Below are 57,671 nucleotides of genomic sequence, written 5' to 3'. Positions count from 1 at the left end.
GTGGCCGCCGTGCAGGACGACCCGCAGCGCGGCATCGGCCTGCGCAACATGCGCGAGCGCCTGGCCGCCGTGGGCGCGTCGCTGCGCGTGCAGTCCCGCCCGGGCGCCACCCGCCTGGTGGCCGACGTGCCGCGCGCCACCGTCACCCGGCTGGCCCGGCTGGAGCGCGCGGCGCGTTCGCACCCCTTCTGACCCTTGCCGGACCCCATCATGCGCATCCTCCTCGTCGATGACCACGCCCTGGTGCGCGATGGCATGCGTTCGCTGCTCGCCAGCCACCCGCGCGCCGAAGTGGTGGGCGAAGCGGCCGACGCTGCCCAGGCCCGCAGCGAGGTGGCCCGCCTTCAGCCGGACCTGGTGCTGATGGACATCGGCCTGCGCCAGGGCAATGGCATCGAACTCACGGCCGAACTCACGCGCGCCCATCCCGGGCTGGCGGTGCTGATGCTCAGCATGTATGACAACCCGGAATACCTGCACCGGGCCCTGCAGGCCGGTGCGCGTGGCTATGTGCTCAAGGACGGCCCGTCCAGCGAGATCCTGGCCGCGATCGACGCGGTGGGCAGCGGCGACAGCTACATCGCCACGCGGCTGGCTCACCCCACGCCGCGCGGCGACGAGTCGAGGCCGCTGCTGTCCGAGCGCGAGAGCGAGATCCTCGCCGCCCTGGCGCGCGGCCTGTCGAGCAAGCAGATCGCCGCCGAGTACGACCTGAGCGTACGCACGGTGGAGACGCACCGCCAGAACATCCGCCGCAAGCTCAAGATCGCTGGCCAGGCCGAGCTGATCCGCTATGCGGTCGAGCATTGCGGTGCGAACGCCCTGTCTGCCCCGGCCGGCACGGCGGCGCGGATGCCAGCCGCGACACCGCCCGACGGGCCTGCGTAGTGCTGCGTAGTCGTAACACCCGATGGGCGCGGCAGGCCTTTTCCAGTGTCATCGGGGGTGTAGAAGTCACACTACCGCGCCCCTGCGCCACGACCTGCCGGTGTGACCTTTTCCTGCGCTGAATCCTTCCGTTTCCTTCCGTTCCTTCCTGCCTTACCGGAGAACTTCCCTTGACTGCCCTGCTGCAACTATCGCGGCGGATCGACGCGCTCACCGAGCTCGTCGGCCGCTGGACATCCTGGCTGGTCCTGGCCGCCGTGCTGATCTCGGCCGGCAACGCCATCGTCCGCAAAGCCTTCAACAACAGCTCGAACGCCTACCTCGAAATCCAGTGGTACCTGTTTGCCGGCATCTTCCTGCTCGGCGCGGGCTACACCCTGCTGCGCCAGGAGCACGTCAAGATCGACGTGATCCTGGGCCGTTTCTCCCGGCGCACCCAGATCAAGGTCGAGATTTTCGGCATCCTGGCCTTCCTGTTGCCCCTGGTGGCCGTGGTGATCAACCTGTCGATGCCGGTGGTGCTGCGCGCCTACACCAGCGGTGAGATGTCCTCCAATGCCGGCGGCCTCATCCGCTGGCCCGTGTACGCGCTGCTGCCCCTGGGCTTCACGCTGCTGGGCATCCAGGGTCTGTCCGAATTGATCAAGCGCGTCGGTTTCCTTCAGGGCCGTGCCGACGATCCCGCCAAGAAGCTGTCTGCCAAGTCCGCTGAAGAAGAACTGGCCGAGGCGATCCGCGCCCAGGCCGAAGGAGCCGCCAAGTGATGGAGTTCTTCTCGGCCAACATGGCCCCCATCATGTTCGCGGGGCTGATCGTCTTCCTGCTGATGGGCTACTCGGTGGCCTTCTCACTGGGCGCCTGCGGCCTGTTCTTCGGCTTCATCGGCATCGAGATGGGGCTGCTGCCCACCTCGCTGATGCAGGCCCTGCCGCTGCGCATGATGGGGATCATGCAGAACGACACCCTGCTGGCAATCCCCTTCTTCACCTTCATGGGCCTGATCCTGGAGCGTTCCGGGATGGCGGAGGACCTGCTCGACACGATCGGCCAGCTCTTCGGCCCGATCCGCGGCGGCCTGGCCTATGCGGTGATCTTCGTGGGCGCCATGCTCGCGGCCACCACGGGCGTGGTGGCGGCATCGGTGATCTCGATGGGCCTGATCTCGCTGCCGATCATGCTGCGATACGGCTATGACCGGCGCGTGGCATCGGGCGTGATCGCGGCTTCGGGCACGCTGGCGCAGATCATCCCGCCGTCGCTGGTGCTGATCATCATGGCCGACCAGCTCGGCAAGAGCGTGGGCGACCTCTACAAGGGCGCCTTCATCCCCGGCTTCGTACTCACCGGCCTGTACGTCGCTTACGTCCTGCTCGTCAGCCTGTGGAAACCGAGCTGGGTGCCAGCCCTGCCCAAGGAAGCGCGCACCATCCGCGAGGACAACGGCGACTCCGGCCTGCCCTCGCTGGGCCTGCTGACCATCGCCTCGGTGGCCTGCGCGGTGCTCTTCGCCAAGACCCGCCCGGCCAGCACGCCGACCGATGAGCTGATCGTGGTGTCGATGTGCGTGGGTGTGGGCGTTGCCTTCCTGCTCGCAGTGATCAACAAGGTCAGCGGCCTGAAGCTGTTGTCGAAGATGGCCGAGCGCGTCACCTTCGTGCTGATCCCGCCGCTGGGCCTGATCTTCCTGGTGCTGGGCACGATCTTCCTGGGCATCGCGACGCCGACCGAAGGCGGTGCAATGGGGGCCGTCGGTGCGCTGGCGATGGCCATCAGCCGCCGCCGCCTGAGCATGAGCCTGATGCGCCAGGCCATGGACTCGACGATGAAGCTGTCCTGCTTTGTCGTGTTCATCCTGATCGGCTCGACCGTGTTCAGCCTGAGCTTCCAGGGCGTGGACGGGCCCAAGTGGGTGGAGCACCTGCTCACGAGCCTGCCGGGCGGCCAGGTCGGCTTCCTGATCGTGGTGAACATCCTGATCTTCGTGCTGGCGTTCTTCCTGGACTTCTTCGAACTGAGCTTCATCGTCGTGCCGCTGCTCGGCCCGGTGGCGGAGAAGCTGGGCATCGATCTGGTCTGGTTCGGCGTGCTGCTGGCGGTGAACATGCAGACCTCGTTCATGCACCCGCCGTTCGGCTTCGCGCTGTTCTACCTGCGCAGCGTCGCTCCGACCGAGGACTACAAGGACCGCCTGACCCAGAAGCTGATCCCCAAGGTCACCACCGGCCAGATCTACTGGGGTGCGATGCCCTTCGTGGTGATCCAGATCATCATGGTCGCGCTGATCATCACCTTCCCGAGCCTGGTCTCGACCGGTGCAGCCCAGGCGGGCGCCGAAAACACCGACAACGTACAAATCATGATGCCCTCGGAAGCGCCAAAGGCTGCAGACGATGCCAGCAAGATGTACGGTGAGGCGGCACCTGCTGCTGCCGAGCCGGCCAGCGCCGGGGCGTCCGCTCCGGCCAAGGACGACCCGGCCGCGATGTTCAAGTAGGTCCGCACCGGGGGGGGTGCGTCGCTGCCAGCGGCGCCCCCCCCCCCGGGCACACCGGATCGGACCCACCAATGAGAAAGGGCTCCTTGCGGAGCCCTTTCTGCTTGGCGGATGTCAGACCGGCCTGATCAGGCCGGCCGTGTCATCACTTCGAGGCGGCCTTGGCGGCGGCAGCGGAAGCAGCCTTTTCAGCCTTCGGGGCAGCCTTTTCAGCCTTCTTCTCGGCCTTGGCTTCGACCTTCTTCTCGGCCTTGGCGGGAGCGGAAGCGGCGTCAGCGGCGAAAGCGCCAGCAGCGAACAGGGAAGCGATCAGGGCGGCCAGGATCTTGGACATGTAGTAACTCCGTCTATCGATTGAGGATGAGTGCAATCCACTCGTCAACCTCAACGAGGGCCGTTGACGCTCGGTTGACAGCCCGGGCAAAAAATCTTTCCGCACTGCAGCAACGGCCACCAGCCACCCGTGCGGGCGGGACGGGAGGGTCAGCGCCCGTCCAGCGGCTCGGCGACGTAGCGCTGCACGGTCGGAAACTCGCTGCCCCGGTGGAAGGCGGCGCGGCGGGCGCGCAGATCCGCATCCGCAGCGGTGAAGCGCTCCAGGCGCCTCTGGTGCTCGACCCAGGACTCGTCGAGGAAGTACTCGATGTAGCGCCCGGGCACCGCCGTGTCACGGAACAGGCCCCAGGACAGCGCGCCCTGGCGCAGCCGGGCGCGGCGGGTTTCCTGCATGACCTCGTGGAAGGCGTCGGCCTGTGTCGGCTCGATCAGGTATTCGATCGTCACCATCACCGGCCCCTCGTGGGGATCGAGCGCAATCGCCGGTTCCGGATTCGGCACCGCCGGCACCGGGCGCACGTCCTCGTCCTGGTGGGCATCCAGGCGCAGACGGCGGGTGAGCAGCGCCAGGAGCGGGCCGGCCAGTGCGGCGGCGAGCAGCGCAGTGGGCACGTCCGTCCAGCTCGCCACCTGCCCCCACAGCGCCGAGCCGGCGGCCGCACCGCCCATCAGCGCCATCTGGTAGATCGACATGCCACGCGCGCGCACCCAGTTGGGCAGGGTCAACTGGGCGGACACCGTCAGCGTGTTGGCGGTGCTGATCCAGGCAATGCCGGCCACCACCACCGCAGCGGCGGCCAGCCAGATCGACGGGGCCCAGGCCACCACCGCAGCCATCGCCGAGATCACGACGGTGCCGACCGCCACGATGCGGTCGCGCGAGACGCGGTCACGCAGGCTGGGCACCGTGAGCGCCGCGATGATCGCGCCCACGCCCATCGACGACACCAGCAGCGTGAACGAGCCCGCCCCACCCCCGAGCCGGCGCGCCACCAGCGGCATCAGCGCCGTGATGGCCGAGCTCTGCAGGAAGAACAGGAAGACGCGCAGCAGCACGATCTTCATGCGCGGGCTCTGCCGCACGTGCTGCAGGCCCACGCGCATCGCGCCGACGAAGCGTTCGCCCGGCAGCGCCGAGGTCCGCGGCTGACTCTTCCAGCGCAGGATTTGCGCGAAGGCCACCAGCGACAGCAGTGCGTTGACCACGAACACCGCCGCGCTGCCCGCCGCCGCCAGCAAGGCGCCGGCCACCACGGGGCCGAACACGCGCGAGAGGTTCATCGCCAGCGCCTGCAGCGCCAGCGCGCCGGACAGCCGCTCGCGCGAGACGATGTCGGGCACGATGGCGGCAAACACCGGCCAGCGCATCGCCAGCCCGATGCCGTTGACGAAGGTCAGCGCCAGCAGCAGCGGCGCGCTCAGCCCGCCGCCGAGCGACAGCAATGCCAGCAGCACCGCCACGCTGGCCACCCAGAGCTGGGTGCTGGCGAACCAGCGCCGCCGGTCGACGATGTCCGCCAGCGCCCCGCTGGGCAGGCCGAGCAGGAACACCGGCAGCGTGGACGCGGCCGACACCAGCGCCACCATCACCACGCTGTCGGTGAGCTGCGTCATCAGCCAGGCGGCCGCGACGTCGTTCATCCACATCGTCATGTTGGCCGCCAGCCAGGCCAGCCAGAGCATGCGGAACACCGGCTCGACCAGTGGCTTGAGCGTGGGCGGCAGGCGGTCGACCAGCTCGCGCGGGCGCGGCGGATCGTAGGGCGAGGGATCGGAGTTCATCGGATTCCTGAGGGGCGGTCGGCGATCATGCCCGTCGGCAGTAGGCCCTGCCTAGAACGAAAAACCCCACCGCGAGGGGTGGGGTTGGCGTCTCAGGGCGATCCACGGCGCGGCTGGCAGGCCGCGCCGCTTCAGCCGGCACGCAAGAGTCCGCAGGGACTCTTGCTGGTCCGACTTCAGCCTTCGTCCTGGAAGGCTTCTTCGCGCTTGTTGCGGATCGCCGGCAGCATCACCACCACGATCATCAGCAGGGCAGCAATCAGCAGTCCAGCCGACAGCGGGCGGGTCATGAAGGTGGTCCAGTCACCTCGCGACAGCAGCAGCGCGCGGCGCAGGTTCTCCTCCATCATCGGCCCCAGGATGAAGCCCAGCAGCAGTGGCGCCGGCTCGCAACCCAGCTTGAAGAAGGCGTAGCCAACCACCGAGAACAGCGCACCTGCGTACAAATCGAAAGTGTTGTTGTTCAGCGTGTACAGGCCGATGGCGCAGAACACCACGATGGACGGAAAGAGGAAGCGGTAGGGCACCGTCAGCAGCTTGATCCAGATGCCGATCAGCGGCAGGTTCAGGATCACCAGCATCGCGTTGCCGACCCACATCGAGGCGATCAGGCCCCAGAACAGCTCGGGGTTGCTGGTCATCACCTGCGGACCGGGCTGGATGCCCTTGATGGTCATCGCACCCACCATCAGCGCCATCACCGCGTTGGGCGGGATGCCCAGCGTCAGCATCGGGATGAAGCTGGTCTGCGCACCGGCGTTGTTGGCCGCCTCGGGACCGGCCACGCCGCGGATGTTGCCCTGGCCGAAGGGCACCTGGCCGGGACGGCCACGGGTCTTCTTCTCCAGCGTGTAGGCCGCGAACGAAGCCAGCAGCGCACCACCACCCGGCAGCACGCCCAGGATCGAACCGAGCGCCGTGCCGCGCAGCACCGCCGGAGCAGCGTCCTTGGCGTCCTGCAGCGTTGGCCACAGGCCCTTGACGTCCTTGGTGAAGACCTCGCGGTGCTCGGCTGGGCGGCTCAGATTGGCGATGATCTCGCCGAAGCCGAACACGCCCATCGCGATGGTCACGAAGCCGATGCCGTCGGTCAGCTCGGGGATGTCGAAGCTGTAGCGCGGCACGCCGGAGATCACGTCGGTGTTGATCTGGCCGAGCAGCAGGCCCAGCAGGATCATCGAGATCGCCTTGACCAGCGAGCCAGAGGCCAGCACCACCGCGCCGATCAGGCCCAGCACCATCAGGCTGAAGTACTCGGCCGGGCCGAACTTGAAGGCCAGCTCGGTCAGCGGCGGCGCGAAGGCGGCGATGATGATCGTGCCCACGCAGCCGGCGAAGAACGAGCCCAGACCCGCCGCCGCCAGCGCGGCACCGGCGCGGCCCTTGCGGGCCATCTGGTAGCCGTCCAGCGCGGTCACCACCGAGGAGGCCTCGCCCGGCACGTTGATCAGGATCGCGGTGGTCGAGCCGCCGTACTGCGCGCCGTAGTAGATGCCGGCCAGCATGATCAGCGCGGGCGTGGCGTCCAGCGCGTAGATCGACGGCAGCAGCATAGCGATGGTCGCGACCGGGCCGAGGCCCGGCAGCACGCCGATCAGGGTACCCAGCACCGCGCCACCGAAGGCGTACAGCAGGTTGGTGAGGGTGAACGCGACGCCGAAGCCCAGCGCCAGGTTATTGAGCAGTTCCATCTGGGTGGTCCCCTCAGCTCGCAGCGGTCATGAAGGTGGGCCACACCGGCAACGTCAGGCTCAGGCCCTTGACGAACACGACGTAGGACAGGGCGGTGAGGATGGCGGCATTGAGCAGCGCATCCTTCCAGTGGAACTCGTCACCGGCGGTGGACACCACGAACACCAGCAGCGGCAGGCTGACCACCAAGCCCAGCTTGGGCAGGGCCAGGCCAAAGCCGATCAGGGACAGCACGATGATGAACAGCGGCTTCCAGGCCCACTTGCCGATCGGCTCACCGTCCTCGGTCTCCACGGTGAGCGCACCGAACAACACCACCGCGCCCAGGATGGCCAGCAGGATGCCCAGTCCGAACGGGAAGTAGCCCGGCCCGGGCCGCGCGGAATTGCCGAAGCTGTAGCTCAGCGCCCCCCAGGCGAACGCGACGCCCGTGACGATGAACATCAGCCCCGACCAGAAATCTTTCTGGCTCTTGATCTTCACTGGTTCTCCTCGTGTTTCCATCCGTGCCGTCCCGCGTGGCGTGCCGTGGCGCGCTTGTAAGCTGCGGGTAGGGTCGCGGCGATTCTAGGCAGCGCCCCCTCGGCGCCGACTGTGGATTCCACTTAGGAGGACCGCATGCGCACGATCGCTGCGGGGGGCGGGGCGGCCTGGGCAGGCGCTTGCGGATGCTTCAGAAGCTGAACGATCCGATCGAGGTCCGGCCGGCGTCAAACCGAGAAGTCCGGCGTGGCCCGCAGCACCTCGTCGAGCGTCGTCAGCCCCTGCGCCACCTTGTGCAGGCCGGCCAGGCGCAGCGGTGTGAGCCCCTGGCGCAGCGATTCGCGCCGCAGCCGGGCCAGGTCCGGGCGCTCGCTGATCGCGTGGCGCACGCCTTCATCGAAGGTCAGCAGCTCGAACAGGCCGCTGCGTCCCCGGTAGCCGGTCATGCGGCAGGCCTGGCAGCCCACCGCACGCGTCGGGCGGAAGTGGCGCTCGCCATCGCGCTCCCCCTCCCGCTCCCCCTCCCGCTGCGCCCCCTGCACCAGCCGCGCCGCGGGCAGCCCGGGCATCGCCGCAGCCAGCGCCTCGGGCGACAACGCCTCGTCGGGCTGGCGGCAGGCGGGGCAGAGCGTGCGCACCAGCCGCTGCGCCAGCACGCCGATCAGCGTGGCGCTGATCAGGTAAGCCGGCACGCCCAGATCCAGCAGGCGGGTCACCGCGCTGGCCGAGTCGTTGGTGTGCAGCGTGGAGAACACCAGGTGGCCGGTCAGCGCCGCCTGCACCGCCATCTCGGCGGTCTCCAGGTCGCGGATCTCGCCGACCATGATGATGTCCGGGTCCTGGCGCATCAGCGCGCGCACGCTGGCGGCAAAGTCCAGGTCCAGCGCGGGCTGCACCTGGGTCTGGTTGAAGGCCGGCTCGATCATCTCGATCGGGTCCTCCACCGTGCAGACGTTCACCTCGTCGGTCGCCAGGCGCTTGAGCGTGGCGTACAGCGTGGTCGTCTTGCCGCTGCCCGTGGGCCCGGTGACCAGCACGATGCCGTGTGGCGCGCCCATCAGCGTGCGCCAGCGCGCCACGTCGGCCGCATCGAAGCCGAGTTCCGTGACCGGCTTGACGGCGGTCTCCGGGTCGAAGATGCGCATCACCAGCTTCTCGCCAAAGGCGGTGGGCAGCGTGGACAGCCGCATCTCGATCTCGTCGCCGCGCGGGCTGCGCGTCTTGATGCGCCCGTCCTGCGCGCGGCGGCGCTCCACCACGTCCATGCGGCCCAGCAGCTTGATGCGCGCCGTCACCGCCGCCATCACCGTGGTGGGCAGCTGGTAGACGGTGTGCAGCACCCCGTCGATGCGGAAGCGGATCACGCACTGGTCCCGCCGCGGCTCCAGGTGGATGTCGCTGGCGCGCTGCTCGAAGGCGTAGGTCCACAGCCAGTCCACCAGCTGCACCACGCCCTGGTCGTTGGCGTCGAGCTGCTTGTGCTTGCCCATCTCGACCAGCTGCTCGAAGTTCACCGTCGTGCTGGTCTCGCCGCTCTTCTGCGCCGCCCGCACCGAGCGCGCCACCGAATAGAACTCGGTGGTGAACCGGGCGATGTCCAGCGGGTTCGCCAGCACCAGCCGCACCGTCTTGCGCGTGTGCGCGGCGATCTCGCTCACCCAGTCGAGCACATAGGGCTCGGCGGTGGCGATGGTGATCTCCGCCGGCCCCACCTGCACCGGCAGCACGCGGCGCTTCTCGGCATAGGCGGCCGACATCACCTCGGTGACGCGCGACACGTCCACCTTCAGCGGGTCGATGCGCAGGTACGGCAGGCTGACACGCTGCGCCAGCCAGCGCGTCAGCGCCTCCACATCCAGCAGCTCGCCACTGCGGGTGTGGCGCAACTCCGCCCCGCCCAGGCGCACCAGCGGGTGCTGGCTGGAGCTGCCCGCCGCCAGCCGCTGCGTCAGCTGCGCCGCCTCGCCGGCATGGATGCAGCCATCCTCCACCAGCCAGCCCACCAGCACGCGCCAGTTCAGCGCTCCGTTCTGGTGGTGCAGCGAGGGGGCCGGCCGATGGGGCTGCATCATGGCCGCGCCCCCTCGTCGGTCTTGGCCTGCGCCGCCCGGCGGGCCGGCGTGGCGCGAACCGGCACCGGCTCCGCGCGCAGCGGCACCGGCTTGAACAGATGCAGCCAGCGCTGCGCACGCAGCCCCGTGCGCGCATGCACCTGCTCGGCCCGGCGCGCCAGCGTGTCCGCATCCGGCAGGCGGCCGCCCTTGATCGCCAGCACGATCGTGTTGCCCTCGTCGGTGGGGTCAAGCATCCAGACCTCGCCACACGGCGCAGCGTCCGCCTCCCCGGCGTCGCCGACAAAGGCCTGCGCGATGCGCCGCGCACTGCGCGCAAAGCTGGCGTTGCGCCCGAACAGGTTCACGCTCAGCACCCCGCCCTCGTCCAGCGCCTCGAAGCAGTGGCGGTAGAAGTCCGCATCGTCCAGCACCGGCGCCGCCGCCTCGTGGTCGTAGAGGTCCACGCAGAGCACATCCACGCTGGCCCGCTGGGCCGGCTCGGCCACCCAGGCACCCGCGTCGGCTGCCAGCACCTGCAGCCGCTCGTCATCGGCCGGCAGGCGGAACCACTGCCGGCAGGCCGCGATCACCTGCGGATTCAGCTCCACCACCGTGGTCGGCACGCGCAGCTCCCCGTGGCAAAAACGCGCCAGCGCCGCCGCCCCCAGCCCCAGCTGCGCCACACGCAGCCCGCTCCAGTCGGTGGGCGCCGCGGCCGGCTCCACCAGCAGCAGCCAGGCCATCATGCGCTGGATGTACTCCAGCTCCAGCTTGCGCGGCCGGTGGATGCGCATGGCGCCCTGCACCCAGGGCGTATGGCCCAGGTGCAGGCAGCGCACCCCATCGAATTCAGAGATCGACGCCTCCGGCAGCTCGCCACCCGCCTGGGCGCGGCGCCTGCTGCCGCCTGAGCGCTTCCCCCGCGCCGGTGCCCCACCCGGCAGGTTGTTCAGAACGTTGTCGTTGTGCGAAGTCATGCGAGATGGTAGAGCAGGCGGGGGTGGGGCCTGGCGGGCGCACCGCCGAATGTCCCGGCTCACCCCATGCCGCACACGGTGCCGCGCCCATTGCAGTGCATTTGCACTACATTCCCGACATGAAAACCGCTGCCATCCCGTCCATCCGCGTCGAGCCCGCCCTGCGTGAGCAACTGGAGCAGGTGCTGGCCGAGGGCGAATCCCTCAGCGCCTTTGTCGAGGCGTCCGTGCGTGCGCAGGTGCAGCGCCGCCAGCAGCAGGCCGAGTTCGTGGCGCGGGGCATGGCCTCGCTGGATGCCGTCCGTCAGGGAGCGCCGACGCTGACCCTGGATGAATCCATGCAGGCCCTGAAGCGGCGGATTGCGGCGGCCCGGGTGCGCGCTGCGGGACAAGCGCCGGCATGAACTGGACGGTGCGTCTCAGCCAGGAGGCGCAGGAAGACCTGGAACGCCTGATCGACTTCATCTTGGAGCGCGAACTGGCCCGCGAGGGCGGTGGGGATCCGGCCCTGGCCGAGCGGGCGCAGGCGGCCATCGAAGACGGCCTGCGGCTGCTGGAACGCTTCCCCCTCACCTGCCGCAAGGCCGACGACCCGCGGCGGCGCATTCCGGTCGAACGCCAGCCCTTCGTGCGCGAGCTGGTCATCCCCTTCGGTGCGACCGGCTACGTGGCGCTGTTCGAAATCGTCGATACCAGGACGATCGTCATCGCGGCGCTGCGGCACCAGCGGGAGGATGACTTTCATTGATCGAGCCCACCGGATGATCCAACGCAGGCTCACCCGATCTGACGAAACTCCGCCGATCCGCGAAAATCCCCTGCACACAAAGAGGTGACGGGATGGCAACGATGCATGCGGAGGAGTCCGGTGAAGCGCGCAGCGCGCGGGTGTTCATCAGCTACGCCCAGGAGTCGGAGGATCACAGCGCCTGGGTGCTTGCACTGGCGGATCGACTCCGCGCCCACGGCATCGACGCCTGGATCGACCAGTTTGAACAGGGCTTTGTCAGCGCCGGCTGGCGCACCTGGATGACCGAGCAGATCCGGCAGGCGCATCACGTCCTGGTGGTCTGCACGGAGGAATACGAAAAGCGCTTCGAGGGCAACGCTCCGGCCTACGTTGGTCGAGGGGTGCGCTGGGAATCGCAGCACATCACCCAGGCGCTGTACGACGCCAAGTTCGTCAACGACCGGCGGTTCATTCCCGTGCTACGCCTTGGAGCGGACGCGCCGTTCGTGCCGTTCCCGTTGAAGGACTACACCTCCTATCGCCTTGACGACGACTCGGGGTACGACGCGCTCTACCGCCTGCTCACCGACCAGCCGGCGACGCCTGCGAGGCCATTGGGGGTGCAACGCAAGTTGCCGCCCCTGCCGCGGCCTGGGTCGGCACAGCCCGCACCCAAACCGGCTGACATTCGCAACCCCTACCCCGGCCTGGCCGCCTTCCGCCCGGAAGACAGCGAGTTCTTCTTCGGCAGGGAAGACGACACCGCCCGGGTGGTCGAGAAGCTGCGCGCCGAGCGCTTTGTGAGCCTGTGTGGCGGCTCGGGCACCGGCAAGTCGTCACTGGCGGCAGCGGGGGTGGACCCGGCACTGCGCACCAGCAACCCGGGGCTGACCTACCTGCGCTTCAAGCCGCAGGGGCAGCCGCTGCGGCAACTGGCTGAGGCGCTGGACCGGGCTTTGCCGGAAGAGCGCGGCAGCCTGTTCGGGCCTCGCGTCTCCCGCCTGGAGCAATGGCTGCTGACCGACCCGGCCAAGGCGCTGGAAGGTTTGGGCAAACCGGTGCTGTTGCTGGCCGACCAGTTCGAGGAGCTGTTCACCCAGACCGATACCGCGCAGGCCGATGCCTTCCGGCCTGTCTTCGAGGCCCTGGGGCAAGTGCCCGATGTCTTGCGGCTGCTGACGCTGCGCAGCGAATTCATGGGCCGGTTGGCCGATTGGCTGCCTGAGGGTGATTTCGCTCGCTCCCTGGTCCACCTGCAGCCCATCACCCAGCCCGAGCGCCTGCGCCGGCTGATCCGAGATCCGGCCGAGCGTTGCGGAGTGGCGGTGGAGCGCGACGTCGAGGAATCGCTGGTCACCGCCGCGAGTACGGCCCGGGGTGCGCTGCCACTGGTCGCGCTGACGCTGCACCGCCTGTTCGATCAGCGTGACCCAGGGCTGGGCCTGACGCTGAAGGCCTATCGCAGCTTCGGTGAACTGGCCGGTGTCGTGCAATCGGCCGCGGCCCGGATCGACGAAGCTCTGAACGCCGACCCCGCGCTGGCCGCCGCCTGCGACCGCCTGTTCGGCGCGCTGGCCACGGTGATCGACGAGGTGCCGGCCCGCCGCACGGCGCCGGTGGCCCCTTTGCGCGCCGACCCGGCCATCGGCCCGCTGGTGGAAGCACTGCGCGCCCAGGGCTTTCTGGCCGACCCCGACGACGCCCATGTGGAACTGGCGCACGAGTCGCTGCTGTGGCACTGGCCGCGTCTGGCCGACTGGTGTCGGCGCTACGGCGACCAGCTCGCGCTGCGCCGCCAGGCCGAGCAGGCTGCCCGTGACTGGGAGCGCAGCGGTCGGTTGCCTGCACTGCGCTGGACCTGGGAACGCGAGAAGCCGGCCGTCGAGGCTCTGCTCGCGCTGGCGCACCGCTCGCCACAAACCGACCCGGCTTTCACCGACCCCGGCATCCACGCCTGGCGGGCGTTGGAAGCTGACCTGCCCGAGCCGCTGCGCAGCTTCCTGGCCCCCGAACCCCTGCGATTGCTGGAGGAGTTGAAGACCGACGCCTGCCCACACCAACGCCGCGAAGAGATCGGCCTGCGCCTGAATCAGATGGGCGACCCGCGGCGGGGCGTCGGCCTGACCTCCAAGGGTCTGCCGGACATCGAGTGGATCGACGTGCCTGCCGGGAGGGTGACGCTGAATACCCGGCCGCCGATGGCCTTCGATGTGGAACCGTTCCGAATGGCGCGCTACCCGGTGACCTGGGCACAGTACGACGCCTTTCTGAAGGCAGAGGATGGGTTCTGCAACCCGGCGTGGTGGAGTGACCTAGCTCTCCCTGAAGACCTTGAAGACGCCCAACAGGCGGGCGAACGGCGGTGGGGCTTTGACAGCCACCCAGCCATCAACGTGAGTTGGTTCGATGCCATGGCATATGGGCGCTGGCTCGGCTCAAGGCTGGGCTTGCCGGTTCGTCTGCCCACGGAATGGGAGTGGCAGTGGGCGGCATCAAGCCCGGAGGGCTGGACCTATCCCTGGGGTAACGACTGGCAGGAGTTACGTGCCAACATCAATAAGTCCGGCATCGGCCGCACGACGGCGGTCGGCATGTATCCCTTGGGGCGCGCGGGGCTCGATGGTCGCGGAGGAGACGATCTCAGTGGCAACGTCTGGGAGTGGTGTCTGAACGAATACGATGAGCCTCAGAACACCGGCCCGGCGGGCGAAGCTCGCCGGGTGTTGCGCGGCGGCTCGTGGAACGACCCCACCGAGTACTGCCGTGCGTCCTTCCGCCACTGGGACACCCCGGACGGCCGCTTCAACGACTTCGGCTTCCGGTTGGTGGTGAGTTGCCCCATTCCGGGCGCGGAACCCTGAACCCGGCGCGACAGCGCCGGGCAAGGCGCTACAGGCCCCTGTCGACAGAGCGCATTCGGTTGATCCAGCCCTGCGCGCTGTCGATCGACGCCTCCTGCAGCGCCTTGCCAACCGCGCTGCCTCGGCGTCTCCCTCACAGCAACTCAGGCCGCTCCCTGCCCAGCCACTCCCGCAACTGCCGTTGCAGATCACCTGCAGCAGCCACGCAGTCGACCACCGCCGACTCCGGCACCAGGTCGCCGGAATAGTCCGACAGGTTGCGCTGTTTGCGCAGCGCATCGAGCAGGCGGACCGTCGCGGGCGGCAGGTTGATCGTCAGCGTCAGGCACTGGATCGCCGTCTGGTGGTGGCCGGGCACGCTGGTGCGGGGGCGGTAGCCGTGGGCGTGCAGCGCCAGCATGGCGAGTTGCATGATCGACTTGTAGGCCGCGTCGAAGCGGTTCTCCGCGCTCAGCCCCTGCAGTTGCGCATCGGCCAGGTTGCGTGCCAAGGCGGCCAGCAGGCGGACCACCTGGGCACGATCGGGTGCAACGAGTTCAAGCGTGCGGCCGAGCAAGTTCTGCAAGGTTATCTTCGCCTCCGATCAAGAAGAGCTTGGGCTTGGCCAGCACATCGCGCAGATACGGTTCCTCGCTTGCCTTGGCGGCAAACTCGGCCCGGCTGTAGACGCGCGGATTGACTTCGCGGCCCAGCTCCTCCTGCAGCGGATAGAACAGTTCCACCGCCTGCGCGAAGCTCAGGCCCTCGCCGATCAGCATCACGTCGATGTCGCTGCCCCGCGTGGCACTGCCCTGTGCCATCGAACCGAACACAAAAGCGACCTTGAGCCCGGCCGCCACCGGCTCCAGCGCCTGCACGAGCCGCTCGGCCCAGCCGGACGTCTTGCGCAGGAGGCCTGCCACCTCGTGGAACACCGGGCAGCCGGTATCGGCGCTGTAGAGCTGCTGGTTGCCGCGCCGCTCGCGCCGCAGCAGGCCAGCCTCGGCCAGCTTGTTCAACTCCCGCGTGATCGTGCCCGCCGGCAGCCCGGTGCGCCGCGCCACCTCCCGGCCATGCAGCGCCTCGTCCGGCTGCAGCAGCAACAGCCCCAGCACCCGGCGCCGGTACTCCGGCAACAGGACCGCGGCGAGGGCAGAAGGGGAAGGGTGCTGCTTCATTGGCAGCGATTGTCGCTAAATTTGCAGCGGATGGGGAGGCGCTTCGCCGCGGGATTCGACCGACAAGCGCTGGCGCCTGCTGCACGCGCCGCCCCGGTGAGTGCACGGCCACGGCCGTTGTTCTCCCACGTTGATCCCTGATCGCCATAGGTGGCTTGGGTCGGTGCTTTTTTTAATTCTGCGGAATTCTCTCGGATTGCCGCGCCTCGATCACGCCCTGCCCGACTCCGCCAGCGCCACCCACCACATCGCCAGCGGCACCGCCCACAGCCCCGCGCCGAAGGGCAGCACCTCCTGCCCGGCATAGAGCACATAGCCGAGGCGAAAGCGCTCCGGCTCGGTCTCCTGCAGGTGGCGCAGGCCCTTGAAGTCGTTGGCGCCGAGGGTGGCGCTGGCCTTGACCTCGATGCCGGTGAGCTCGCCCTGGCGCGACTCCAGCACGAAGTCCACCTCCTGGCCGGCCTGGGTGCGGTAGTGCCAGAGCGTCAGGCCGCGGTCGCTGAAGGCGAGGTGGCGCAGCAACTCGCCCAGCACCCAGCTTTCGACCAGCGCGCCGGGCAGGCCGGGTGCGGCGGCCAGACTGGTGTCGTCCTGCCCCGCCAAGTGCGCCAGCAGGCCGCTGTCGGGGATGTAGAGCTTGGGGGCCTTCACCAGGCGCTTGGAGGCATTGCGCTCCCAGGGCTGCAGCCGGTGCACGAGGAAGAGCGTTTCCAGCAGCGTGAAGTAGCGCTTGAGTGTGCTCTGCTGCAGGCCGCCGGCACGCGACAGCTCGGCAAAGTTGAGCAGCCCGCCGCTGCGCGTGGCCAGCAGCTTCAGCAGGTTGGGCAGCTCGTGCAGTTGCTCGATGCGCGCCAGCTCCTGCACGTCACGCTGCATCACCGCCTGCAGGTAGGCGTCGAACCAGGCGCGCCGCCGCGCCGCGGTGGCACGCTGGGCGGCTTCGGGGAAGCCGCCGCGCACGAGCATGTCGACCAGTTCCTCGCGTGTGGCGCTCAGTTGCCCCAACGGCTGCGGGCCGCCGTCGGCGAGCCAGTCCACGCGGTTGAGGTCGGGCTGCGCCTGCCGCTCAGCAGCCGACAGCGGCCACAGCGGCAGGATCTGCATGCGCCCAGCCAGCGACTCGGCCAGCCTGGGCAGCAGCAGCACGTTGGCCGAGCCGGTGAGCAGGAAGCGCCCGGGCTCGCGCCGCTGGTCCACCGCCACCTTGATCGGCACAAAGAGGTCGGGCGCGCGCTGCACTTCATCGATCACCACCGGCCCGGCCAGCCCCTGCACGAAGCCCGCCGCATCGCTACGCGCTGCCGCCAGCACCGCAGCGTCATCGAGCGTGAGGTAGCGCATCCCGCGCCGGGCCGCGTGGTCCTGCACCAGCGTGCTCTTGCCTGTCTGGCGGGCACCGTTGAGCAGCACCACGGGGGTGTCGGCCAGGGCCTCGTCGAGCCGGGGGGCAATGTGGCGGTTCAGCATGGGAATGGGAATGGGGGCGGGGGTGGCACGCAGCGGGATAAGAATCAGATATTCAACCAGTACGTGGCTGAAAATCAACCAAGCAGTGGTTGATTTTCATGACGTCCGAAGGCAAACACAATCGATCAAGCGATCAAGCGAGCCCGTATGCCCCAAACACCTCCCGCCAGGCCGCCAGCTTGCGCTCGAAGCTCCAGCTCGCGTTCGCCGGGCTGGTCGATGGCAGGCGGTGGACGGGCAGGCCGAGGGCGCGGGTGATGCGCATCGTGCGGGCGGATTCGCCGCCGTTGTGCGCCAGGGCCTGCAGCGCCGGGGTGCGCTCGCGCAGGCCGGCGAGGTCGTTCAGCTCGGCAGCTTCGATGGCGGAGTCGAGGCTGCCCTCGCGCTGGCAGCGGGCGTACACGTCCCAGATGCCCAGGCCGCGCTCGCGCACCACGGCCAGCCGCTCGGCATAGGGCAGCGCGCGCAGGTCGATGCCCCAGAGCGCGCCCAGCAGCGGCCAGAAGTGGTTGCGCGGGTGGGCGTAGTACTGCTGCGCGGCCAGCGAGGCGACGCTGGGGAAGCTGCCCAGCACGATCAGCCGGGTGTGCGGCGCCACCACCGGCGCCAAGCCGGTGAGCTTGTCAGGCCCCGGTGCCAGGCCGGTGAGCTTGTCGGGCGTCGATGCGCTGCTCATGGCGCGGCCGCCTCCGTGGGTGGCAGCAACGCCGCCAGCCTGGGCAGCGCGGCCAGCGCGTTGGCGGTGGATTGGCGCGCCACCTCGGCCAGGCTGAGGCCGCGCAGCTCGGCCAGGGTCTGGGCGATGCGCGGCAGCTCGGCCGGCTCGTTGCGGTGGTGGCCGGCGCCGTCGCGCTCCCGCTCGGCAGCGCTGCGGTAGAGCCAGGCGGGCGGGATGTCCGGCGCGTCGGTTTCCAGCACCCAGGCGTCGGCCGGCAGCTCGGCAGCCAGGCGGCGGATCTGCAGGGCGCGGGCCTGGGTCATTGCACCACCGAAGCCGAGCTTGAAGCCCAGGTCGAGAAAGGCCCGCGCCTGCTGCGCGCTGCCGTTGAAGGCGTGGGCAATGCCCCCTTGCCCGCCTCGCCCGCCTCGCCCGCCGGCCACGCGCGTGCGGCGCAGCAGCGCCAGCAGCGGGTCCGCCGAGCGGCGCACGTGCAGGATCACCGGCAGGCCGGCCTCGCGCGCCAGGCCGAGCTGGGCGGCACAGCAGCGCGCCTGCACCTGCGGGTCCAGCCCGGGCACGAAGCCATCCAGCCCGATCTCGCCCACCGCCACCAGGCGCGCATCGCCCGCATGGGCCTGCAGCGCTGCCTCCAGTGTGGCCAGTGCATCGGCCGGTTCACGCTCGACGTACAGCGGGTGGTAGCCCAGCGCGTAGGCATCGCCACCGGCGTGGGCCAGCGTGCGCACCGCGTCCAGGTTGGCGCTGCTGACCGCCGGCAGCACCAGCAGGCCGACGCCCGCGGCGCGGGCACGGACATGCACCGCCACGCGGTCGGCATCGAACTCGGGCGCGTCAAGGTGGCAGTGGGTGTCGATCCAGACGTCGTTCATGCCGTCGCTCATACCGTCACTCATGGTCGGATGATGCCGCCTCGCCAGCCGGGCACGTATGCTGCTGTCATGAACCCGACGAACCTGCAGCTTGAACTGGCCGACTCCGAGGTGGCCGCCATCGACCTGTCGGAGGGCGGGCGCTGGCTGCGGCTGCGGCTGCGCTTCTCGGCCGCGGCGCTGCGGCAGCAGGCCCCTGGCGAACCGGCCGTGGCCGGGCACGGGCGCAACGTGTGGCTCGACCTCACGGGCGTGGAGCCGGCGGCCGCGCTGCCGGCCGGCTGCTTCGGCCGGATCGTGCACGGGCGGGTGCGCGTGGGCGGGCGCTGGCTGGCCGCCTTACCGCTGCCGGGCACCTGGGCCGGCGCGCCGGAGCCCATCGAGGTGGAGCTGAGGTTCGGCCACGGCAGCGAGCTGACGCTGCGCGCCCGGGGCCTGACCTGTGATTTCGAGGGTGTACCGAACTTCCGCGAATCGCTGGCCTGCTGACCCCGGCAGGCCGCCTGACCGAACCGACGCCATGCCCACCCCTGCCCTGCGCGGCCTCCACCACGCCGCGATCATCTGCTCGGACTACGCGCGCTCGAAGCGCTTCTACGCCGGGCTGCTTGGCCTGCGCATCGTCGCCGAGCACCACCGCGAGGCGCGCTGCTCCTGGAAGCTCGACCTCGCCCTGCCGGACGGCGCGCAGATCGAGCTGTTCTCCTTTCCCGAGCCGCCGCCGCGGCCCTCACGCCCGGAGGCGCGCGGGCTGCGCCACCTGGCGTTTGCGGTGACTGACCTGGACGCCAGCGTCGCCGCCCTGCAGGCCGGCGGTGTGGAGGTCGAGCCGATCCGGGTGGACGAGTACACCGGTGCACGCTTCACCTTCTTCGCCGACCCGGACGGGTTGCCGCTGGAGTTGTACGAAGTGAGCGCAGGCTCTCTCTAGAGCCACCTCGTTCGCTCATTCCGCAGTTCCGGCCAACCGCATCGGCAGGCCGCTGGCGCGGCGGGTGCGGCGGCGCACCGCCTGCTCGAACACCGCGGGCTGCGCCGCCACCAGCGTGAAGCGGCTGCGGGCGCGGGTGATGCCGGTGTAGACCAGCTCGCGCGTGGCCACCGGGTTGGCGCGCGGCGGCAGCACCAGCACGGTGTGCTCGAACTCCGAGCCCTGCGACTTGTGCACCGTCATCGCCCAGGCGGTTTCCACCGCGGCCAGGCGGCTGGCCAGCACGCTGCGCAGCTGGTCGCCATCGGCAAACCAGACGCGCAGCGGGCCGGCGCGGCGGGCAGGGCCGGAGCCCGAGCCCTGTCCCGACGCCGGCGTGGGAGCGGCCCGCAGCGCCAGGCCGACGTCGCCGTTGTAGACGCCCAGCGCGCTGTCGTTGCGCGTGACCATCACCGGCCGGCCCTCGTACCAGTCGTTGCCCAGGCCGGCGCTGGCCCCACCGTGGATCAGGCCGCGCTGGCGCAGTGCCTGTTCGATGGCTCGGTTCAGCCCGGCCACGCCCCAGTCGCCCTCGCGCAGCGCGCACAGCAGCCGGAAGCGATCGAAGGCGCCCAGCACCCGCCGCACCCACGCGGCGTGATCTTCCACACTCGCTGACGGAGGTGGGCGCTCACCCAGCGCCTGCAGGAAGGGGCCGTAGCCGCCCTCGGCACCCGCGCGGCCCTGCAGCGCCAGCCGCAGCACCCCGCCCGGCTGCGGGTCCGCCAGGTGCGCCAGCTCGGGCCCGGGCGCCTGCAGGCGCTGCAGCGCCACGCTGGCATCGCCGGCGTTGACGGCCTGGGCAAGCTGGCCGATGGCGCCGTGGAAGCGCCGGCTCTCGCGCAGCATCACGGTCTGCTGCGCCAGCGCGCTGGCCTCGCCAGGCGCGGCGAGGTAGGGCGCGGGCAGCGGTGCGCCGGTGCAGGCGGCAATCCAACCGGCCGTGTCTGAGCCGTAGCGGCCGGCCTCGGCATCGGCGCAGAGGTCGCCCAGCACGGCGCCCGCCTCCACCGAGGCGAGCTGGTCCTTGTCGCCCAGCAGCAGCAGGCGGGCCCGGCGCGGCAGCGCGGCCAGGAGTGCGGCCATCAGCTCCAGGTGCACCATCGATGCCTCGTCGACCACCAGCAGGTCCACCTCCAGCGGGTGGCGGGCGTCGTGGCGCAGGTGGCGGGTGTCCGGCCGGGCGCCGAGCAGCTTGTGCAGGGTGTGCGCCTGGGCGAGACGCTGGGCCAGCAGGTCCCAGTCGAGCAGGCCCGGCTGCGCCTGGCGCAGGCCCTGCAGCGCCAGGTCGATGGACTGCTTGAGCCGCGCCGCTGCCTTGCCGGTGGGCGCGGCCAGCGCGATGCGCAGCGGCACCGTGGGCGGCTGCAGCGCGAACACCAGCGCCAGCAGCCGCGCCACGGTGTAGGTCTTGCCCGTGCCCGGCCCGCCGGTGATGAGCGCCAGCCGGCCACGCAGCGCCACCGCGCAGGCCGCGCGCTGCCAGTCCAGCGGGGCGCCCGGCTCCCGGGGGGTGAAGAGCCGGTCCAGCCAGGCGCGCACTTCGGCCGGATCGGGCGGCGGAGCCTCGGCCACCAAGTCGTTCACGGCACCACTTGCCGGCATGGGCGCCGGACCGACCCGGGCCAGCACCTCGGCGGCCACCAGGCACTCCTCGCGCCAGTGCCGGCGCAGGTAGAGCCGGCCGCCTTCGAGCAGCAGCGGCGTGGCCGGGCCGGCGCCGCCCGTCTCCGGCACGCCCGGCGCCAGCACCTGCACCGCGGGGCTGGCGGCGAACAGCGCCTCCCAATGCGCCAGCCCCGGCGCCGAGGCCTCCGCGACCAGCCGCGCCATCAGGCTGCGCAGCGCCTGCTGCGCCGGCTCGGGGCCATCGAGCCACTCGTCCACCTCGGCGGCCTGCAGAGCAAGATCCGTTGGGACGGGCACCGCGGCATCGGCCAGCGCCAGCAGGTCCGCCAGCACGATGCAGCTGTGGCCGCGCCCCTCGCGCTGGGCCAGCAGCGCGGCGGCCAGCAGCAGCTCGGGGGGCGAATCGGGCAGCTCGGCCTGCAGCCAGCGCGCCAGGGCCAGGTCGAGCCGGCGCAGCCAACCCAGCTCGGCCCAGCGGGCGAGCTCGGCCAGCACCGCGGCGGCGTCGGGCGGCGTGTCCGGAGCCGTGTGCGGGGACTGGTCCTGGGCCGGCCCGGGCAGATTCAAGGTCGTCATGCGGGGGTTCCTTCTACCGCGGCCTCACCCTCGCCCGCCAGGCAGGCATCCAGGGCGTCGAGCAGCGCGGGCGTGGCCGGCAGGTGCACGCAGCCGGCGCCCGGGGCGGCGATGCCGCGCAGGAAGAGGTAGATCGCCCCGCCCAGCTGGCGCGCCGGGTCGTAGGCGCTGCCCAGGCGGGCGCGCAGCAGGCGGTGCAGCGCCAGCAGGTACAGGCCGGCCTGCAGCTCGTAGCGGTGTGCCAGCATGGCCTGCTCCAGTGCCGCGGGGTGGTAGGCCGACTCATCGGCACCGAGGGCGTTGGACTTGTAGTCCAGCACCCAGTAGCGCCCGCCGTGCTCGAACACCAGGTCGGCAAAGCCCATCAGCAGTCCCTGCAGCTGGCGCGGCGGCAGCACCGGGCGGGGGCGCCCGGGCAGCAGGTGGGCCAGGCAGGCGGCGTCCAGCGCCTGGCTGCGCAGGCCCACGCTGGGCATCCAGAACTCCAGCTCGGGCCGCAGCAGCCGCAGCGCGCCCAGCGGCGCGGCCAGTGGCGGCAGGGGGGTGTGCAGCAGGCGGGCCAGCCAGTCGATCACCGCATCGGCGCGCTCGCCGTGCCCGCCACGCTCGCAGCGCCGTCGCAGCGCGGCCTGCACGGCCTCGTCGCGCGGGTCGGCAAAGCAGGCCGCGCCGGCCTCACCGGCCTCCTCCGCGGCATCGCCGCCGAGCGCCTCCTGGCCCAGCGCCTCGCCCTCCTGCGCCAGCCATTCGAGCTGGTCGTGCAGGAAGTTGCCGGCCAGCGCGCCCTTCGGGAAGGCGTGCCAGCCCGCAGCGGTAGCGAGCGGCGGCGTCTCAGCCTCGCCCGTGTCGGCGACGGGCAGCACGGCAAGCAGCTCCTCGCGCAGGCGCTCCTCGCGCAGCGCGTCGCCGGGGCTGGATTCAGACAGCGCGGCCAGCAGCCGGGCCTCGTCGAGGTCGCGCACCAGCTGGGAGAAACTGCCCACGCCCCAGTCGCGCTCGAAGTCGGCGCGGTAGGGGCGCAGCTCGATCAGCCCGGCCTCGGGTGGCGGGCGCTGCCAGCGGCGGCCGGAGGGCGGTGCATCCAGCCGCTCGAAGCGGGTGCCGGGGTCGGCGTCGGCCCAGCGCTGCAGCCGCAGGCCGACCTCTTCGGCCGGCAGCGGCCGGCCGGCGCAGAGCAGGTGGCCCAGCGCGCCGCGGTGCAGGTCGTGGGTCGGGCCGTTCTTCGCCGGGCGGGCCACCGCCGGCAGGCCGATGCCCAGCCAGATGGCGTGGCGCGCGCGGGTGAGCGCCACGTAGAACAGGCGCAGCTCCTCGCGCAGGCGCTCGGCATCGGCGGCGGCCAGCGCCTCATCACCGAGGTGGAAGTCGAGCCGGCGCCGCCCGGCCTCATCCACCACCTCGACCGCCTGGCGCGCGCGCCGGGTCAGCGGGTGGGCGCTCTGCGCGAAGGGCAGGAAGACCAGCGGGTACTCCAGCCCCTTGGACTTGTGCACCGTCACCACCTGCACCAGCGCGGCGTCGCTCTCCAGGCGCAGCACGCGCTCGTCGCCCGACGCACCGGGCCCGCCCTGGATCGCCTCGGCCAGCCAGCGGATCAGCGCGTGCTCGCCATCCACCTGCGCAGCCGCCGCCTGCAGCAGCTCGCCCAGGTGCAGCCAGTTGGTCAGACGGCGCTCGCCTTCGGCCTCCCCCCGAGAGACTTGTTCAGCCAGCGGCCACCGCGGATCCGGCTGCGCCGGTCCGCTGGTGGCGCCCCCCTGGGGGGGAGCGGCAGGGCCGCAACGGGGGGGGGACAACCACTTTGAGGGGAGTTCCAGCTCGTGCAGGCTCTGCTGCAGCATCGCCAGCACGCCCTGGCGCTGCCAGGTGGCGCGCAGGCGCTGCAGCAGGGCCAGGCGCTGCTCCCAGGCGTCCTCGTCGTCGCGCAGCGCCTGCAGCTGCGCCCAGTCCAGGCCCAGCGTCGGCGTGGCGAAGGCGGCGCGCACGCGCGGCGCGTCCAGCGGGTCGGCCACCGCCTGCAGCCAGCGCAGCAGGTCGGCCGCCTCAGGGCTGGCGAAGACCGAGTCCTGGTCGGACAGGTAGACCGAGTTCACGCCCACGCGGCGCAGCGCACGCCGCAGCGCATCGGCCTCGCGGCGGCTGCGCACCAGCACGGCGATGTCGCCCGGCGTCAGGCGGCGAAAAGCCTCCGGTGCGCCCGCCTCGCCTGGCGTCACGAAGCCGGCCTGCGGATCGCCGAGCAGCGCCACGATCTGCGCCGCCGCTTGGCGGGCCTGCAGGCGGCGCAGCGCCTCGGCCGGCAGCGGCGTGGGCAGCCACTGCAGGTGCAGTGCAGCCAGCTCGGCAGGCACTGCACCAGCCACGCTGGCCACCAGCCGCTCACGCCGGCCCTGCGCGCGCACCGGCTCGAAGGGCAGCGCCCAGGGCCCGCGCTGCGGCAGCGCGAAGGCGCCCACCGGCGGCGGCTCGCCACCGGGCAGCCCCGCCTCCCAGCCGTCCTCGGCCTGGGTGAAAACGCGGTTCACCGCCTCCACCAGCGCCTCGGTGGAGCGGTAGTTGGTGTCGAGCATGTACTGCCGCCCGGCAGTGGCGCCCCGCGCGGCGAGGTAGCTGTAGATGTCCGCGCCGCGGAAGCCGTAGATCGACTGCTTGGGGTCGCCGATCAGCAGCAGCACGCTGGCGGGCCGGTTGGCGGCCACGTCGTAGAGCCGGTCGAACAGGCGGTACTGCAGCGGCGAGGTGTCCTGGAACTCGTCGACCAGCACCGCCGGGTACTGCGCCACGATGCGCGCGCGCAGGCGCTCGCCCTGCGGGCCATCCAGCGCCTGTGCCAGCCGCGCCTGCAGGTCGGCAAAGCCGAAGCGCGCGCCCTGGCGCTTGAGCCGCTCCAGGCGCTGCGCCACGCCGTGCACCGCGTGGCGCAGCAGCGCCTCGGCCAGGCCAGCGCGCTCGTCGAGCGTGCGCAGCAGCGCGTGCAGCGCCTCCACCACCGGGGGCAGCGCGGGCAGCGACTGGTTCTTCGCCAGCGCATCGGCCAGCCCGGCCTCGGTCAACCGGCTGCGGCCGGTCTTGAGATCGGGTTGCTCCTGAGGCCCCTGGGCCCAGTCGGCCAGCGCGTCGCACCACTTGCCGTGGTAGTCGGCACGCAGCTTGCTGCCGTTGAAGACCTTGGCCCGGCATTGCGCGTCCAGCCAGGCGCGCAGCTCGGCGGCGCCTTGCACCCAGCCGGTCTTGAGCGCCGCCAGCTCGGCGAGTTGCTGCCCGGTCCACTGCGCCAGCGACTGGCCCCGGCCGGCAAACTCGCCCAGCAGCTCGGCGCGCCCCAGCAGCGGGCGGACCTGACCGGCCAGCACATCGACGCTCGGCCAGCAGGCCAGCACCGCCTCCAGCGCCGGCCCGGCGAGCGGGTAGACCTCGCGGCGCCAGTGGTCGTGCACGGCCTGCTGGAGCAGCTCGGCCTCGTCGGCCACCAGCTCCTCCTCGAAGAGCTGGCCGCTGTCGAAGGCATGCTCGCGCAGCATGCGCTGGCACCAGGCGTCGATGGTGTGCACCGCCGCGTCGTCCATCGCCTCGGCCGCCAGCGCGAGGCGGTGCGCGGCGGCGCGGCGGGTCAGGGCGGGGCCTGGCTCACCGGGCGCTTCGGGCTGGCCATCTGGATGCGCCTCGATCAGCGCTTGCAGGAAGCGGTCCTGCGGCGCGGGCTGCGCCTCGCCGCGAAAGCAGCGCGCCGCCTCGATCAGCCGCGCGCGGATGCGCTCGGACAGCTCGCGGGTGGCCGCGCGGGTGAAGGTCATCACCAGGATCTCGGCCGGCGCCAGCGCACGCGGCGGCGCCTCGCCCGGTGCGCCATGGCCGAGCACCAGGCGCAGGTAGAGCGCGGCGATGGTCCAGGTCTTGCCTGTGCCGGCACTGGCCTCGATCAGGCGGCTGCCCTGAAGCGGCAGGCGCAGGGCATCGAGGACGGGAACAGGCAGGGCCGGGCCAGGGGAAGCAGGCAGGGTCATGGCGCGGTTCGGCTCTGGGTGGCGCTCAGCTTTCATCGGCGGCCTCGCTGGCACCGTCTGGCCCGGCGGCGTCGCCCTCGTCCGGGCCGGGGCGGGCGCCGGGCAGCTTCTCGGCCGTCACGCCCTGCTCGACCCAGTCGCACAGAGGGCCGTACAGGCAGGCCGCCCAGTGGCCGAAGGCGGCGGCCTCCAGGCTGCCGGGGTCGTCCGGATCGCCCTGATCACCCTGATCGTCCAGCCCTGCGGCATCGTCCTGCACATCGCTGCCTCGGCCTGGAACCGCGGCCGCCGACAGGGCCTCCCAGTCCGGCCAGCAGCGCGCCAGCGCGGGCTCGTCCACCTCGGGCGGCATCCGGCCGCTGCGGTCCTCGTAGGCGCGGCGGGCGGCCTGGTTGGCGTCTTCGAGGCTGCCGGTGGCGAGCCGGGCCAGCCAGGCCAGCGCGCTGCGCCGCGCCACCGGCAGCGGCTGCTGCAGGCCAGCGTACCAGGCCTCCAGCAGGGCGGCGAGCGCCTGCCGGGCGGCCTCCGGATCCGGCGGCTCCAGCCGCAGGATGGCGTCACGCCCCACCAGCACGCCGCGCAGCGGCACGCCGCAGGCCGCCGCCGCCGCCAGGCGCAGCCAGGGCGCGAGCAGCTGGCCCGGCAGCGCCACCACCTGATCGGGCTGCCGCTGGCTGGGCGTGCGGGTGAGCCGGCGCGCATCGATGGCCAGCCAGACCGGCGCGTCGTCCGCACCGGCACCCGTACCCGCACCCGCACCGGCGGGCAGGCGCAGCTCATCCAGCCAGTCTTCCAGCACGATCGGGGTTGGCACGCCGTCGATCTGGACAGCAAAGCGAAGCTCGCGGTGGCGCGCCGGCAATGGGTGCTCGGCCTGCAGCGTCTGCCAGGCCTGCAGCATCGGCTCGCTCATGTCCAGGAAGCGCGCCTGCCAGCGCTGCCCCGGCGCGCCCAGCGGCAGCTCGCCGCGCCGGGCCAGGCGCTGCACCTGCGCGGCCAGGCCGCGGCGCAGCGCCGCCGGGCTGTCCACCTCGCCCGGACCGCCCGCCGCGTCCGGCCGGGCCGCCAGCAGGGCCTTGAGCAGGATCGTTTCGTCCAGGCCGCTGAGCGCCATCGGCTCGTCGTCGGCCAGGGCCTCCTCCAGCGGCGCGAAGACCACGCCGAGCCGGTCGCGCAGGTGCGCTGCCACCGGCTGGCGCAGCCAGTCACCCAGGCGGCGCAGCGTCAGCGGCAGCATGGCCGGCAGGTCGAGCGCCGCAGCGGGAGCCAAGGGAGCCGAGCCGCCTGCCTCGGCACCTGCTGCGGCATGGGCAACGCGCCACTCGCTGGCGTAGGTGAACAGGCGCGGCGCGGCCGCCCTTGCCTCGCCCTCTGCCTCGCCCTCTACGTCGGTCCCTGCCTCAAAGTAGCGCCGGCTGAAGGGCTGCAGCGGGTGCTCGGTGGTCAGCGCCGCCAGGCGCGCAGCGCCCCAGCCGGCGGCCAGGTAGTCGCGCAGCTGCGCCACCAGCACGGAGGGCGGCTGGGCGGTGTTGTCCCGTGCGCTGCGGCCGGCCCAGCTGACGTACAGCTGCCGGCGCGCGGACAGCAGCGCCTCCAGCATCAGCAGGCGGTCGTCGTCGCGCCGGGCGCGGTCGCCGGGGCGCCGCTGGCTGGGCTGGGCGATCAGGTCGAAGTCGGCGCGCGGGCTGCGGCGCGGGTAGTCGCCATCGTTCATGCCGAGCAGGCAGACCACCTCGAAGGGGATGGCGCGCATCGGCATCAGGGTGCAGAACACCACCCCGCCAGCCAGGAAGCGGCTGCGCAGGCCGGGCTCGTCGACGCCGGCCAGCCAGGCCTCGCGCAGCACCGCCAGCGGCAACTCGTCGGTGTAGCCGGCCGCCTCGGCGTCCTCGCGCCAGCGGCCCAGCGCCTCGGCCAGCGCACCCAGCAGCAGGCGCTCGTCCTCGTCCGCAGGCTCGAAGAAGGCCCCCAGCAGCGCCCGGCAGCGCGTGTCCCAGTCGGCGGGCGTGGCGTCGATGCGGGCGGTCTGCCACCAGCACCGCAGCGCGTCGACCAGCGCGGCCAGCGAGCCGGCCACCGCGGCATCCAGCCCACCCACCTCGTCATAGGGCTCGATGCCCTGCCAGACGCCCCCGCCGGCGCCCACCCCCGCGTCCGCGGCCGCCTCGTCCGCCGGCCCCACCGCGTAGCCGGCCAGCATGCGCTGCAGCCCGAAGGCCCAGGTGTTGACCTCGCCGCACTCGCCCAGGCCCAGGCTGGCACGGTGCGCCTCGTCCAGGCCCCAGCGCACCCCCGCGCCGGCCAGCCAGCGAGCGGCAATGGCCCGGCCCGCCTCGTCCAGGCCGAAGCGCCGCGCCAGCGCCGGCACGTCCAGCAGGTCGCGCAGCTCACCGGCGGTGCAGCGCTGCGTGTCCAGCCGCAGCAGCCACTCCAGCGCCAGCAGCAGCGGCCGGCGCCCGCGCGCGCGCAGGTCGGCGATCTCGTAGGGGATGCGCCGGGGGTCGCCCGCGGCGTGGCGGCCGAACACGGCGTGGATCAGCGGCGCCCAGGGCTCGATGTCCGGCAGCATCACGACGATGTCGCGCGGCGCCAGGCGCTTGCCGGCGTTGGGGTCTGCCGGCCCGGTCCGCAGCGCCAACAGGTCCAGCAGCTGGTCGTGCAGGATCTCCACCTCGCGCATCGCGCTGTGGGCAAGGTGGAAGACGATCGAGCGGTCCCCGGCGGGCAACTCGGCCGCCATGCCTGCGTGCTCGTCCAGCGGGGCGTTGTCGCGGATGCGCGCCTGCACCTGCTGCAGCAGGGTCACGCCGGGGCCGTCGTCGAACAGGTCCACGCGCGGGAGCGCGAGCTGGCGCGCCACCGCCTCGGTCTCGTCGAAGTGGTCGAGCAGGCGCACGAAGTCGCGCGCCTGCCGCCCCCAGGCCGCCAGCAGCGGATTCGCCTGGGCATGCGCCTCCTCCAGCGGCAGCTGCGCGAGGTCGATGCCGCCGCGGTGCGGGTGGCGCAGCGGCTGCGGGCGCGCCAGCAGCTCGCGGCCCTCGATGATGTCGGCCCAGTGGTAGCGGCAGGGGTTGGGCACCGCCAGGATCACCTGGGCATGGCGCGCCAGCGCAGCCAGCGCCTGCAGCGTCTGCGCCGGCAGGTGGCTGACGCCGAAGACCACCACCCGGCGCGGCAGCGCCGCTGCGGGCCGCTCGCCACCGTGCAGCGCCGCCACGCAGCGGGCGTGCACCTCGCTGCGCACGCCCAGGCGCTCGGCCTCGTCCAGCTCGGCGCCCACAGCGCGCCACAGCCGGGCCTGCCAGCGCTGGTCCTCGGGCAGCGGACTGCACTGCCCGCCGGGGCCGATCAGCTCGTCGCGCCCCGCGCCCCAGGCCTGCAGCCAGTCGGCCCGGTAGACCTGGTACTGGTCATAGAGATCGGCCAGGCGCTGCGCCAACTGCCAGCGGCGCGACAGGTCGGGGCCCGCGTGGGCGCTGGCATCCGCCCCGGCGGGCTGCAGGAACTGCGCCAGCGGCTCGTAGCCCGGCTCGGCCACCAGCGCGGGCAGCAGGCGCATCAGCCGCCAGGCCAGCGGCGCCTCGTCCAGCGGCGAGCGCGCCGGTGCTCCGGCACGCCCCAGCGTGGCGCGGTACAGCCGCCAGAGAAAGCGCGCCGGCAGCTCCACCCGCGTGGCCGCGCACACCCCGGCGCGCGCCGCCAGCGACATCTTCAGCCACTCGGCGATGCCGTTGCTCTGCACCAGCACCGTCTCGGTCTCCAGCGGCGCCAGCGGCTGCGCCTGCAGCCAGGCCAGCACCGTGTCCAGCAGCCACTCCAGGCGGTTGCCGTGCAGCACCAGCAGGCCGGGGGTCAGCGGCACGGCTGAATGAGAAGAGACAGCGGAATCGGACTCAGGAAGCGTTGCGGCGACGGACGACATCCGTCAATAGTGCCCGATCGCTGCCTGCAGGCGCTCGCGCAGCTTGTCGCGCAGCGATTCGGGCGCCTCCACCACCACGTCCGGCCCGTGGCGTAGCAGGTCCATGGTCAGCTCGGTGTCGTCGCTGTAGGGGAGCGTCATGCGCAGGCCGCCTTCAGGCAGCGGCTCGATCGACTGCTTCGGGTGCCACTGCTCGTTGGCCACCCACTGCGCCGCCGCGGGGCTGAAGCGCAGCACCGCCTGCTGCAGCTCGCCGCCGCCGTAGACGCCGTAGCCGCCGTCCAGCGCCGCCTCGACGCTGCGCAGCGACACGTCCTTGGCGCGCTGGTCGCTCAGCTCAGCGCCGCGGATGGCATCCAGCGCAAAGCGGCGCAGGCCGTCGCTGGCGTGGCACCAGGCGTCCAGGTACCAGGTGTTGCGGTGGTGCAGCAGCCGCTGCGGCGAGACCTGCCGGCGCGACTCGCTGCCCTTGCTGCGAGTGTAGTAGGTCAGCTCCAGCCGGCGGCGTTGCAGCAGCGCGCTGGCCACGCGCTCGAACCAGCGCCTCACCACCGGCCGGCGCGCCGGCAGGCTGATCTTGACGCGGCGCATCAGCTCGCGCGCCTCGCCCGCGCTGGTGCCCAGCATGCCGTGCAGCTTCTCCAGCAGCGGCTGCAGGTGGCGCCCGAGCGTGCCGCCGCTGTCCAGCCCGTCGATGAGCTGGTGCATCGTCAGCAGCGCGTGGATCTCGCGCTCGCTGAACCACACGCCGGGCAGCTCGTGGCTGACCTCCTTCTTGCTGCCGCGCCCGGTCGGGGCGGAGAAGCGGTAGCCGTTGCTGGGCCGGTCGTAGACGATCGGCGCATCCATGCGGCTGCGCAGGTATTCCAGATCCCGCTTGAGCGTGGCGCGCGAAACCTCCAGCTCGTCCATCAGCGTGGCGAAGCTGACCGATCCGCGCAGCCGGATCATCATCTCGATGCGGTAGAAACGTTCCGTACGATCCATCGTGGCGACTCTGCCTTGTACTCCCTGCCCAACCCGCAGCACGCGCGCATGGATCGCGCAGCCCAGGCTCAGGACCTGAGCTCATCCTAGCCCGGCAAGTGGCAAACCGCGCTGTGACTTGATCCCCTGAACGCGGGTGACAGCGCCGGGCCGCAAATCCCGCGGCGCCAAACGTGACGCGCCGCACACTTGGCGCCACCCCGGCCGCAGCGCCGGCGAAGTTCCCGCAAAACACCCCCCGTGGACGCGGGAACGGCGCCCGAAAACCCCCGCACAGGCCCCCACGCCCGCGGGCTGGGCCGCACGGCGCATCGCGCGCACAGTGTGTTCAATCGATCGACGGAATGGCTCACCTCATGAGCCACTTGGACCAGATACTGGTTCACTGGTCGGGCACGGGGCCCGGCGCCGTCGAGGAGTTGAACGCATGTCTGCCGAGATCCAGATGACCATCGAACACCTGCTGGCAAGTGATGGAGCGCGCACCGGCTTCGAGCTGGGCTGGGACCACGCCCGCCACGGCCTGACGCCGCCGCCCGAGCACCTGAGCGCCGCCAGCGCGATCCGCCAGGGCTACGAGTCCGGGCGCGCCAGCTTCGGTGGCCGCACCCGGCTGGCCACGCCCACCGTGCGCCTGTGGCTGCAGCTGCGCCAGCAGGCCTGGCTGCGCGGCCTGGCCTTCGAGGCCCTGAGCGTCACCCCCAACTACCTCGGCCAGCTGCAGAGCAGCCACTGCCCCGTCACCCGCGCAGCACTCACGGTAGGCAGCCAGCTGCCGCCACACGGCGCGCCGGCCGACCGGGTGGTCGCCCGCATCTGCGAGGACGCCGGCTACGCCGCCGGCAACCTGGCGGTGATCAGCCTGGCCGCCGACCTGGCCAAGGCCGACCTCGCCTGGGACGACGCCTGGTCGCAGGCCGACGGGCTGCGCGCCAGCGGCGCCGCCAGCGCCGATGGCCTGGGCTTCAACGCCTGGCGCCGCCTGGCCGTGCTGATGTCCTTCGTCACCCCGCTGGCCCATGCCGATGCCGCCCGCCTGCCGCTGCTGGTGCTGCCGCCCAACCGCCTGCACCTGCTCAACCCCATCCAGGGCCTGCAGGTGCTGGCCACCCAGCTGCTCGCCCGCAGCGGCTGGAGCACGCGGCTGACGCGCTTCCTGTCGCTGCTGCCCAGCGATGCGATGCGCCATGACTTCCAGCAGTTCTTCCTCGCGCTGCTGCCCCGCGTGATCTCGGCCGGCGCCCCTACCGACGCCCTGCGCCGCCGCTGGGCGCTCGAAGACGCCTGGCGCGACGCCGAGGTTCTCAAGCTCTGGAGCCACTTCGCCCTGCAGCTCGACGCCGAGCGCGCCCAGGCCCTGCTTGAGCGCGCCACCGCCGACGGCCTGATGGGCCAGCGCGTGCAGCTGCACGACGAGGCCCAGGCCACCGACGGCTGGGCGCTGGAGACAAAGGGCTATGTGCAGCCGGGCCTGCCCATGCCCCCCACCGTGCACCGTGGCCGCCGCACCGGGCAACCCACCCACCGCGGCGATGGCAGCCCGCGCCAGCTCAGCCTGCCGATGAACTGAAGCGGCGCCAACCCGCCGTGGTTGGGCACATCGGCACGCACAGAAACCTCCCGGCAATGTGGGGCAGCGCTGCCGCTGCCTACACTTGGGGGGATGCGCCCAACCTGCCCCCCCCCGGATCCAACGCATCGCCACCCTGCCGTCCCTGCTCGGCGCGCTCGCCCTGTTGGGCGCGGGGCTGCTGCTACCGGCCTCCGTGTCGGCCGAGCGTGGCCCTTCGCGCAGCAGTGCCAGCCTGCCGGCGGACACAGGTGACACCGCACGCGTCATCGTCAAATACCGCAGCAGCAGTAGCAGTGGCACGGCCTCAGCGCTGTCCGCCCAGAGCGGTGGCACAGCCGCTGCGCTCGCCGCCGTACAGCGCGCCGCCGCGCTGTCCAGCCGCCTGGGACTGAAGCTGTCGAACGGGCCGGCCGTCGGGCCCCGCCACCAGGTGCTCACCGCCACCGGCATGAGCAGCGAGGCCCTGGCCGCCCAGCTGGGCACGGACAGCGAGGTTGAATACGCCGTGCCGTCACGCAAGCGCCGCGCCCACGCCGTCACCCCCAGTGATCCGCGCTACGCCGGCAGCTCATCACAAAGCCCCGCCGCCGGCCAGTGGTACCTGCGCACGCCAGACAGCACCTTCGTCTCCTCCGTGGACGCTCCCGCAGCCTGGGCGGTGAGCACCGGCAATGCCAGTGTCGTCGTGGCCGTGCTGGACACCGGCGTGCGCCGGGACCACCCCGACCTGACCGGCAAGCTGCTGGCGGGCTACGACTTCGTCTCCAGCAGCAGCATCTCCAACGACGGTGACGGCCGCGACGCCGACCCCAGCGACCCAGGTGACTGGGTCAGCGCCGCCGAGGCCAGCACAGGCACCTTCAGCGGCTGTAGCGAGGCGAGCAGCAGCTGGCATGGCACCCAGACCGCGGGCCTGGTGGCGGCTGCCACCAACAACGGCATGGGCATGGCCGCGCTCGGCCGCAACGTGCGGGTGCTGCCGGTGCGCGTGCTGGGCAAGTGCTTCGGCTATGACGACGACATCATTGCCGGCATCCGCTGGGCGGCTGGGCTCACGGTCGCAGGGGTGCCCACCAACCCGAATCCGGCCAAGGTGATCAGCCTCAGCCTGGGCTCCGCCGGCAGCTGCGACAGTGCCTACCAGGAGGCCGTGCGCGAGGCCATCGCCGCTGGCGCCAGCGTGGTGGTATCGGCCGGCAACGACAGCCTGGCCGTCAACGCCCCGGCCAATTGCGCTGGTGCGATCGCGGTGGCCGGCGTCCGCCATGTGGGCACCAAGATCGGCTACTCCAGCCTCGGCCCCGAAGTGACCATCGCCGCGCCGGGCGGCAACTGCGTCAACGACACAGGTGAATGCCTCTACCCGATCAGCAGCACCAGCAACACCGGCAGCACCATCCCGTTGGCCGCCAGCTACACCAGCGGGGGTGACGACTACGCCGTGGGCACCAGCTTCTCCGCCCCGCAGGTATCGGCCGCCATTGGCCTGATGCTCTCAGCCAACCCGACCCTCACCCCCAGCCAGGTGACCTCGCTGCTGCAGGACACGGCCCGCACCTTCCCCACCACCGGAGCCAGCAGCGACCCCACCGTCTCCACCGACGCGGCCTGCCTGGCACCGAGCGCAGCCGAGCAGGCCAGGGAGTGCTACTGCACCACCGCCACCTGTGGCGCCGGCATGCTAGACGCCGGTGCCGCCGTCAAGGCGGCGGCCGCCGGCCGGCTGGTGGCCAACATCGTCGACGACAGCAGCCTGATCGCCGTGGGCGCCAGCGGCGCCTTCAGCGCGGCCCAGTCCAGCGCCTCCACGGGCAACAGGCTCAGCGCGTACGGCTGGGGCCTCACCAGCGGCAGCAGCATCGCCAGCCTGGGCAGCAGCACCGGCAGCAGCACTCGCCTGACCGCCACCGGCGACGGCACCGTGCTGCTGCAACTCACCGTGACGGACGCCAGCGGCAGCGCGACCACCACCGCGGTGGTCAGCATTGGCAAGGGCGGCAGCGTCGATGGCAGCACGACCGACACGGGCGAAGGCGACGACAGCGGCGGTGGCGCCATCGGCGGCGAGCTACTCCTCGGCGGCAGCCTGGCCGCCGCCGTCCTGGTGCTGATCCGCCGACGCGAGCGCCAGACCCGGTGCTGAGACAGCCTGCTGCCCCGAACCCGGCACACAGGTGACCCAGGCGGTGCCTCGCACCATCGCCATCCACGCCGACGCCCCACCCAAGCCGGCCTGGGGCGAGCCCTGCAACGGCTGCGGCGTGTGCTGCCTGGCCGAGCCCTGCCCCATCGGCATCCTCGTCAGCGCCCGCCGCTTCGGCGCCTGCCGAGCGCTCGCCTGGGACGAGCCGGCGCAGCGCTACGTCTGCGGCGTGCTGACCGGTCAGCGCCACCTCCTGCCCCGCTGGCTGCGCCCCATCGCCCCCTGGCTGCAGCGCCGCGCCGCGCGGTGGATCGCCGCCGGCAGTGGCTGCGATTGCGACGTCGAGCTCGACGACGCCTGAGCCAAAACGGCGGACTTGAGCGGGCCGCACCACAACCACGCGCCGGCCCAGAAAGAGTTCCGGCAGCACTTCACGCGCTTGGGCACTGCCACCGGGCCGGGGGGATGCAATGTCGACGGCGCTCGGCAAAGTGCGAGCCCAGACTCCACAAACGCATCCCAAGGAAGGCCTCCCCATGACCCCGCTCACTCACATGGCGCAAGGACCGCGACGCCGCATCCTCGTCACCGGCGCGGCGGGCTACATCGGCAGCGCCCTGGTGCGTGACCTGCTCGAACTCGGCCACGAGGTGGTCGCAGTCGACACCATGGTCTTCGGCGAGCGCGGCCTGCATGCAGTCGCCAACCACCCCGGCCTGACCGTGCGTCGCATGGACGTGCGCGGCCTGCAGCGCGAACACCTCGGCGGCATCCATGCCATCGTCGACCTCGCCGGCATCGGCGACGCCCGCGCCGCCGAGCTCGACCCCGCCTGGACGCACGCCGTCAACCACCTCGCCCGCGTGCGCCTCGCCCAGCTCGCGCCCACCGCCGGCGTGCAGCGCTACATCCTGGCCAGCAGCTGCTGCGTCTACGGAAACGACAACGACAACGGCAGGGTCAACGGCAGCGGCGTGGACACGCTCGCCCCCTCGGCGGACGACAGCCCGCTCGACGAGAGCAGCCCCACCCACCCCGTCGGCGCCTACGCCCTGGCCAACCTGAAGGCCGAGGCCGCCGTGCTGCCCCTGGCCCGCCCCGGCTTCGCGCCCACCGTGCTGCGCCTGGCCACCTGCCACGGCCTGGCGCCGCGCACCCGCTTCGACCTCATCGCCAACGCCATGGCCGAGCAGGCGCTCGGCGAGAGGCGCATCACCCTGCCCGATGCAGCCGACACCTGGCACCCCCTGCTGCAGATCGACGATGCCTCCCAGGCCATCATCGCCACGTTGGGCGCCCCCCTCACCAGCGTGGCGCGGCAGATTTTCAATGTCGGCGCGGGCAACCTGCGCACCGCCGAGATCGCCCGCACGGTGCAGCTCGTGCTGGGCAGCCACATCACGATCCAGGCCGCCCCCCTGCAAGCCCGCACAGCCAGCCCCCCCGGCCGGCGCATCGACTTCGACAAATTCACCCACCTCCTCGGCTGGCGACCGCAGCGCGAACTCATGCAGTCCGTCGCCAGCCTGGTGGACGCGCTGGACGCCGGGCGGGTGGACAGCGGCCCGGCCACGCGGACGCAGCGCTGGTACGAGCAGGCCCTGTCGGTAACTGCTCACAGCCCAGGCGGCCAGCATGCCGCAGCGGCCTCCCACGTACCCAACTGATCTGCTCCGCCGTTCGGAGACACCCATGTCTCGCCCCCCAGCACTGCCACGGCCACGCCACACCCGGATCGCTGCATCCGGACCTCTCAGCCCAAAACGGCACGAGTTGCATGAGTCATTGATCGCCACCCCTCGATTGAGGGATCAATCCTGCCAATCGGCGCATGCACATTAACGTCAACAAACCACAGCATAGTGCCGACGCCTTGACGGCCGCGGCTGCATCGCGACCTGACGACGGCCAAAGCCAGATGAAAGGCGGGAGCGGCCAGGACATCACGCATCAAGCCACGGGGAGCAAGGTAATGGATATGTCAATCGCCTCCTGGACCACCCCAAAGGGTTCCATCAAACCGCCAATGCCACCGCTGCCACAACCGACCCGCCCGGCGCAACTGCCCCCGGTCGAGCCGTTTGTCGCCACACGCCCGGCAGACGCGATGAACTCTCTCTTCGCGGCACGCCCACCACTGCCCATCAGCACCTTCGTCGCCAACCTCGCAGAACCCGCGTTGTCCGTGGCACTGCTGTTCCTGGCCACTACGTTGCAGGAGCAGCCCGTGGATCGGGCCACGATGCTCCTGGCCATGCTGGTCCTGCTGATCACCTTTCCCGGCAAGGAGCGCTTCCACAGCCGCCCGCTCGACGTGATCGTTGGCGTTGCGGGAGCCTGGATGGCCACAATCGCCATCCTGGGTGCCATCGGCTTTGCCACTCGCAGCTTCCACTTCTTCGAACCCGAGGTGCTGATCTGGTGGGTAGCCCTCACTCCCATCAGCCACGTCGGTGCAGCCCTGCTGGGGGCATCCGTGATGCGACTGCATGCTGCCCGCACGGAGGCACGCCGCCCCGCCTTGGTCATCGGTGCAGGTACGCTGGGGCTCAAGATCGCCACCATGCTGGAGCGCCGTAGCGCCTACGGCCACGACTTCTACGGCTACCTCGAGGACCGTGCTCCCGAGCGTTGCCCGCCTGAAGTACGCTCCCGCCTGCTCGGCCGGCTCGAAGACCTGCCTCGCCTCATCCAGCGCGCGGGCATCCGGGACATCTACGTCACCCTGCCGCTGGGCCAACAGCCGCGCATCATGCGACTGATGGCCCAACTCCAGGACAGCGCCGCCTCCGTGTACTACGTGCCCGACGTGTTTGGCGTCAACATCATCCAGGGCCGCACGCACAACATGGACGGTGTGCCCGTGGTCGGCCTGCTGGAAAGCCCATTCGTCGGTGTGAACGGCCTGCTCAAGCGCGCCAGTGACATCGTGCTCGCCAGCCTCATCCTGCTGCTCATCGCCCCAGTGCTTCTCCTGGTCGCCTTCGGCGTCAAGCGCAGTTCGCCAGGTCCCATCATCTTCAAGCAGCGACGCCATGGCCTGGATGGCGAGGAGATCATCGTCTACAAGTTCCGCTCGATGACCACGATGGACAACGGCGCCACCGTACATCAAGCCACCAAGCACGACCCGCGCATCACCCCGTTCGGCGCCTTCATCCGCCGCACTTCGCTGGACGAACTGCCGCAATTCATTAATGTGTTGCAGGGTCGCATGAGCATCGTCGGCCCACGCCCCCACGCCGTGGCCCACAACGAACAATACCGCCAGCTCATCAAGAGCTACATGGTGCGCCACAAGGTGCGCCCAGGCATCACAGGCTGGGCCCAAGTCAACGGCCTGCGCGGGGAGACCGACACCATCGACAAGATGGCCCGCCGCATCGAATGCGACCTGGAATACCTACGCAACTGGTCCCTTGCGCTGGACCTGAAGATCATCGCCCGCACCGCCGGCATGACCTGGTTCGACAAAAGAGCGTATTGACCCGAGCACCGACCAAACCGTCCTGGCCTCCCTGTTTCCTGGGGTGGCTTGCCGGATGGTCAGCGTGCCGAGGTTGCGGACAAGCACCGCCGAGCATTCAAAACCAACGTCGAAGCGGGAGTATTCGCACACCGCACTTTGACGCGGAGGCAGCGGGGCGAACATGGTCTGCTATGGTCAACTATCTCGCTGCAACGTAGCCAGACTACGCTGCCAAGCGCATCGATTGTTGGCCCAGGGAGTGAATGAGAGACTATGAAAAGACTGCTCAGATGGGCGCTGGCGTTCTCGTTCGTGATCAACCTTCTCTGGTTGGCTCCAGCGATGTTCAGTTTGCAGGTGTTCGACCGTGTGCTCACGAGCCAAAGCAAGGAGACACTCCTCGTTCTGGTTCTTGGGCTGTGCATCGCCTTCGCATTGACAGGGGTACTTGAGTACCTGCGTGGACGGCTGCAGGGTGTTCTGGGCAGCATCGTGAATGACGCGCTGGCACCTGAAATCGCCCGGCTGACCCTTGTTGAGGCCGCAAAGCGGCAAGGGCCTGTGCCGATGGAACCGCTGCGAGACGTCGCACGTCTGCGCAACCTGTTCTCGGCCCAAGGGGTAATCGCCGTGCTTGACGCACCCTGGGCCCTTGTCTTTATTGGTGTAATTGCATTGGCGCACCCCTGGCTTGGAGTTGGCGCAGCCGCAGCAGGAGCCGTGATGCTGGCGTTTACCTTTCTGAACGATCGCCTGACCAGAAAGTCAATCGAAGAGGTTCAGAGCGAAGCTGGCAAAAGCCAGAGATACCTCGAACAGGCAATGTCCAACTCGGAAGCGGCCCAGGCCCTGGGCATGAGCGATTCACTCGTCGCACGCTGGCAGCAAATGAGTATGCGGCTGGCCGATCTGCAAGGGCCTGTTGCACGCAGGGCCGTGGCGATGTCGTCCTTCATCAGGGTACTGAGGCAGGGTATACAAGTCCTGCTGCAGGCGTTGGGCGCATACTTGGTACTGGATGGTCAGGCTTCGCCTGGGGTCATGGTTGCATCGACGATGTTGCTCGGCCGCGCCCTGGCTCCCATCGAGCAGATGGTAGCCAGTTGGAAAGTGCTTGCTGAGGGCCGACTGGCCTACCAGCGATTGAATCCGATGCTCAAACAAGTCATGGGTCGGCAACCCCCCATGCAATTACCGGCACCCACAGGGCAGTTGACGGCCGCAGGGTTGGTCTATCGACCGGCCCGCAGCGACAGGATGATCGTCGCAGGCATCTCCCTTCAACTGGCTACCGGTGAGTCACTGGCCATCATCGGCCCCAGCGGCTCCGGAAAGAGCACGCTCGTGCGGCTCTTGATCGGACTGTGGGCGCCGGCAGCAGGCGTGGTTCGACTCGACGGGGTGGATCTATCGAAGTGGGGCAGAGAACAAGTGGGCCCACACATCGGATACGTTCCCCAGGACGTCGAACTGTTCGCTGGGACGGTCGCTGACAATATTGCTCGCCTGGGCCCGGTGGATTCCGACTTGGTGGTCGAGGCGGCGAAGTTGGCTGGTGTGCATGAAATGATCCTGGGCCTGCCTGAGGGGTACGACACCGAAATCGACCCCCATGCTGCCTTGCTTTCTCCGGGACAACGTCAGCGAATAGCCGTCGCCCGGGCATTGTTCGGCAGCCCCAGGCTCGTGGTCATGGACGAGCCGAACTCCAATCTGGACGGCGCAGGAGAGCTTGCACTGGCTGAAACGCTCAAGCAGCTGCGCGGAAACACGACCGTGATCGTGGTGACACACCGAGCCACCTTGACCGCACATGTTGACAAGATATTGGTCGTAGAAGCTGGGCGGGCTACCCACTTTGGGCCTGCCCGCGATGTCCTTCAGGCTCTTTCCGGCGGTGCGCGACCGATGCCGGCCGGCGGTGGGCCTGCCGTTGCGCCCCCGCAAGGTGTCTCTCGGCCAGCAGCGCCGGCCGCACCTCCCTCGGTAACTTACCCCGGCAACGAGGCCTCAACCCCTGCGGCATCGAATCCTCCCATGGCACAGGTCTTGCCCATGGCGCGTTCGGCCTCTGGTGCGGGGCTGCTCAATTGACGGACAAATCGAGCCCATAGACATATGTCTCTTCCAGCGCTATTGGAGCCGCAACCCGTGTCCCGAGTCGATCTGCTGACATTGCATGGGCGCGAGGCAAGTGAAATTACCCGAAAGGGCATGTGGGTCTTGCTCGCCGGCGTGCTGCCCATATCGGCTTGGCTCGCGCTTGCCCCCTTGTCCTCCGCTGTCGTTGCACCCGGGTATGTCAAGGTTGATCTGAACCGACGAACGGTTCAGCACGCCGAGGGTGGCACTGTCCGCTCCGTCTTCGTCCGGGATGGGCAGAAGGTAAAAGCCGGAGAAGTACTGCTGGAACTCGGGGATGTGGCCGTTTCTGCAGACAAGACACGTCTGAGTTATCGGCTGCTGGCTGAACGCGCCAGCGTCCTCCGGCTGGAAACGGAACAGATTCGAGGAGGAGCCTTGGTATGGCCTGCCTATCTACTCGAAGCAGCCAAACAGGATGCGGCTCTGTCCTCGCAACTGGTCAAGGAGCAGTCACTATTTTCTGCCCGACGCGATGCACTTCGCAGTCAGTCGGCCCTGCTTCGTGAGCAACGCAGCAAAGTGCTGATGGAATTGCAGTCTCTGCGTGCCCAGATCTCGGCGGCTCTGCAGTCGATGGCAGCGCAGAAGGCGGAGTTGGAATCGAACCGTACCTTGGTCAGCGATGGATTCATCGCATCGACGCGCATCCTGCAACTCGAAGCTGCCGTGGCCGACTATGCCGCCAAACTGGAGGAGCGACGTGCAGACCTGGTTCGAGCCGAACAACGTATCGTTGACATCGATCTGAAGCTCCAGGGGCTGGACAATGAGTATCGCCAACAGGCAAGTGACCAATTGAAGACTGCAAACGTACGGGTACAAGATATTGAACAGGAACTGCGCAAAGCCAGTGATGCGTCGAGCAGACAACTGATTTCAGCACCGGTGGATGGTGAGGTCATTGGTCTGCGGGTGACAAACCCAGGTACCGTGATTGCACCGCGTGAGCCGATCATGGACGTATTGCAGAATGATCCCAAGCTCTTGGTGGAAGCACGGATTCGAACCGAAGACGTGAATCGGGTTCATACGGGCCAGCATGCTGAGATACGGTTTACCGCCTACAACTACCGTAGCACCCGCTTGGTACGCGGGAGTGTTTATTACTTGTCACCAGACCGACTCATTGAGCAGCAGAACAATCAGGCCTACTACACGGTGCACATCGAGGTCGATGCCAATGATGTCGCCAACGCGACTCAAGGGGAAAAACTGAAGGCAGGCATGCCAGCCGAGGTCTATATTCAGGGGGAAACACGCACTCCACTGCAATATCTCTTCGAACCCGTGACCCAGGTATTACGTCGTGCGGGCAGAGAGCGTTGACCGATAATGAAGTCCCCGATAGTGGCACCTGCACAAGCGAACGACAGGCTGAACGGGCGGTGAAGTCAGTCAGGTAAAAGCAACCAAAAACATTCCACGCGCCGACTCGTACAGCAAGAACGGGATGCATCGATTCAAATATTACCCGCTCGAGCAACACTCTCTTCATCAGAAACCGCCATCCCCAATGAATGCATCCACGAGGAATCGGAGAGGAGCCCCCGGAATCGAGGTGATTCAGTATTTGCGTGCTGCGGCTGCGATTTTGGTGGTTTATTATCACACGCTAAATTACTCCAGATCGTCCTTTTGGCCGAAGTTGGGATCCGAAGGTGTTGACGTATTCTTCGTGATCAGCGGTTTCATCATGGCCTACACCACGACAGGACAGAATTCCACGGAAAATCGGTGGCGCGAATCCATTGATTTCATGTGGCGGCGAATCCTGCGGGTCGTGCCCCTCTACTGGATTGCACTTACGCTGGCTTGGCGCAAAGAAATATTCAGCGGCCAAGGCAACCTGCTGACGCTACAGGACTACCTGTTTATTCCACATTACCATCAGACCCGATCAGATATGATTTGGCCCCATCTGGTGCCCGGGTGGACCATAAACTATGAAATGGCCTTTTATCTGGTTTTCGCCTTCTCCATTTTGGCAGGCCGTTATCGGCTGTTGACAATGCTGTCGTTTCTGGGAGCGCTTGCTCTTGGAGCCTGGAATTTCGGCGACAAGACAGATTCTGTCTTTACAGAGTTCTACGGATCACCGATTGTTCTTGAGTTTGGCTTTGGCATCATTCTCTACCTCGCCATATCAAAACACTCACTCCACATTCCTCAATGGACTTTGGGGGCAATGAGTGCGACGGCTGCAGTCATAATTTTTCTCCCCAATCAATTTCACAGAGCTTTTGCAGACGGAATGCCTGCCTTTATATTAATATATGGACTTCTGCAGCTGCAATCCAGTTTCAGATCAAAAACACTACGCCTGCTTGGCGACGCCTCTTATTCAATTTACATATTCCATCTATTTGCCTTGGAAGCGATTGAGAAGCTAATTCGCCTCTCCTCACTCTATCTAACGATCGAAAGAGATTTCAGTGCAATATTAATATTGAGACTGGCTTTCGCTGTGGGCGTGGGAGTCCTCATTCATCTTGTACTGGAAAAGCCCCTGACACGATTTCTCCAGCAGCTGCCAACATGGTGGTCATCGCAGGCAAGACCTACTGCCAAACATCAAGCAGCAGCCATCTCTCCTGGGGTTCCTCCGGCCAGAAATCATGATGACCAAGCCCTTGCCGGCTTGTCGGTGATCTCTCGACATGGGATGTCACTGAATGACTTTCCTGAAATAGAAAATCCACGAGATCCTGTGCGCGCGCAGGGTGGGAATTTCTTAATTTTGAAACGCTAGGGAAGCTCTGCACAAATGAGTCACCGATGTGCTTGGCGGGCTGGGCGGTGTTGGCGAGGATGTGAGGCATGAAGCAAGCGGACCTGGGGCTGAACCGTGAGCTGCCTGCCGTCTTTCGTCTTCCAAGGGTCGATGGTTAGCTGTCAAGACCCGGGAGATCCTTTGGCCGTTTCTTGAACTGAGCTGCCTGCCGTCTTTCGTCTTCCAAGGGTCGATGGTTAGCATCGAGACCTGAAGGAAGCGAAGTGAAGAAGATCCCGAAGCAGGAATACACGGCCGAGTTCAAGGAGCAGGCCGTCAAGCACGCGCAGGCGGTGGGCATCGTGGTGGCCGCCAAGGAACTGGGGCTGGTCGAGCAGACGCTGCGCAACTGGGTGAAGGCGTCGGTAGCTGGCAAGCTGACGGCGCCCGGTTCGAGGCCGGTGACGCCCGAGCAGATGGAGCTGTCCAGGCTGCGCGCCGAGAACGCGCGGCTGAAGATGCACGTCGACATCCTAAAAAAAGCGACGGCGTACTTTGCGAAGGATGCGCTGTGAAGTACGCCTGGATCGACGCGCAGCGCCGCGATTACCCTCTGCCCGACATGTGCGAGGTGCTGGCTGTCAGCGTCAGCGGCTACCGCGCCTGGCGTCGTGGCGGCAAGCCCGACCGCACGCGCTTGACGGACCCGCAGGCCGTGGCCCTGATCAAGAGCATCCACGCCGAAGTGAAGGCCGCCTATGGCTCGCGGCGCATGCACCGCGAGCTGCAGGAACGCGGTCATCGGATCGGCCTGCGTCGTGTGGAGCGGCTGATGCGAGAGCACGGCATCCGGGCACGGCACAAGCGGCGCTACAAGGCGACGACGGACTCCAAGCATTCGCTGCCGATCGCCGAGAACCTGCTGGCGCGCAACTTCACGCCCGAGGCGCCGAACCGGGTTTGGACGGGCGATATCACGTACATCCAGACAGGCGAGGGCTGGCTGTACCTGGCCATCGTGCTGGACCTTTTCAACCGAGAAATCATCGGCTGGTCGATCAAGCCGCGCATGACCGCCGACATCGTCACCGACGCGCTGACGATGGCCTGGTTCCGGCGCAAGCCAGGCGACGGGGTGATCTTCCACAGCGACCGCGGCAGTCAGTACGCCAGCCATGCGATGAAGACCCAGCTCACCGAGTACAGCATGACCGCCTCGATGAGCCGCAAAGGGAACTGCTGGGACAACGCTCCGACCGAGAGCTTCTTCAACAGCTTGAAGAACGAGCGGGTGCACGGCACGACCTACGCAACGAGAGCCGACGCGCAGGCCGACCTGTTCGAGTACATCGAGGTGTTCTACAACCGGAGTCGCCGCCACTCCACGCTGGGCTACAACTCGCCGGTTCGGTTCCTCGAGAACTGGATCAGCAAGCATGCTGCTCAGCACTCCATGGCAGCATAGGTGTTGGGTCCCATGTGATCATTGGCCCATTCGCAGCTGGCCGCTGTACCGAGCAAGACAGGTCATGCGCGAGGTGCTGAGCAACCAGACAAGAGGGGCGACCACATGAGCCAGATCCACCCGCAGGCACGCACGACGCCGCGTGTACGCGCCGAGATCCAGGCGTCCACGGACAGCCCGGCAGAGTTGGCCCGCCGGTACAACATCTCCGAGCCGACCGCGGCGAAGTGGCAGGGCCGAGACAGCGTGGAGGACCGCAGTCATCGTCCCCACAAGCTCAGCACGACCCTCACTGCCGCGCAGGAGGCCATCGTGGTGGAACTGCGCCGACTGCTGCTGTTGCCCCTGGACGACCTGCTCGTGGTCACGCGTGAGTTCGTCAACGCGCAGGCTTCTCGATCGGCGCTGGACCGCTGCCTGCGCCGCCACGGGGTGAACAACCTGCGCGAGTTGCAGGCGGCAGTGAGTGGGGAGCCGGCTCAGACGGCCGCGCCCAAGCGCTTCAAGGACTATGAGCCCGGCTTCGTGCACGTGGACATCAAGTACCTGCCGCAGATGCCTGACGAGACCGCGCGGCGCTATCTGTACGTAGGCATCGACCGGGCCACGCGCTGGGTGTTCGTTCGTATCTACGCGGACATGGAAACCACCAGTGCGGTGGACTTCGTCAACCGCCTGCACGAGGCCGCACCCATGCGCATCGACAAGCTGCTGACAGACAACGGCGCGTGCTTCACCGACCGTTTCCAGCGCAAGTCCAGTACACCCAGCGGCAAGCACCACTTCGACGTTCGCTGCCGCGCCCTGGGCATCGAGCATCGCCTGTGCCCGCCCAAGCATCCCCAGACCAATGGCCTGGTCGAACGCTTCAACGGTCGCATTGCCGAGGTCGTCGCACAGACCCGATTCCACAGCGCCGCTGAGCTGGAGCAGACCCTGCTGCAGTACGTCAAGGTCTACAACACCCGCATCCCACAGCGCGCCCTGGACCATCTCACGCCACTCTATGCCCTCAAGTCCTGGCGCGCCAAGTCACCCGATCTGTTCAAGAAACGGCCAAAGGATCTCCCGGGTCTTGACACATAGGAACGGCCCGCTAGAAGACGAATTTCGACGGGCACCTCAGGCTGACAACGAGCCGACCCGGCCCAACGTGTTGTTGGGCAGGCAGGGGCGTTGCGTCGAGAGGCGCAACGCCCTTTTTCTTGGAGCCGTGGAATGGTGCTTCCCCTTGAACCAGGGGTGCCACTGCATCGGGGGATGCCCGGAATAGGTGGGTGTGCCTACGATGACTTCGGTTCCATCGGTGACGAGCGGGGAGGCACAGTCGCCGCCGGTGGAACCACCACTCTTCTTTGATGAATCGCTCCAATGACGAGCGACTACTTACTTTCAGGCGGGCAGACCCTTGGCAACTCTCAACGGCAGCAGCGGTAACGACAGACTGGACGCATCGGCAATGGCGGAAGCGTCCTTGCTTCTGGGCGGTCTCGGCAATGACACGCTCACTGGCAGCGTGTTCGACGACACGCTCGAAGGCGGCAATGGGAACGACTCGTTGATAGGAGGGCTCGGCAATGACCTGTTGACAGGTGGGGCCGGGTCAGATCGCTTTGTTGTCAGCGCGGGCAAAGACACGGTCACTGATCTCGGGACGGGTGACGCGTTCGCGGTCAGTGCAGGCGCAGAGGCCTTCATCAGTGTGACCTCTTCGTTCACAGCGTCCTCCGGCACGGCGAATTCTGGTGCTGCCAGTTTGAGCACGAACGGGGTCAATGTGAACCTTGCTGCCGCCACGGGCAGCAATGGCTATCTGGTTGTCAACAACTCTGGTGCTGCGGTCTCGTTGACGGGCAGTGCCCGAGACGACACCCTGGTCGGAGGGTTGGGCAACGATACCCTCACAGGTGGCGCGGGCAACGATGTCCTTACGGGAGGGGGCGGATCGGACGTGTTCATGGTTGCAGGAGGCAGCGACACCATCACCGACTTCAGCGGGGGCGATGGCGTGGTGGTTTCTGCCGGGGCGGTGGTCAATGCCACAGTCGCAGCGACCCTGGTGGCGCGCAACGGCACCAACAACGGGCTGGTCAACCTCACCACGGATGCGATCGCGATCAATCTGTCTGCTATCACGGCAGGGGTGGGCGGTTTCGCCATCGTCAACAGTTCTGCCGCTGCAGGTGCGGTGTTGATCGCCAGCGGTTTGCGTGACACCGTTTTGGGAGGATCGGGCGACGACATCATTGATGGAGGCAAAGGGTACGACTTGCTGCAGGGGGGCGGTGGTGCCGATTCGATGTTGGGGGGATTTGGCGACGACATCCTGCAAGGTGGAGATGGTGCAGACAGCCTCAATGGTGGATCCGGTCTTGACACGTTGTTTGGAGGGGGGGGCGGCGATACCTTTGTGTATGCGTCGGCATCGGACTCATTCGGTCCAACCTACGACACGATCGCCGACTTCGCGGCGTCTTCCGCTACCGGTGCAGTGCCAAGCGAGGCGGACCGGATTGATTTGTCCGCCCTGCTTGGGGCGACAGACCTGGTCTGGGGCGGCAAGGACTCGCCCATCGCCAACGGGGTCTGGTTCCGGCAGTACGAGTCGGCCAACGAGACGTGGATTTCTGCGGACACCAACGGCTCCGCCTCCTTGGACCCCACGTCGGCCGAGTGGGTGGTGCGCCTGACTGGCTTGCATGATCTGAGCGCTGCAGACTTCATTGGCGTGGCGCAGACGGGCAATCCCCCCGAGGCAGCCGATGACCACAACACGGGCGACGCGGTGGTCGAGGCCGGTGTCGCAGGTGGCGATGCCACGGCGATTGGCAACGTACTGACCAACGATGGCGGAACGGCTGGGCTGGCCGGCGTCTCGATTTCAGGTGTGGCGCCTGGTGCGGCATACGGCCCAGGGGCGGTGTCGACAGGGGTGGCGGTGAGCGGCGGGTATGGCACGCTGGTCCTAGCCGCCGACGGCATCTATGAATACGTTCTGGACGACTCGCGTGCGGCCACCGAGGCTCTTGCCGCGAATCAGTTGGCGCAGGATGTCTTTGCGTACCAGTTGCGCAATGCCAGCGGGCAGACGGTTCAGGCCCGGTTGACGGTCACGATCAGTGGCAGCAACGATGCTCCGGTGCTCAGCCTGGAGAGCGGCAGTGGTGCGATGGCAGAGGGAACAGATGCCAGCGCCGGAGTCTTGGTGACTGGGCTTGCCGCCAGTGATGTGGATGCCGCCGCGGCGCCGGTGCTGTCGCTTGGCGGTGCCGATGCGGCTTTGTTTGAAATCCGCACGGCGCCGCAAGGGGGCCTTGGGCTGTACTTCATCGGTCAGCCAGATTTCGAGAGTGGCAAGGTCGCCTACTCAGTGGAAGTGCTTGCCGCAGATGGCGCCGATGGTGAGGTTCAGGTGCAGCGTAGCTTCACGTTGACGATTGGCAACGTGGACGAAGCCGCCCCGGTGATCACCTCGGGGCCGGTGGCTGCGGCGATCGAAGAGAACAGCGGTGCGGGGCAGGTGGTGTACACGGTGGTGGCCGACGACAGCGCGGACATCAGCGCAGGAGTGAGCTACAGCCTGGGTGGTGAAGACGCTGCCGCATTCACGATCGACGCGACTACGGGCGAAGTGAAGCTGACGGGCAACCCGGACGCGGAGACGCAGGCGAGCTACCAGTTCGAGGTGGTAGTTACGGACGTGGCTGGGCACGCCACGAGCCAGGCCGTGACGTTGGCGATCAATGACGTGGATGAGGGCGTGACACCGCCCACATTCAGCTCTGGCTCACAGGTCGAGGTCAATGAGAACCAGCCGATCGGGTCACTGGTCTACACGGCGGTGGCAACGGCGGTCAGCGGCGCGGTGACATACAGCCTGGGTGGTGCGGATGCTGCGGCATTCACGCTCGACGGTGTCAGTGGTGAGGTCCACCTGGCTGTCAGTCCGGATGCAGAGCTGAAGGCGGACTACCAGTTCGAGGTGACGGCCACGGATGCTGCCGGGCATGCGACGAGCCAGGCAGTGAGCCTGGCGGTGGGGGACCTGGACGAGGCTGCTCCGGTGATTACCTCGGGGCCGGTGGCTGCGGCGATCGAAGAGAACAGCGGTGCGGGGCAGGTGGTGTACACGGTGGTGGCCGACGACAGCGCGGACATCAGCGCAGGAGTGAGCTACAGCCTGGGTGGTGAAGACGCTGCCGCATTCACGATCGACGCGACTACGGGCGAAGTGAAGCTGACGGGCAACCCGGACGCGGAGACGCAGGCGAGCTACCAGTTCGAGGTGGTAGTCACGGACGTGGCTGGGCACGCCACGAGCCAGGCAGTGAGCCTGGCGGTGGCGGACCTGGACGAAGTCGCCCCGGTGATCACCTCTGGGACAGTGGCTGCGGCGATCGAAGAGAACAGCGGTGCGGGGCAGGTGGTGTACACGGTGGTGGCCGACGACAGCGCGGACATCAGCGCAGGAGTGAGCTACAGCCTGGGCGGCGTGGACGCAGCGGCATTCACGATCGATGCAAGCACGGGCGAAGTGAAGCTGACGGGCAACCCGGACGCGGAGACGCAGGCGAGCTACCAGTTCGAGGTGACAGCCACGGATGCTGCTGGGCATGCGACGAGCCAGGCAGTGAGCCTGGCGGTGGTGGACCTGGACGAAGCCGCCCCGGTGATCACCTCGGGGCCGGTGGCTGCGGCGATCGAAGAGAACAGCGGTGCAGGGCAGGTGGTGTACACGGTGGTGGCCGACGACAGCGCGGACATCAGCGCAGGAGTGAGCTACAGCCTGGGCGGCGTGGACGCAGCGGCATTCACGATCGATGCAAGCACGGGCGAAGTGAAGCTGACGGGCAACCCGGACGCGGAGACGCAGGTGAGCTACCAGTTCGAGGTGACGGCCACGGATGCTGCTGGGCATGCGACGAGCCAGGCAGTGAGCCTGGCGGTGGTGGACCTGGACGAAGCCGCCCCGGTGATCACCTCGGGGCCGGTGGCTGCGGCGATCGAAGAGAACAGCGGTGCGGGGCAGGTGGTGTACACGGTGGTGGCCGACGACAGCGCGGACATCAGCGCAGGAGTGAGCTACAGCCTGGGTGGTGAAGACGCTGCCGCATTCACGATCGACGCGACTACGGGCGAAGTGAAGCTGACGGGCAACCCGGACGCGGAGACGCAGGCGAGCTACCAGTTCGAGGTGGTAGTTACGGACGTGGCTGGGCACGCCACGAGCCAGGCCGTGACGTTGGCGATCAATGACGTGGATGAGGGCGTGACACCGCCCACATTCAGCTCTGGCTCACAGGTCGAGGTCAATGAGAACCAGCCGATCGGGTCACTGGTCTACACGGCGGTGGCAACGGCGGTCAGCGGCGCGGTGACATACAGCCTGGGTGGTGCGGATGCTGCGGCATTCACGCTCGACGGTGTCAGTGGTGAGGTCCACCTGGCTGTCAGTCCGGATGCAGAGCTGAAGGCGGACTACCAGTTCGAGGTGACGGCCACGGATGCTGCTGGGCATGCGACGAGCCAGGCAGTGAGCCTGGCGGTGGGGGACCTGGACGAGGCTGCTCCGGTGATTACCTCGGGGCCGGTGGCTGCGGCGATCGAAGAGAACAGCGGTGCGGGGCAGGTGGTGTACACGGTGGTGGCCGACGACAGCGCGGACATCAGCGCAGGAGTGAGCTACAGCCTGGGTGGTGAAGACGCTGCCGCATTCACGATCGACGCGACTACGGGCGAAGTGAGGCTGACGGGCAACCCGGACGCGGAGACGCAGGCGGGCTACCAGTTCGAGGTGACGGCCACGGATGCTGCTGGGCATGCGACGAGCCGGGCAGTGACTCTGAACGTCAAAGACTTGTCTGAGGCGCCTCGTATCCGGGCGGAGATTGCGTTCAGCTCGTCGGGTTTCAGCTTCACCGTTGCGGATGAGGATGTTGCGGGAGCGATCAGCCTGGTTTCACCTTGGTCCAGCCTGGGGCCGGTGAATGACGGCTCGACGACGACGGTGATCCTGGCAACACCGACGATTGCCAAGTCCGGCAACCTTCAGGTGACTGATGGGCATTACATCACGGCACTGGACGCTATCCTGTCCACGGGGACGGGCAATGCGGAGGTGCTGACGGTAACCGGCACCGGGACGAGTGCGGTCTATGGATTCAATGGGGCCGATACATTGATCGGTGGTGTCGGCGTCGACTTTCTCTACGGAGGTGGGTCGAACGATATCTTCAGAAACGCAGCGGGCACCGATGTCGCTGATGGTGGATCCGGGACCGATACTCTGCAAATCGGTACCACCTACGTTGCATCGACCGATGCATCGATAGTGGCGGTTGAAAATATTGTCGTGGCGGGCAACAGCGCAGCGGTGCTGGTGGACTTGAGTACCCAGGCAGAAGCCTTCGCGAGCATCACCACATCCACGTTTGGCGACACCATTATCGGCGGAGGGGGGGCTGACACCCTCCAGGGTGGAATAGGAGCGGACAGCCTGTCGGGCGGCCTGTCGGCAGATAAGATCAGTGGTGGTGGCGGAGCCGATACACTGGTGGGCGGCGCAGGCAATGACGTGCTGACGGGAGGTGGTGGGCTCGATACGTTCTACGTGGACGCGGGAACGGATTCGGTGGCCGACTTGAGTGAATCTGACGTTCTGGTCGTCAGTGCCGGTGCCAAGGCGACGGTGAAAGTCACTGCTTCTTACACAGCGACTTCCGAGACAACCAATTCCGGAACTGCCTCACTGACCAGTGCAGGGTATGCAGTTGATCTCTCGCAGGTTTCTTTTACAGCAGGAGGTTTCTCGGTAACGAACTCGAGTGCTGTGGGAACGACCCTGATCGGCAGCGCTGGCACTGACTCACTGGTTGGCGCCGGTGGAAACGACTCGCTGTGTGGCGGGGCAGGCAATGATCTGTTGAAGGGTGGAGCAGGGAATGACGTGTTCCACGTGGACGCAGGCACTGACTTTGTGACTGATCTGGGAGGCGCAGATGTTCTGGTGATCGGGAGCGGCGCTGCTGCCGTAGTGACTGTCAGCTCTGCCTATGTGGCCACGTCGGCAACGACGAATTTCGGTATTGCCACATTGACTAGTACAGGCCAAACGATCGACCTGTCTGCGGTGGGTGTGAGCGGCAACGGATTTACAATCACGAATGGAAGCAGGAATGCGACCACGTTTTCTGGTAGCGCAGGTAGTGATTCCTTAAATGGAGGTAGCGGTGCGGATACTATGAGCGGTGGTGATGGGGATGACGTACTCAATGGCTATGCTGGTGCCGATGTACTTATAGGCGGTCAGGGGTCTGATACGTTTGTATTTTCGACTAAATCAGTTCCTATTGGTGTTGATCGAATTGCGGATTTTACCGGCGGGGATGATTCAATTTTATTGAACGGGGTTACCTTGGCGAATGCTGGTCCAGGGGTGCTTGACAGCACGGTGAATGTGACGACTGCCGGCTTTTATGGGGAATCAATTTCCGGTGCGGATATCATTGTGCTGAATTTGGCACCTGATCTTGTCAACACCTCGGCCAAAGTTGATGGTGTGCTCAACTATCAGAATGGAACATTCGACGGTGGAGTGCTAATTCTCGCCTATGGTGGTGATGTCAATAATGTTGCGCTTTACTACGATCCGGATGCCAATGGCACTTGGATGGCACCGACTTTGGTCTATCTTTTTACCAACTATACTGACATAGATCAGATGGGCGCCCAAGTCGTCGCGAGTGACTACATATTAGGGTGATCCGCGGCCCGAATCGAACGGATGCTACCCAGACAAAGAAACGGGTGGTGCTATTGACTCGGTAACTCTATAGAGCGTATTATAATATTTTCATGGAACACACCGACGCACGCAGCATCTCTCCTGAAGCCCAACGCGAGAAACGCACTATTGCGTTGAACATGCGCGAGCAAGGGTATTCGTTCACGGCGATCGGCGAAGCCATTGGTGTGCACAGTCGTACGGTGCAGAAATGGCTGGCAAGGGTTGCCGCGGAGGGCATTGATGCTGCGATTGCTGGTAAACCCCGTGGGTATGCGCCAGGGCAGTTCCGACAGATCACGCCCGAGCAAGAATCGAAGATCCGCTCGTACATCACCGACCGGATGCCCGACCAGTTGAAGATGCCGTATGCGTTGTGGACGCGCAAAGCTGTGCGCGATTTGATCAAGGACGAGACGGGCGTGGACATGCCGATTCGCACGGTCGGTTTGTACCTGAGTCGCTGGGGCTATACGCCGCAGCGTCCGGTCAAGCGAGCGTATGAGCAGCGCCCGGCTGAAGTGCGCCAGTGGTTGGACACGACGTACCCGGAGATCGAGCGGCGCGCCAAGGCCGAAGATGCCGAGATCTTCTGGGGCGATGAGACGGGTGTGAACTCGCGCAGCCAGCACGGCAGCAGCTACGCGCCCAGGGGCAAGACACCGACTGTGGCGCTGACGGCCAAGCGATTCGGCGTCAACATGATTTCCGCCTTGTCCAATCGTGGCACCCTGCATTTCATGCTCTACCACGAGACGTTCGACGCAGCGCGCTGCATCGACTTTCTCGATCGCCTCATTCAGTCTACGAAGAAGGGCAAGGTATTTCTGATCCTGGACAACCTGAAGGTCCATCATGCCGAGATCGTCAAGGAATGGGTTGCCGACAACCAGGACAAGATAGAACTGTTCTTCTTGCCGTCGTATTCCCCTGAACTCAATCCGGACGAGTATCTCAATGGTGATCTGAAGAATCGGATTGCCGAGATACCGCAGGCGCGAACAAAGGAGGCGTTGACCTCAAACGTCAAGAGCATCATGACCAAACTGATGGAAAGTCCAAGTCATATTCGATCGTACTTCAGACACCCAAAGATTTTCTATGCCGCATGAGTGCGCCGTTTAGAGTTGCCGGATTAATAAGAATATAGACAAAAGCAACTGAGTGGACCGACTGCCACCGCAGCTTGGGTGACAGGTTTCTGAATCGTCTTCGCGGAAGTCGGTAATCTCCAGATCCTGCCTTGGAGAGTTCAGGATGGCATCGCCTGTCGCGTTGACCAATGTCCTACCAACGCCACAGTTGTTGGCATTGGCTTGGTCGCCCTGGATCGCTGGTGTGGGCTACAGGTCCTGCACCTTCACCGCCGAGGGTGGAAAGTATGGCAAATCGTCACGCTTTTGTAAGCTGATGACGGCTGTCCGGTCGCACACTTGTATCAGTGTCGCTTTGTCGCTTCTAAGACGAACGTCTTACCCTGCACCCAAGGCGACTGGGGTCGTGGTAGCTCGGCACATGGATAGGCATTCTTGCTGCATGGACGTCGCCGTACGACACTGCGTTAGTGTTGTTCGGACTGATTGAAGTCAAGCTGGCACAGATCCTCTGGAGACGCCTGGGACTCTGTGCTTCATCGGTCCCACGGCTGCGGTGAAATGGTTGGTTGATAACGAGGCTTGTCGAATGGGATCAGATTCAGGGAAGTTTGCATACATTGACCAACTCAGAGGGGGGGCTGTGCTGATGGTGATGCTAGTCCATACCTCTCAGAAAATTCCTGGACTGAGTGTGTTCTTTGAAGCTATTGCAAAATATGGGCAGATGGGTGTTCAATTGTTCTTTGTGGCTTCTGCTTATACACTCTGTCTATCCGCGTCTAGGCGTGCTGATGAGGTTGCAGGCATTCGGTCTTTCTATGTGAGGAGATATTTTAGAATTGCTCCACTCTATTATCTTGGAATCTTTGTATATGCTGGCATTCACTGGATGCAGTCTTGGAGTGGGCACGGTTGGCCCGGTCCGTATACTATAAGTAACATTGCTGCGAATGCACTGTTTGTTCACGGGATTGTACCTTCGGCAAATAATTCAGTTGTCCCTGGAGGGTGGTCTATCGGTGCAGAGATGCTTTTTTATCTAATTTTTCCGGCACTGCATCGGGTGTGTGGTTATTTATTTGATTTTTGCGGGAATTTGGCGATCTTGGCATTAGCTGGTATATTTTTGTTGGCTAACATAATTTTTCAATGGAGTTTATTGGGTACAGAATTTCAGATTAAAAATAGTAACTTCATGTATTTTTTTCTGGTCAATCAAATGCCTGTATTCATTTTTGGTATTTTGACATATTTTATCTTGGAGCGCACGGCTACTGTGGTTTCGGCGCGTTGGTGTGTATTGGCTTTTGTCATTTTGACGCTACTGGTTTTGTATGTGTGGCGATTCAAAGCTCCTGTGTCATTCATGGTTATGCCCACATTGGCTGGGTTGTCGTTCTGCTTTCTGCTTGCTGCGATGAAAACTGGCTTGGCGCATTCGAAGTGGTTGCAACGGCTTGGCAGAGTATCTTATTCTGTATATGTGTTTCACTTCATATTTGCATGGCACGTGGCTCCTTTTATTGTGGAGCCGCTAGTTTCGGTGCTGAATGCAGATGTTGTTCTGTTATTTTCTGTTGCCGTTGTTGTTTTGGCAACTTTTTATCTGGCTTCTTGGACCGAACGGGCAATAGAGGCTCGCTGGATCTCTTTTGGGAACAGAGTGGTAAGGTCTCTCCAAGCGCGGGTCAGTGGGCGGCCTCAAATTTGAAGTGCGACATCGCCCGACCTGTAAGGTGTCGCCCAAATGGGAACCTGAGGTGCCCGTCGAAATTCGTCTTCTAGCGGGCCGTTCCTATGCTGCCATGGAGTGCTGAGCAGCATGCTTGCTGATCCAGTTCTCGAGGAACCGAACCGGCGAGTTGTAGCCCAGCGTGGAGTGGCGGCGACTCCGGTTGTAGAACACCTCGATGTACTCGAACAGGTCGGCCTGCGCGTCGGCTCTCGTTGCGTAGGTCGTGCCGTGCACCCGCTCGTTCTTCAAGCTGTTGAAGAAGCTCTCGGTCGGAGCGTTGTCCCAGCAGTTCCCTTTGCGGCTCATCGAGGCGGTCATGCTGTACTCGGTGAGCTGGGTCTTCATCGCATGGCTGGCGTACTGACTGCCGCGGTCGCTGTGGAAGATCACCCCGTCGCCTGGCTTGCGCCGGAACCAGGCCATCGTCAGCGCGTCGGTGACGATGTCGGCGGTCATGCGCGGCTTGATCGACCAGCCGATGATTTCTCGGTTGAAAAGGTCCAGCACGATGGCCAGGTACAGCCAGCCCTCGCCTGTCTGGATGTACGTGATATCGCCCGTCCAAACCCGGTTCGGCGCCTCGGGCGTGAAGTTGCGCGCCAGCAGGTTCTCGGCGATCGGCAGCGAATGCTTGGAGTCCGTCGTCGCCTTGTAGCGCCGCTTGTGCCGTGCCCGGATGCCGTGCTCTCGCATCAGCCGCTCCACACGACGCAGGCCGATCCGATGACCGCGTTCCTGCAGCTCGCGGTGCATGCGCCGCGAGCCATAGGCGGCCTTCACTTCGGCGTGGATGCTCTTGATCAGGGCCACGGCCTGCGGGTCCGTCAAGCGCGTGCGGTCGGGCTTGCCGCCACGACGCCAGGCGCGGTAGCCGCTGACGCTGACAGCCAGCACCTCGCACATGTCGGGCAGAGGGTAATCGCGGCGCTGCGCGTCGATCCAGGCGTACTTCACAGCGCATCCTTCGCAAAGTACGCCGTCGCTTTTTTTAGGATGTCGACGTGCATCTTCAGCCGCGCGTTCTCGGCGCGCAGCCTGGACAGCTCCATCTGCTCGGGCGTCACCGGCCTCGAACCGGGCGCCGTCAGCTTGCCAGCTACCGACGCCTTCACCCAGTTGCGCAGCGTCTGCTCGACCAGCCCCAGTTCCTTGGCGGCCACCACGATGCCCACCGCCTGCGCGTGCTTGACGGCCTGCTCCTTGAACTCGGCCGTGTATTCCTGCTTCGGGATCTTCTTCACTTCGCTTCCTTCAGGTCTCGATGCTAACCATCGACCCTTGGAAGACGAAAGACGGCAGGCAGCTCACTCGACGTTGTCGGCCAGGGCGTGACTGACCCAGGACTTGGCCAGGTCGGTTCCTGCCCCGACCGCCTCGACAACCACGTCGCCGACATCCTCGATGACGTAAGTGTCATTGCCGCTACCGCCCACCAGGGTGTCGAGCCCCCCGGACCCAAGGAGCGTGTTGGCCCCACCGTTGCCGGTCAAGACATTGGCGAGCCCATTGCCGGTCCCGGACAGGTTGCTGCTGCCCAGCAACACCAGGTTCTCGACCTGCTCAGCCAGCGTCCAGGTGACTTTGGCCTGCACGGTGTCAACCCCCTCGCCTGCCGACTCGACGGTCTGGTCCGCAGCGTTGTCCACGACGTAGACATCGTTGCCCTGGCCTCCCAGCAGGGTGTCGATGCCCGCGGCACCGTCCAGCGTATCGTGCCCCGACACACCCAGGAGCCGGTTGGCCGCTGCATTGCCAGTCAACAGGTTGTCGAGTTCATTGCCAGCACCTGTCAGCGCGGTGCTGCCCGTCAGCAGCAGCCGCGCGCTGCCCCCGGCCAGGGTCCAGTTGACCGAGGCCTGGACCAGGTCATCACCTTCACCGGTCAGTTCGATGACCACGTCACCCACGTTGTCGACGGTGTAGACATCGTTGCCCGCGCCCCCCTGCAAGGTATCTGCGCCACTGCCGCCATTCAGGCTGTCATGGCCCTCGCCACCCGTGAGGATGTTGGCCCCGGTGTTGCCCGTGAGTAGGTTGGACAGGGCATTGCCGATGCCCTGCAGTGCCGCACTGCCTGTCAGCGTGAGCCTTTCAACGTCTGCGGACAACGTCCAGTGCAGCGACGCCTGGACCAAGTCATTACCCTCCCCCGCGATCTCCTGCACCTGATCGGCGACGTTGTCGACGGTGTAGGTGTCGTCGCCCAGGCCGCCGACCAGGGTGTCGGTGCCCGCACCGCCGTTGAGGCTGTCATTGCCAACCCCGCCGGACAAGCAGTTGCCGGCACCGTTGCCGGTCAGCACGTTGGCCAACTCATTGCCGGCGCCGTCGATCGCGGCGCTACCGGACAGGGTCAGTCTCTCGACGTTGGCGCCCAGGACGTAGCCGACGGCCGACTGGACGAGGTCGGTGCCCTCAGCGCTGTTCTCGACGACGATGTCAGCCACATGGTCGACCACATAGGTGTCGTTTCCAGCGCCACCCAGAAGCGTGTCAGCCCCCGCCGCGCCATTGAGGACGTTGGCGGCGCCATTGCCCACCAGCAGGTTGCCCAGGGCATTGCCACTGCCGTTGATCGCCGCGCTGCCGATCAGTGTCAGGTCTTCGAGGTTGCCGCCCAGTGACCAGGTGACGCTGGATTCGACGCGGTCCCGACCTGCCGCCGCCAACTCAGTGACGACATCCGCCGCGGCATCGACCCGATACACGTCGTCCCCACTGTGGCCTCGCATCACGTCGACGTCAGCCCCGCCGTCCAGGAAGTCATCGCCCTCCCCGCCTTCCAGCGAATCCGCACCAGACCCTCCGTTCAATGTATCTGGACCCGCCGCCCCCAGGAGCGTGTCATTGCCCCCTTCGCCACTGAGTCGGTCATGGCTGCCAGCGTCGATGGCGTCTCCCGCCAGCACATCGGCGCCGTTGCCACCAACAAGCACCAAGTCGTCCCGAACCGGCGTGACATCGAAGGTCAGCGTGGTGCTGAGGACGGCG

At 67.4% G+C, this 57,671-nt stretch carries 39 protein-coding genes (2 of these 39 only partly in view); 22 read left to right on the top strand and 17 right to left on the bottom strand.

Annotated elements, in window-relative coordinates:
* The 4 genes from NGK70_RS09865 to NGK70_RS09850 form a co-directional block, all read left to right on the top strand.
* On the top strand, positions 1 to 192 hold the 3' end of the coding sequence (locus NGK70_RS09865) for a cache domain-containing protein (RefSeq protein WP_251973067.1). The gene continues 1,290 nt to the left of window position 1, outside the view; 192 of the gene's 1,482 nt are visible here — the last part of the coding sequence; its start codon lies beyond the left edge, outside the window; the stop codon is at positions 190 to 192.
* An 18-nt stretch (positions 193 to 210) separates the two neighbouring features.
* Positions 211 to 888, top strand: a complete 678-nt coding sequence (locus tag NGK70_RS09860; RefSeq protein ID WP_251973066.1) for a response regulator — start codon at positions 211 to 213, stop codon at positions 886 to 888.
* 170 nt (positions 889 to 1,058) lie between these two features.
* A complete protein-coding gene (locus tag NGK70_RS09855; protein WP_251973065.1) occupies positions 1,059 to 1,652 on the top strand; it encodes a TRAP transporter small permease subunit in 594 nt (197 codons plus the stop codon).
* Positions 1,652 to 3,382 carry a TRAP transporter large permease gene (locus tag NGK70_RS09850; protein WP_251973064.1) on the top strand — a complete coding sequence of 577 codons (1,731 nt, stop codon included), beginning with the start codon at positions 1,652 to 1,654 and terminating at the stop codon, positions 3,380 to 3,382. The genes NGK70_RS09855 and NGK70_RS09850 overlap by 1 nt, the downstream gene beginning before the upstream one ends.
* A 145-nt stretch (positions 3,383 to 3,527) precedes the next feature.
* On the opposite strand, the gene NGK70_RS09845 is transcribed toward NGK70_RS09850, so the two are convergent.
* The 6 genes from NGK70_RS09845 to NGK70_RS09820 form a co-directional block, all read right to left on the bottom strand.
* A complete protein-coding gene (locus NGK70_RS09845; RefSeq protein WP_251973063.1) occupies positions 3,528 to 3,716 on the bottom strand; it encodes a hypothetical protein in 189 nt (62 codons plus the stop codon).
* Positions 3,717 to 3,865: 149 nt separating this feature from the next.
* Positions 3,866 to 5,500 carry an MFS transporter gene (locus NGK70_RS09840; RefSeq protein ID WP_251973062.1) on the bottom strand — a complete coding sequence of 545 codons (1,635 nt, stop codon included), beginning with the start codon at positions 5,498 to 5,500 and terminating at the stop codon, positions 3,866 to 3,868.
* 176 nt (positions 5,501 to 5,676) lie between these two features.
* Positions 5,677 to 7,191 carry a tripartite tricarboxylate transporter permease gene (locus NGK70_RS09835; protein WP_251973061.1) on the bottom strand — a complete coding sequence of 505 codons (1,515 nt, stop codon included), beginning with the start codon at positions 7,189 to 7,191 and terminating at the stop codon, positions 5,677 to 5,679.
* Positions 7,192 to 7,204: 13 nt separating this feature from the next.
* Positions 7,205 to 7,675, bottom strand: coding sequence for a tripartite tricarboxylate transporter TctB family protein (locus tag NGK70_RS09830; protein ID WP_251973060.1), 471 nt, complete (start codon positions 7,673 to 7,675; stop codon positions 7,205 to 7,207).
* A gap of 227 nt (positions 7,676 to 7,902) precedes the next feature.
* The gene (locus tag NGK70_RS09825; RefSeq protein ID WP_251973059.1) at positions 7,903 to 9,747 is read right to left on the bottom strand and encodes a GspE/PulE family protein; all 1,845 of its coding nucleotides are present in this window, start codon (positions 9,745 to 9,747) and stop codon (positions 7,903 to 7,905) included.
* Positions 9,744 to 10,706, bottom strand: a complete 963-nt coding sequence (locus NGK70_RS09820) for a spermine/spermidine synthase domain-containing protein (RefSeq protein WP_251973058.1) — start codon at positions 10,704 to 10,706, stop codon at positions 9,744 to 9,746. The genes NGK70_RS09825 and NGK70_RS09820 overlap by 4 nt, the downstream gene beginning before the upstream one ends.
* A gap of 119 nt (positions 10,707 to 10,825) precedes the next feature.
* Between NGK70_RS09820 and NGK70_RS09815 the strand changes: the two genes are divergently transcribed.
* From NGK70_RS09815 to NGK70_RS09805, 3 genes are all read left to right on the top strand, one after another.
* Positions 10,826 to 11,110: a YlcI/YnfO family protein gene (locus NGK70_RS09815; RefSeq protein WP_251973057.1), complete on the top strand. Its 285-nt coding sequence runs from the start codon at positions 10,826 to 10,828 to the stop codon at positions 11,108 to 11,110.
* A complete protein-coding gene (locus NGK70_RS09810) occupies positions 11,107 to 11,454 on the top strand; it encodes a type II toxin-antitoxin system RelE/ParE family toxin (RefSeq protein WP_251973056.1) in 348 nt (115 codons plus the stop codon). Before NGK70_RS09815 ends, NGK70_RS09810 begins: the two co-directional genes overlap by 4 nt.
* Before the next feature lie 92 nt (positions 11,455 to 11,546).
* A complete protein-coding gene (locus NGK70_RS09805; protein WP_251973055.1) occupies positions 11,547 to 14,297 on the top strand; it encodes an nSTAND1 domain-containing NTPase in 2,751 nt (916 codons plus the stop codon).
* A gap of 133 nt (positions 14,298 to 14,430) precedes the next feature.
* On the opposite strand, the gene NGK70_RS09800 is transcribed toward NGK70_RS09805, so the two are convergent.
* The 5 genes from NGK70_RS09800 to NGK70_RS09780 all read right to left on the bottom strand — a co-directional run bounded on the left by NGK70_RS09800 (position 14,431) and on the right by NGK70_RS09780 (position 18,496).
* Positions 14,431 to 14,862: a DNA-binding protein gene (locus NGK70_RS09800; RefSeq protein ID WP_251973054.1), complete on the bottom strand. Its 432-nt coding sequence runs from the start codon at positions 14,860 to 14,862 to the stop codon at positions 14,431 to 14,433.
* A complete protein-coding gene (locus NGK70_RS09795) occupies positions 14,834 to 15,454 on the bottom strand; it encodes a MarR family transcriptional regulator (protein ID WP_251973053.1) in 621 nt (206 codons plus the stop codon). Before NGK70_RS09795 ends, NGK70_RS09800 begins: the two co-directional genes overlap by 29 nt.
* A gap of 210 nt (positions 15,455 to 15,664) precedes the next feature.
* On the bottom strand, positions 15,665 to 16,921 hold the full coding sequence (locus NGK70_RS09790; protein ID WP_251973052.1) for an ATP-binding protein: 1,257 nt from the start codon (positions 16,919 to 16,921) through the stop codon (positions 15,665 to 15,667).
* Positions 16,922 to 17,054: 133 nt separating this feature from the next.
* Positions 17,055 to 17,597 (bottom strand): DNA-deoxyinosine glycosylase, encoded by a 543-nt coding sequence (locus tag NGK70_RS09785; protein WP_251973051.1) that lies wholly within the window; start codon positions 17,595 to 17,597, stop codon positions 17,055 to 17,057.
* Entirely contained in the window at positions 17,594 to 18,496 is a 903-nt protein-coding gene (locus NGK70_RS09780; protein WP_251973050.1) for a TatD family hydrolase, read from the bottom strand. The genes NGK70_RS09785 and NGK70_RS09780 overlap by 4 nt, the downstream gene beginning before the upstream one ends.
* A gap of 45 nt (positions 18,497 to 18,541) precedes the next feature.
* Here NGK70_RS09780 and NGK70_RS09775 point away from each other — a divergent pair, with 45 nt between their 5' ends.
* Both NGK70_RS09775 and gloA2 read left to right on the top strand, forming a co-directional pair.
* Positions 18,542 to 18,961, top strand: coding sequence for a hypothetical protein (locus NGK70_RS09775; protein ID WP_251973049.1), 420 nt, complete (start codon positions 18,542 to 18,544; stop codon positions 18,959 to 18,961).
* A 31-nt stretch (positions 18,962 to 18,992) separates the two neighbouring features.
* Positions 18,993 to 19,403, top strand: a complete 411-nt coding sequence (gloA2, locus tag NGK70_RS09770) for an SMU1112c/YaeR family gloxylase I-like metalloprotein (protein WP_251973048.1) — start codon at positions 18,993 to 18,995, stop codon at positions 19,401 to 19,403.
* Positions 19,404 to 19,418: 15 nt separating this feature from the next.
* Here gloA2 and recD read toward each other — a convergent pair whose 3' ends face one another.
* The 4 genes from recD to NGK70_RS09750 form a co-directional block, all read right to left on the bottom strand.
* Entirely contained in the window at positions 19,419 to 21,647 is a 2,229-nt protein-coding gene (gene recD, locus NGK70_RS09765) for an exodeoxyribonuclease V subunit alpha (RefSeq protein ID WP_251973047.1), read from the bottom strand.
* Positions 21,644 to 25,651, bottom strand: coding sequence for a UvrD-helicase domain-containing protein (locus tag NGK70_RS09760; protein WP_251973046.1), 4,008 nt, complete (start codon positions 25,649 to 25,651; stop codon positions 21,644 to 21,646). Before NGK70_RS09760 ends, recD begins: the two co-directional genes overlap by 4 nt.
* 25 nt (positions 25,652 to 25,676) lie before the next feature.
* Positions 25,677 to 29,513, bottom strand: coding sequence for an exodeoxyribonuclease V subunit gamma (gene recC / locus NGK70_RS09755; RefSeq protein ID WP_251973045.1), 3,837 nt, complete (start codon positions 29,511 to 29,513; stop codon positions 25,677 to 25,679).
* A gap of 63 nt (positions 29,514 to 29,576) precedes the next feature.
* A complete protein-coding gene (locus NGK70_RS09750) occupies positions 29,577 to 30,560 on the bottom strand; it encodes a helix-turn-helix transcriptional regulator (protein ID WP_251973044.1) in 984 nt (327 codons plus the stop codon).
* Positions 30,561 to 30,987: 427 nt separating this feature from the next.
* Between NGK70_RS09750 and NGK70_RS09745 the strand changes: the two genes are divergently transcribed.
* From NGK70_RS09745 to NGK70_RS09680, 13 genes are all read left to right on the top strand, one after another.
* Complete coding sequence (locus NGK70_RS09745) at positions 30,988 to 32,130, top strand: hypothetical protein (protein WP_251973043.1); 1,143 nt, start codon at positions 30,988 to 30,990, stop codon at positions 32,128 to 32,130.
* Positions 32,131 to 32,326: 196 nt separating this feature from the next.
* Positions 32,327 to 34,276, top strand: a complete 1,950-nt coding sequence (locus tag NGK70_RS09740; RefSeq protein WP_251973042.1) for a S8 family peptidase — start codon at positions 32,327 to 32,329, stop codon at positions 34,274 to 34,276.
* A gap of 43 nt (positions 34,277 to 34,319) precedes the next feature.
* Positions 34,320 to 34,637 (top strand): hypothetical protein, encoded by a 318-nt coding sequence (locus NGK70_RS09735; protein ID WP_251973041.1) that lies wholly within the window; start codon positions 34,320 to 34,322, stop codon positions 34,635 to 34,637.
* Positions 34,638 to 34,812: 175 nt separating this feature from the next.
* Positions 34,813 to 35,943, top strand: coding sequence for an NAD-dependent epimerase/dehydratase family protein (locus tag NGK70_RS09730; protein WP_251973040.1), 1,131 nt, complete (start codon positions 34,813 to 34,815; stop codon positions 35,941 to 35,943).
* Positions 35,944 to 36,107: 164 nt separating this feature from the next.
* Positions 36,108 to 37,763, top strand: coding sequence for an undecaprenyl-phosphate glucose phosphotransferase (locus NGK70_RS09725; protein ID WP_251973039.1), 1,656 nt, complete (start codon positions 36,108 to 36,110; stop codon positions 37,761 to 37,763).
* A 255-nt stretch (positions 37,764 to 38,018) separates the two neighbouring features.
* Entirely contained in the window at positions 38,019 to 39,839 is a 1,821-nt protein-coding gene (locus NGK70_RS09720) for a type I secretion system permease/ATPase (RefSeq protein ID WP_251973038.1), read from the top strand.
* A 57-nt stretch (positions 39,840 to 39,896) separates the two neighbouring features.
* Positions 39,897 to 41,216, top strand: coding sequence for an HlyD family type I secretion periplasmic adaptor subunit (locus NGK70_RS09715; RefSeq protein ID WP_251973037.1), 1,320 nt, complete (start codon positions 39,897 to 39,899; stop codon positions 41,214 to 41,216).
* A gap of 124 nt (positions 41,217 to 41,340) precedes the next feature.
* Positions 41,341 to 42,639 carry an acyltransferase family protein gene (locus NGK70_RS09710; RefSeq protein ID WP_310742593.1) on the top strand — a complete coding sequence of 433 codons (1,299 nt, stop codon included), beginning with the start codon at positions 41,341 to 41,343 and terminating at the stop codon, positions 42,637 to 42,639.
* A 245-nt stretch (positions 42,640 to 42,884) separates the two neighbouring features.
* Positions 42,885 to 44,065, top strand: a protein-coding gene (locus tag NGK70_RS09705) for an IS3 family transposase (protein ID WP_251973032.1) whose coding sequence is annotated in 2 segments (ribosomal slippage) — positions 42,885 to 43,134 and positions 43,134 to 44,065 — 1,182 coding nt in all. Because the reading frame shifts where the segments join, the coding sequence is not laid out codon by codon here.
* Between the two features lie 105 nt (positions 44,066 to 44,170).
* Entirely contained in the window at positions 44,171 to 45,151 is a 981-nt protein-coding gene (locus tag NGK70_RS09700) for an IS481 family transposase (protein ID WP_251973035.1), read from the top strand.
* Positions 45,152 to 45,473: 322 nt separating this feature from the next.
* Positions 45,474 to 51,827 carry a cadherin domain-containing protein gene (locus NGK70_RS09695; RefSeq protein ID WP_310742592.1) on the top strand — a complete coding sequence of 2,118 codons (6,354 nt, stop codon included), beginning with the start codon at positions 45,474 to 45,476 and terminating at the stop codon, positions 51,825 to 51,827.
* Between the two features lie 92 nt (positions 51,828 to 51,919).
* The gene (locus NGK70_RS09685; RefSeq protein WP_251973034.1) at positions 51,920 to 52,960 is read left to right on the top strand and encodes an IS630 family transposase; all 1,041 of its coding nucleotides are present in this window, start codon (positions 51,920 to 51,922) and stop codon (positions 52,958 to 52,960) included.
* A gap of 571 nt (positions 52,961 to 53,531) precedes the next feature.
* A complete protein-coding gene (locus NGK70_RS09680) occupies positions 53,532 to 54,656 on the top strand; it encodes an acyltransferase family protein (RefSeq protein WP_251973033.1) in 1,125 nt (374 codons plus the stop codon).
* 84 nt (positions 54,657 to 54,740) lie between these two features.
* Here NGK70_RS09680 and NGK70_RS09675 read toward each other — a convergent pair.
* Together NGK70_RS09675 and NGK70_RS09670 are read right to left on the bottom strand one after the other, a co-directional pair.
* Positions 54,741 to 55,921, bottom strand: a protein-coding gene (locus NGK70_RS09675) for an IS3 family transposase (protein WP_251973032.1) whose coding sequence is annotated in 2 segments (ribosomal slippage) — positions 54,741 to 55,672 and positions 55,672 to 55,921 — 1,182 coding nt in all. Because the reading frame shifts where the segments join, the coding sequence is not laid out codon by codon here.
* Between the two features lie 63 nt (positions 55,922 to 55,984).
* Positions 55,985 to 57,671, bottom strand: partial view of an ELWxxDGT repeat protein gene (locus tag NGK70_RS09670; RefSeq protein WP_251973031.1) — the final stretch only. The gene runs 3,269 nt beyond the window's last position; only the last 1,687 of its 4,956 coding nucleotides appear in the window; its start codon lies beyond the right edge, outside the window; the stop codon is at positions 55,985 to 55,987.

The organism is Sphaerotilus microaerophilus (assembly GCF_023734135.1).
Taxonomy (GTDB): Bacteria; Pseudomonadota; Gammaproteobacteria; order Burkholderiales; family Burkholderiaceae_C; genus Sphaerotilus; species Sphaerotilus microaerophilus.
Note: the sequence above shows the minus strand (reverse complement) of the source record. Positions and strands in the feature narration are given on the sequence as shown.

Excerpts from the sequence above, each read along its gene's own strand:
- NGK70_RS09860 (WP_251973066.1), top strand. The coding sequence starts at position 211 with ATGCGCATCCTCCTCGTCGATGACCACGCCCTGGTGCGCGATGGCATG.
- NGK70_RS09850 (WP_251973064.1), top strand. The coding sequence starts at position 1,652 with ATGGAGTTCTTCTCGGCCAACATGGCCCCCATCATGTTCGCGGGGCTG.
- NGK70_RS09845 (WP_251973063.1), bottom strand. The coding sequence starts at position 3,716 with ATGTCCAAGATCCTGGCCGCCCTGATCGCTTCCCTGTTCGCTGCTGGC.
- NGK70_RS09840 (WP_251973062.1), bottom strand. The coding sequence starts at position 5,500 with ATGAACTCCGATCCCTCGCCCTACGATCCGCCGCGCCCGCGCGAGCTG.
- NGK70_RS09835 (WP_251973061.1), bottom strand. The coding sequence starts at position 7,191 with ATGGAACTGCTCAATAACCTGGCGCTGGGCTTCGGCGTCGCGTTCACC.
- NGK70_RS09825 (WP_251973059.1), bottom strand. The coding sequence starts at position 9,747 with ATGATGCAGCCCCATCGGCCGGCCCCCTCGCTGCACCACCAGAACGGA.
- NGK70_RS09820 (WP_251973058.1), bottom strand. The coding sequence starts at position 10,706 with ATGACTTCGCACAACGACAACGTTCTGAACAACCTGCCGGGTGGGGCA.
- NGK70_RS09815 (WP_251973057.1), top strand. The coding sequence starts at position 10,826 with ATGAAAACCGCTGCCATCCCGTCCATCCGCGTCGAGCCCGCCCTGCGT.
- NGK70_RS09810 (WP_251973056.1), top strand. The coding sequence starts at position 11,107 with ATGAACTGGACGGTGCGTCTCAGCCAGGAGGCGCAGGAAGACCTGGAA.
- NGK70_RS09805 (WP_251973055.1), top strand. The coding sequence starts at position 11,547 with ATGGCAACGATGCATGCGGAGGAGTCCGGTGAAGCGCGCAGCGCGCGG.
- NGK70_RS09795 (WP_251973053.1), bottom strand. The coding sequence starts at position 15,454 with ATGAAGCAGCACCCTTCCCCTTCTGCCCTCGCCGCGGTCCTGTTGCCG.
- NGK70_RS09790 (WP_251973052.1), bottom strand. The coding sequence starts at position 16,921 with ATGCTGAACCGCCACATTGCCCCCCGGCTCGACGAGGCCCTGGCCGAC.
- NGK70_RS09785 (WP_251973051.1), bottom strand. The coding sequence starts at position 17,597 with ATGAGCAGCGCATCGACGCCCGACAAGCTCACCGGCCTGGCACCGGGG.
- NGK70_RS09780 (WP_251973050.1), bottom strand. The coding sequence starts at position 18,496 with ATGAGTGACGGTATGAGCGACGGCATGAACGACGTCTGGATCGACACC.
- NGK70_RS09775 (WP_251973049.1), top strand. The coding sequence starts at position 18,542 with ATGAACCCGACGAACCTGCAGCTTGAACTGGCCGACTCCGAGGTGGCC.
- gloA2 (WP_251973048.1), top strand. The coding sequence starts at position 18,993 with ATGCCCACCCCTGCCCTGCGCGGCCTCCACCACGCCGCGATCATCTGC.
- recD (WP_251973047.1), bottom strand. The coding sequence starts at position 21,647 with ATGACGACCTTGAATCTGCCCGGGCCGGCCCAGGACCAGTCCCCGCAC.
- NGK70_RS09760 (WP_251973046.1), bottom strand. The coding sequence starts at position 25,651 with ATGACCCTGCCTGCTTCCCCTGGCCCGGCCCTGCCTGTTCCCGTCCTC.
- NGK70_RS09750 (WP_251973044.1), bottom strand. The coding sequence starts at position 30,560 with ATGGATCGTACGGAACGTTTCTACCGCATCGAGATGATGATCCGGCTG.
- NGK70_RS09745 (WP_251973043.1), top strand. The coding sequence starts at position 30,988 with ATGTCTGCCGAGATCCAGATGACCATCGAACACCTGCTGGCAAGTGAT.
- NGK70_RS09730 (WP_251973040.1), top strand. The coding sequence starts at position 34,813 with ATGACCCCGCTCACTCACATGGCGCAAGGACCGCGACGCCGCATCCTC.
- NGK70_RS09725 (WP_251973039.1), top strand. The coding sequence starts at position 36,108 with ATGCACATTAACGTCAACAAACCACAGCATAGTGCCGACGCCTTGACG.
- NGK70_RS09720 (WP_251973038.1), top strand. The coding sequence starts at position 38,019 with ATGAAAAGACTGCTCAGATGGGCGCTGGCGTTCTCGTTCGTGATCAAC.
- NGK70_RS09710 (WP_310742593.1), top strand. The coding sequence starts at position 41,341 with ATGCATCGATTCAAATATTACCCGCTCGAGCAACACTCTCTTCATCAG.
- NGK70_RS09700 (WP_251973035.1), top strand. The coding sequence starts at position 44,171 with ATGAGCCAGATCCACCCGCAGGCACGCACGACGCCGCGTGTACGCGCC.
- NGK70_RS09685 (WP_251973034.1), top strand. The coding sequence starts at position 51,920 with ATGGAACACACCGACGCACGCAGCATCTCTCCTGAAGCCCAACGCGAG.
- NGK70_RS09680 (WP_251973033.1), top strand. The coding sequence starts at position 53,532 with ATGGGATCAGATTCAGGGAAGTTTGCATACATTGACCAACTCAGAGGG.